The 56,618-nt window shown below is 64.4% G+C and carries 57 protein-coding genes and 1 pseudogene (2 of these 58 only partly in view); 23 read left to right on the top strand and 35 right to left on the bottom strand.

All coding sequences use genetic code 11. The features are described from left to right. The 6 genes from styD to QM615_RS12400 form a co-directional block, all read left to right on the top strand. Positions 1–471: the 3' end of a phenylacetaldehyde dehydrogenase StyD gene (gene styD / locus QM615_RS12425; protein ID WP_269594701.1), read on the top strand. 1,014 nt of this gene lie to the left of the window's left edge; 471 of the gene's 1,485 nt are visible here — the last part of the coding sequence; its start codon lies beyond the left edge, outside the window; the stop codon is at positions 469–471. A 240-nt stretch (positions 472–711) separates the two neighbouring features. After that, positions 712–1,281, top strand: a complete 570-nt coding sequence (locus tag QM615_RS12420; protein ID WP_283347407.1) for a TetR/AcrR family transcriptional regulator — start codon at positions 712–714, stop codon at positions 1,279–1,281. Between the two features lie 88 nt (positions 1,282–1,369). Further along, positions 1,370–3,316 (top strand): primary-amine oxidase, encoded by a 1,947-nt coding sequence (locus tag QM615_RS12415; RefSeq protein ID WP_283347377.1) that lies wholly within the window; start codon positions 1,370–1,372, stop codon positions 3,314–3,316. After that, positions 3,309–4,727, top strand: coding sequence for an APC family permease (locus tag QM615_RS12410; protein WP_283347376.1), 1,419 nt, complete (start codon positions 3,309–3,311; stop codon positions 4,725–4,727). The genes QM615_RS12415 and QM615_RS12410 overlap by 8 nt, the downstream gene beginning before the upstream one ends. 5 nt (positions 4,728–4,732) lie before the next feature. Beyond that, positions 4,733–5,215: a DUF5134 domain-containing protein gene (locus tag QM615_RS12405; RefSeq protein WP_283347375.1), complete on the top strand. Its 483-nt coding sequence runs from the start codon at positions 4,733–4,735 to the stop codon at positions 5,213–5,215. 116 nt (positions 5,216–5,331) lie between these two features. Next, positions 5,332–6,852: a GMC family oxidoreductase gene (locus tag QM615_RS12400; RefSeq protein WP_283347374.1), complete on the top strand. Its 1,521-nt coding sequence runs from the start codon at positions 5,332–5,334 to the stop codon at positions 6,850–6,852. A 30-nt stretch (positions 6,853–6,882) separates the two neighbouring features. On the opposite strand, the gene QM615_RS12395 is transcribed toward QM615_RS12400, so the two are convergent. The 11 genes from QM615_RS12395 to QM615_RS12345 all read right to left on the bottom strand — a co-directional run bounded on the left by QM615_RS12395 (position 6,883) and on the right by QM615_RS12345 (position 16,650). Continuing rightward, entirely contained in the window at positions 6,883–7,788 is a 906-nt protein-coding gene (locus QM615_RS12395; protein ID WP_283347373.1) for an AraC-like ligand-binding domain-containing protein, read from the bottom strand. Between the two features lies 1 nt (position 7,789). Continuing rightward, on the bottom strand, positions 7,790–9,097 hold the full coding sequence (gene paaK / locus QM615_RS12390; protein ID WP_283347372.1) for a phenylacetate--CoA ligase PaaK: 1,308 nt from the start codon (positions 9,095–9,097) through the stop codon (positions 7,790–7,792). A 17-nt stretch (positions 9,098–9,114) separates the two neighbouring features. After that, complete coding sequence (paaE, locus tag QM615_RS12385; RefSeq protein WP_283347371.1) at positions 9,115–10,209, bottom strand: 1,2-phenylacetyl-CoA epoxidase subunit PaaE; 1,095 nt, start codon at positions 10,207–10,209, stop codon at positions 9,115–9,117. Continuing rightward, the gene (gene paaD / locus QM615_RS12380; protein ID WP_502941879.1) at positions 10,209–10,670 is read right to left on the bottom strand and encodes a 1,2-phenylacetyl-CoA epoxidase subunit PaaD; all 462 of its coding nucleotides are present in this window, start codon (positions 10,668–10,670) and stop codon (positions 10,209–10,211) included. Before paaD ends, paaE begins: the two co-directional genes overlap by 1 nt. A 41-nt stretch (positions 10,671–10,711) precedes the next feature. Continuing rightward, entirely contained in the window at positions 10,712–11,629 is a 918-nt protein-coding gene (paaC, locus tag QM615_RS12375; RefSeq protein ID WP_283347370.1) for a 1,2-phenylacetyl-CoA epoxidase subunit PaaC, read from the bottom strand. A gap of 28 nt (positions 11,630–11,657) precedes the next feature. Beyond that, the gene (gene paaB, locus QM615_RS12370) at positions 11,658–11,963 is read right to left on the bottom strand and encodes a 1,2-phenylacetyl-CoA epoxidase subunit PaaB (RefSeq protein ID WP_197077473.1); all 306 of its coding nucleotides are present in this window, start codon (positions 11,961–11,963) and stop codon (positions 11,658–11,660) included. A 53-nt stretch (positions 11,964–12,016) separates the two neighbouring features. Next, positions 12,017–12,964: a 1,2-phenylacetyl-CoA epoxidase subunit PaaA gene (paaA, locus tag QM615_RS12365; protein WP_037187547.1), complete on the bottom strand. Its 948-nt coding sequence runs from the start codon at positions 12,962–12,964 to the stop codon at positions 12,017–12,019. 152 nt (positions 12,965–13,116) lie between these two features. Next, positions 13,117–13,887, bottom strand: coding sequence for an enoyl-CoA hydratase/isomerase family protein (locus tag QM615_RS12360; RefSeq protein ID WP_269594694.1), 771 nt, complete (start codon positions 13,885–13,887; stop codon positions 13,117–13,119). Continuing rightward, positions 13,884–14,735: a 3-hydroxyacyl-CoA dehydrogenase family protein gene (locus tag QM615_RS12355; protein WP_283347369.1), complete on the bottom strand. Its 852-nt coding sequence runs from the start codon at positions 14,733–14,735 to the stop codon at positions 13,884–13,886. The genes QM615_RS12360 and QM615_RS12355 overlap by 4 nt, the downstream gene beginning before the upstream one ends. Continuing rightward, the gene (locus QM615_RS12350) at positions 14,732–15,454 is read right to left on the bottom strand and encodes an enoyl-CoA hydratase/isomerase family protein (protein ID WP_283347368.1); all 723 of its coding nucleotides are present in this window, start codon (positions 15,452–15,454) and stop codon (positions 14,732–14,734) included. The genes QM615_RS12355 and QM615_RS12350 overlap by 4 nt, the downstream gene beginning before the upstream one ends. Continuing rightward, positions 15,451–16,650, bottom strand: coding sequence for a thiolase family protein (locus QM615_RS12345; protein ID WP_283347367.1), 1,200 nt, complete (start codon positions 16,648–16,650; stop codon positions 15,451–15,453). The genes QM615_RS12350 and QM615_RS12345 overlap by 4 nt, the downstream gene beginning before the upstream one ends. Positions 16,651–16,760: 110 nt before the next feature. Between QM615_RS12345 and QM615_RS12340 the strand changes: the two genes are divergently transcribed. The 5 genes and pseudogenes from QM615_RS12340 to QM615_RS12320 all read left to right on the top strand — a co-directional run bounded on the left by QM615_RS12340 (position 16,761) and on the right by QM615_RS12320 (position 21,322). Further along, positions 16,761–17,372, top strand: coding sequence for a TetR/AcrR family transcriptional regulator (locus QM615_RS12340; protein WP_032380646.1), 612 nt, complete (start codon positions 16,761–16,763; stop codon positions 17,370–17,372). Between the two features lie 76 nt (positions 17,373–17,448). Continuing rightward, complete coding sequence (gene paaZ / locus QM615_RS12335; protein ID WP_269594692.1) at positions 17,449–19,476, top strand: phenylacetic acid degradation bifunctional protein PaaZ; 2,028 nt, start codon at positions 17,449–17,451, stop codon at positions 19,474–19,476. After that, positions 19,473–19,790, top strand: a pseudogene (locus QM615_RS12330) (EthD family reductase). The gene paaZ and the pseudogene QM615_RS12330 overlap by 4 nt, the downstream one beginning before the upstream one ends. Before the next feature lie 23 nt (positions 19,791–19,813). Next, positions 19,814–20,182, top strand: a complete 369-nt coding sequence (gene paaI, locus QM615_RS12325; RefSeq protein WP_222095555.1) for a hydroxyphenylacetyl-CoA thioesterase PaaI — start codon at positions 19,814–19,816, stop codon at positions 20,180–20,182. Between the two features lie 30 nt (positions 20,183–20,212). Next, positions 20,213–21,322: a PucR family transcriptional regulator gene (locus tag QM615_RS12320; protein ID WP_269594690.1), complete on the top strand. Its 1,110-nt coding sequence runs from the start codon at positions 20,213–20,215 to the stop codon at positions 21,320–21,322. Here QM615_RS12320 and QM615_RS12315 read toward each other — a convergent pair. Then, complete coding sequence (locus QM615_RS12315; protein ID WP_283347366.1) at positions 21,306–22,715, bottom strand: FAD-binding oxidoreductase; 1,410 nt, start codon at positions 22,713–22,715, stop codon at positions 21,306–21,308. The genes QM615_RS12320 and QM615_RS12315 overlap by 17 nt on opposite strands. A 296-nt stretch (positions 22,716–23,011) precedes the next feature. On the opposite strand from QM615_RS12315, the gene QM615_RS12310 reads away from it, so the two are divergent. Then, the gene (locus QM615_RS12310) at positions 23,012–24,313 is read left to right on the top strand and encodes an MFS transporter (protein WP_283347365.1); all 1,302 of its coding nucleotides are present in this window, start codon (positions 23,012–23,014) and stop codon (positions 24,311–24,313) included. A gap of 279 nt (positions 24,314–24,592) precedes the next feature. On the opposite strand, the gene QM615_RS12305 is transcribed toward QM615_RS12310, so the two are convergent. The 5 genes from QM615_RS12305 to pdhA all read right to left on the bottom strand — a co-directional run bounded on the left by QM615_RS12305 (position 24,593) and on the right by pdhA (position 29,959). After that, positions 24,593–25,144: a hypothetical protein gene (locus tag QM615_RS12305; protein WP_283347364.1), complete on the bottom strand. Its 552-nt coding sequence runs from the start codon at positions 25,142–25,144 to the stop codon at positions 24,593–24,595. A 78-nt stretch (positions 25,145–25,222) separates the two neighbouring features. After that, on the bottom strand, positions 25,223–26,590 hold the full coding sequence (lpdA, locus tag QM615_RS12300) for a dihydrolipoyl dehydrogenase (protein WP_149407190.1): 1,368 nt from the start codon (positions 26,588–26,590) through the stop codon (positions 25,223–25,225). Next, positions 26,587–27,846, bottom strand: a complete 1,260-nt coding sequence (locus QM615_RS12295; protein WP_149407191.1) for a dihydrolipoamide acetyltransferase family protein — start codon at positions 27,844–27,846, stop codon at positions 26,587–26,589. Before QM615_RS12295 ends, lpdA begins: the two co-directional genes overlap by 4 nt. Beyond that, positions 27,843–28,847 carry an alpha-ketoacid dehydrogenase subunit beta gene (locus QM615_RS12290; protein ID WP_243610427.1) on the bottom strand — a complete coding sequence of 335 codons (1,005 nt, stop codon included), beginning with the start codon at positions 28,845–28,847 and terminating at the stop codon, positions 27,843–27,845. The genes QM615_RS12295 and QM615_RS12290 overlap by 4 nt, the downstream gene beginning before the upstream one ends. Then, on the bottom strand, positions 28,844–29,959 hold the full coding sequence (gene pdhA / locus QM615_RS12285; RefSeq protein WP_269596558.1) for a pyruvate dehydrogenase (acetyl-transferring) E1 component subunit alpha: 1,116 nt from the start codon (positions 29,957–29,959) through the stop codon (positions 28,844–28,846). The genes QM615_RS12290 and pdhA overlap by 4 nt, the downstream gene beginning before the upstream one ends. A 158-nt stretch (positions 29,960–30,117) precedes the next feature. Between pdhA and QM615_RS12280 the strand changes: the two genes are divergently transcribed. Beyond that, on the top strand, positions 30,118–30,603 hold the full coding sequence (locus QM615_RS12280) for an Lrp/AsnC family transcriptional regulator (RefSeq protein WP_269596559.1): 486 nt from the start codon (positions 30,118–30,120) through the stop codon (positions 30,601–30,603). A gap of 28 nt (positions 30,604–30,631) precedes the next feature. Here the strand turns inward: QM615_RS12280 and hppD are convergent, their stop codons facing one another. Continuing rightward, entirely contained in the window at positions 30,632–31,837 is a 1,206-nt protein-coding gene (gene hppD / locus QM615_RS12275; RefSeq protein WP_269596560.1) for a 4-hydroxyphenylpyruvate dioxygenase, read from the bottom strand. A 207-nt stretch (positions 31,838–32,044) separates the two neighbouring features. Between hppD and QM615_RS12270 the strand changes: the two genes are divergently transcribed. Next, complete coding sequence (locus tag QM615_RS12270; protein ID WP_269596561.1) at positions 32,045–32,557, top strand: Lrp/AsnC family transcriptional regulator; 513 nt, start codon at positions 32,045–32,047, stop codon at positions 32,555–32,557. A 40-nt stretch (positions 32,558–32,597) separates the two neighbouring features. Here the strand turns inward: QM615_RS12270 and QM615_RS12265 are convergent, their stop codons facing one another. From QM615_RS12265 to QM615_RS12255, 3 genes are all read right to left on the bottom strand, one after another. After that, positions 32,598–33,977 carry an SLC13 family permease gene (locus QM615_RS12265; protein ID WP_094668638.1) on the bottom strand — a complete coding sequence of 460 codons (1,380 nt, stop codon included), beginning with the start codon at positions 33,975–33,977 and terminating at the stop codon, positions 32,598–32,600. A 73-nt stretch (positions 33,978–34,050) separates the two neighbouring features. Then, a complete protein-coding gene (locus tag QM615_RS12260) occupies positions 34,051–34,932 on the bottom strand; it encodes a hydroxymethylglutaryl-CoA lyase (protein WP_269596562.1) in 882 nt (293 codons plus the stop codon). Between the two features lies 1 nt (position 34,933). Next, positions 34,934–36,157: a CaiB/BaiF CoA transferase family protein gene (locus QM615_RS12255; RefSeq protein WP_269596563.1), complete on the bottom strand. Its 1,224-nt coding sequence runs from the start codon at positions 36,155–36,157 to the stop codon at positions 34,934–34,936. Between the two features lie 174 nt (positions 36,158–36,331). Between QM615_RS12255 and QM615_RS12250 the strand changes: the two genes are divergently transcribed. Then, a complete protein-coding gene (locus tag QM615_RS12250) occupies positions 36,332–36,871 on the top strand; it encodes a gamma carbonic anhydrase family protein (protein WP_094638798.1) in 540 nt (179 codons plus the stop codon). A gap of 94 nt (positions 36,872–36,965) precedes the next feature. Further along, positions 36,966–37,625, top strand: a complete 660-nt coding sequence (locus QM615_RS12245; RefSeq protein WP_256989319.1) for an IclR family transcriptional regulator — start codon at positions 36,966–36,968, stop codon at positions 37,623–37,625. A 4-nt stretch (positions 37,626–37,629) separates the two neighbouring features. Here QM615_RS12245 and fahA read toward each other — a convergent pair whose 3' ends face one another. From fahA to QM615_RS12225, 4 genes are all read right to left on the bottom strand, one after another. Then, positions 37,630–38,796 (bottom strand): fumarylacetoacetase, encoded by a 1,167-nt coding sequence (fahA, locus tag QM615_RS12240; RefSeq protein ID WP_269596564.1) that lies wholly within the window; start codon positions 38,794–38,796, stop codon positions 37,630–37,632. 16 nt (positions 38,797–38,812) lie between these two features. Beyond that, entirely contained in the window at positions 38,813–39,601 is a 789-nt protein-coding gene (locus QM615_RS12235; RefSeq protein WP_283347363.1) for a PDZ domain-containing protein, read from the bottom strand. Beyond that, positions 39,598–40,791: a homogentisate 1,2-dioxygenase gene (locus QM615_RS12230; RefSeq protein ID WP_269596566.1), complete on the bottom strand. Its 1,194-nt coding sequence runs from the start codon at positions 40,789–40,791 to the stop codon at positions 39,598–39,600. The genes QM615_RS12235 and QM615_RS12230 overlap by 4 nt, the downstream gene beginning before the upstream one ends. Positions 40,792–40,863: 72 nt before the next feature. Next, positions 40,864–41,391 (bottom strand): MarR family winged helix-turn-helix transcriptional regulator, encoded by a 528-nt coding sequence (locus tag QM615_RS12225; RefSeq protein ID WP_269596567.1) that lies wholly within the window; start codon positions 41,389–41,391, stop codon positions 40,864–40,866. Between the two features lie 94 nt (positions 41,392–41,485). On the opposite strand from QM615_RS12225, the gene QM615_RS12220 reads away from it, so the two are divergent. After that, positions 41,486–41,695: a hypothetical protein gene (locus tag QM615_RS12220; protein ID WP_094634107.1), complete on the top strand. Its 210-nt coding sequence runs from the start codon at positions 41,486–41,488 to the stop codon at positions 41,693–41,695. On the opposite strand, the gene QM615_RS12215 is transcribed toward QM615_RS12220, so the two are convergent. Further along, the gene (locus tag QM615_RS12215) at positions 41,667–42,068 is read right to left on the bottom strand and encodes a GAF domain-containing protein (RefSeq protein WP_283347362.1); all 402 of its coding nucleotides are present in this window, start codon (positions 42,066–42,068) and stop codon (positions 41,667–41,669) included. The two genes, QM615_RS12220 and QM615_RS12215, sit on opposite strands and share 29 nt — an antisense overlap. A gap of 82 nt (positions 42,069–42,150) precedes the next feature. Between QM615_RS12215 and QM615_RS12210 the strand changes: the two genes are divergently transcribed. Both QM615_RS12210 and QM615_RS12205 read left to right on the top strand, forming a co-directional pair. Beyond that, the gene (locus tag QM615_RS12210) at positions 42,151–43,032 is read left to right on the top strand and encodes a dioxygenase family protein (protein ID WP_269596571.1); all 882 of its coding nucleotides are present in this window, start codon (positions 42,151–42,153) and stop codon (positions 43,030–43,032) included. Positions 43,033–43,056: 24 nt separating this feature from the next. Then, positions 43,057–44,166, top strand: a complete 1,110-nt coding sequence (locus tag QM615_RS12205; RefSeq protein ID WP_269596572.1) for a CaiB/BaiF CoA transferase family protein — start codon at positions 43,057–43,059, stop codon at positions 44,164–44,166. Here QM615_RS12205 and QM615_RS12200 read toward each other — a convergent pair. Both QM615_RS12200 and QM615_RS12195 read right to left on the bottom strand, forming a co-directional pair. Beyond that, the gene (locus QM615_RS12200) at positions 44,163–44,894 is read right to left on the bottom strand and encodes an SIMPL domain-containing protein (protein WP_187298358.1); all 732 of its coding nucleotides are present in this window, start codon (positions 44,892–44,894) and stop codon (positions 44,163–44,165) included. The two genes, QM615_RS12205 and QM615_RS12200, sit on opposite strands and share 4 nt — an antisense overlap. 38 nt (positions 44,895–44,932) lie before the next feature. Next, positions 44,933–45,484: a YceI family protein gene (locus tag QM615_RS12195; RefSeq protein WP_269596573.1), complete on the bottom strand. Its 552-nt coding sequence runs from the start codon at positions 45,482–45,484 to the stop codon at positions 44,933–44,935. A gap of 65 nt (positions 45,485–45,549) precedes the next feature. Between QM615_RS12195 and QM615_RS12190 the strand changes: the two genes are divergently transcribed. Beyond that, positions 45,550–47,208, top strand: coding sequence for a dihydroxyacetone kinase family protein (locus tag QM615_RS12190; protein ID WP_094668648.1), 1,659 nt, complete (start codon positions 45,550–45,552; stop codon positions 47,206–47,208). On the opposite strand, the gene msrC is transcribed toward QM615_RS12190, so the two are convergent. The 5 genes from msrC to QM615_RS12165 form a co-directional block, all read right to left on the bottom strand. Then, positions 47,192–47,677, bottom strand: coding sequence for a free L-methionine (R)-S-oxide reductase MsrC (msrC, locus tag QM615_RS12185; RefSeq protein ID WP_068054645.1), 486 nt, complete (start codon positions 47,675–47,677; stop codon positions 47,192–47,194). The genes QM615_RS12190 and msrC overlap by 17 nt on opposite strands. Further along, the gene (locus QM615_RS12180; protein WP_269596574.1) at positions 47,653–48,342 is read right to left on the bottom strand and encodes a DUF998 domain-containing protein; all 690 of its coding nucleotides are present in this window, start codon (positions 48,340–48,342) and stop codon (positions 47,653–47,655) included. Before QM615_RS12180 ends, msrC begins: the two co-directional genes overlap by 25 nt. Positions 48,343–48,351: 9 nt before the next feature. Next, positions 48,352–49,395, bottom strand: coding sequence for a hypothetical protein (locus QM615_RS12175; RefSeq protein ID WP_269596575.1), 1,044 nt, complete (start codon positions 49,393–49,395; stop codon positions 48,352–48,354). A gap of 63 nt (positions 49,396–49,458) precedes the next feature. Further along, positions 49,459–49,875 carry a very short patch repair endonuclease gene (locus QM615_RS12170; RefSeq protein WP_269596576.1) on the bottom strand — a complete coding sequence of 139 codons (417 nt, stop codon included), beginning with the start codon at positions 49,873–49,875 and terminating at the stop codon, positions 49,459–49,461. Further along, positions 49,872–51,020, bottom strand: a complete 1,149-nt coding sequence (locus QM615_RS12165; RefSeq protein WP_269596583.1) for a DNA cytosine methyltransferase — start codon at positions 51,018–51,020, stop codon at positions 49,872–49,874. The genes QM615_RS12170 and QM615_RS12165 overlap by 4 nt, the downstream gene beginning before the upstream one ends. Before the next feature lie 178 nt (positions 51,021–51,198). Here QM615_RS12165 and QM615_RS12160 point away from each other — a divergent pair, with 178 nt between their 5' ends. Beyond that, positions 51,199–52,992 (top strand): ABC transporter ATP-binding protein, encoded by a 1,794-nt coding sequence (locus QM615_RS12160; protein ID WP_283347361.1) that lies wholly within the window; start codon positions 51,199–51,201, stop codon positions 52,990–52,992. Then, the gene (locus QM615_RS12155; RefSeq protein ID WP_269596578.1) at positions 52,985–54,808 is read left to right on the top strand and encodes an ABC transporter ATP-binding protein; all 1,824 of its coding nucleotides are present in this window, start codon (positions 52,985–52,987) and stop codon (positions 54,806–54,808) included. The genes QM615_RS12160 and QM615_RS12155 overlap by 8 nt, the downstream gene beginning before the upstream one ends. Here the strand turns inward: QM615_RS12155 and QM615_RS12150 are convergent. Then, positions 54,805–55,146: a hypothetical protein gene (locus QM615_RS12150; RefSeq protein WP_149407214.1), complete on the bottom strand. Its 342-nt coding sequence runs from the start codon at positions 55,144–55,146 to the stop codon at positions 54,805–54,807. The genes QM615_RS12155 and QM615_RS12150 overlap by 4 nt on opposite strands. Positions 55,147–55,334: 188 nt before the next feature. On the opposite strand from QM615_RS12150, the gene QM615_RS12145 reads away from it, so the two are divergent. After that, positions 55,335–55,850, top strand: a complete 516-nt coding sequence (locus tag QM615_RS12145; protein WP_068054710.1) for a putative glycolipid-binding domain-containing protein — start codon at positions 55,335–55,337, stop codon at positions 55,848–55,850. On the opposite strand, the gene QM615_RS12140 is transcribed toward QM615_RS12145, so the two are convergent. Further along, positions 55,823–56,618 carry the 3' portion of a prephenate dehydrogenase gene (locus QM615_RS12140; protein WP_411741383.1) on the bottom strand. 176 nt of this gene lie beyond the right edge of the window, so only the last 796 of its 972 coding nucleotides appear in the window; the start codon falls outside the window, past its right edge; its stop codon occupies positions 55,823–55,825. The genes QM615_RS12145 and QM615_RS12140 overlap by 28 nt on opposite strands.

Genomic DNA, 56,618 nt, shown 5'->3' with positions numbered 1-56,618 from the left:
ACGATGGGCGCGCTGGTCAACGCGAAGCAACGCGACAGCGTGCTGGGGTACATCCAGGCCGGACGCGACGGCGGAGCGCGAGTGGCGGCGGGTGGCGGACGGCCCGACGGCGCAGGGTATTTCGTCGAGCCGACGATCTTCACCGACGCGGACAACGACATGAAGATCGCGCAGGAGGAAATTTTCGGCCCCGTCGGCACGGTGATTCCGTTCGATACCGCCGACGAGGCCATCGCCGTCGCCAACGGCACGGTGTACGGACTGGCCGCGAGCATCTGGACCCGCGACGTGTCGAGGGCGCACACCCTGGCTGCGCAGGTTCGGTCCGGCGCTGTGTGGGTGAACGGTTGGGCCGCAATCGATCCCGCCCTCCCCTGGGGTGGCATGAAATCCAGTGGTACGGGCCGTGAACTCGGATGGGCCGGTATCGAGGCCAACACCGAGGAAAAAGTCGTCACGATCGTTCTGTAGAGCTGACGCAGGTGAGGAGAGCTGACGCAGGTGAGCGGAACTTCGTAGCAGGGGTCGAAGTTCCGCTCACGTGGGGTAACGCGGTGTTTACCGAAGGAAGCGCGATTCGTAACGAGCAGGTCGCAAGATTTAGTTCAACGGACGTAGAACAACGTTCGAACGGATCGGAAGGCGATGATGACGATGCCCGAACCCTAGGTCCGAGCAGGGAGCCGCTACCGTAGGGCTGTGCCGAAGCTCGTGGATCACGACGAACGCCGCCGCGCGATCACCGCGGCAACCTGGCGTCTGATCGCTGCCAAGGGGATCGATTCCGCGAACATGCGAGACATCGCGACCGAGGCGGGATACACGAACGGTGCACTGAGCCACTACTTCGCGGGCAAGGACGAGATTCTCCGCACCGCATTCGAGCACGTCTTCGAGGCAACGAACCGCCGTATCGACGAAGCTCTCGGCGATGCAACGGGATTCGATGCCCTCCGCATCTTTTGCCGAGAAGTGATGCCGACGACCGAAGAGACTTTGCTCGAGGCGAGAATTGCAGTCTCGCTGTGGCAACGCGCGATGTACGACGAGCACATGGACGACACCAACCGTCGATCCTTGGTGTCGTGGCGGGCGCGGATGGCGGAGTTTCTCGAGCAGGCTCGCGCAGAAGGCGACGCCGGCGACTTCGACGTCGATCTCGCCGTCGAAACGTTGCTCAACATGATGATGGGCATGCAGATTCTCGGCGTGCTCACTCCCGATGACACCACTGCCGACCGGCAGTTCGAGATGCTCGACCGGTTCATAGCTCAGCTGTAGCCACACTGCGGGCGGGCGATTCGGCTCTGCCCGCATGTCTTCGTTATTCAACGTCTGTAGAACCAACACACGACCTCGAGGAACATCCATGCCAACCCTCACGCCCCACGCAATCGACCACGCCTTGTCGTTGCCCACCGAAGACGAGATCGCACAGGTTCGGAATGTCGTCGACGCCGCCGGATTCGTCACTGCTGCAACCCGGTTCGTCTACGTCGGACTGGACGAACCGGACAAGGCCGAGCTGTACGCCGCCGAACCGACCACCCGACGTACCTTCCGGGTGCTGTTGCACGACATCTCGACACCCGATGCCGTCGATCTTCTCGTCTCTCTCGACGAGCGTCAGGTGATCGGCTCCACGCGGCTCGACGCGATCCGTGACGGCCAGATGCCGGTGCTCGACGAGGAATTCGAGCTCGTCGAGAGCGTGCTCTCCACCGATCCGGACTGGCTTGCCGCGCTGGCCGCGCGCGGACTGGACGTAGCACACGTACGAGTGGCACCCCTGTCAGCAGGGGTGTTCGACTACCCGGGCGAGCATGGTCGACGCATCCTGCGCGGCCTAGCCTTTCGTCAGGACTACCCGGCCGATCATGCGTGGGCGCATCCCATCGACGGTCTGGTCGCCTTCGTGGACGTGATGAATCGGACGGTGGACAAGGTCGTCGACCTGGGTGCGGTTCCCATTCCGGAGGAGTCGGGAAACTTCGACGATCTGTCCGTTACCGGCCCGCTGCGCACCACGCAGAAGCCGATCGAGATCACTCAACCCGACGGCCCGAGCTTCACGGTTCGGGGCAATCGCGTCGACTGGGAGAAGTGGTCCTTCAGGGTCGGCTTCGATGTGCGTGAGGGCCTGGTGCTGCACCAGATCGGGTTCGAGGACCGGGGTACCGTGCGCCCGATCGTTCACCGCGCTTCGATCGCCGAAATGGTTGTTCCCTATGGTGATCCGTCCCCGGTTCGGTCGTGGCAGAACTACTTCGACACCGGTGAGTATCTGGTGGGACGGTACGCGAACTCACTCGAACTCGGGTGCGACTGCGTCGGCGATATCACGTACTTCGATGCCGTGATCGCCGACGAATTCGGCAACCCGAAAACGCTGACCAACGCCGTGTGCATGCACGAGGAGGACTTCGGAGTGCTCTGGAAGCACACCGATCTGTGGTCGGGCTCGCAGGAGACCCGCCGCCAGCGCCGACTCGTGATCTCCTTCTTCACCACCATCGGCAACTACGACTACGGATTCTTCTGGTACCTCTACCTCGACGGCACCATCGAATTCGAGGTCAAAGCAACCGGAATCGTGTTCACGTCCGGGCATCCCGGTGGTGACTACCCTTACGCAACAGAGATCGCCCCGGGACTCGGAGCGCCGTGCCACCAGCATCTGTTCAGTGCGCGACTCGACATGATGGTCGACGGTATCGGTAACTCCGTCGAGGAGATCGAGACCCGCCGGGTACCGATGGGACCGGACAACCTGCACGGCAACGCCTTTGCTCTGCAACACACGCCGCTCGCCACCGAAGCCGAGGCACAACGCATCGCCGACGGCACGGTCGGCCGCGTCTGGCACGTCACCAATCCGACCTCGCTGAGCCGGCTCGGAAAGCCCGTCGGATACACGCTGCACCCCGAAGGCCAGCCATTGCTGCTGGCCGACGACAACTCGTCGATCGCGCGACGTGCCACGTTCGCCACCAAGCATCTCTGGGTGACGCAGTTCGACCGAAGCGAACGATATGCCGCAGGCGATTTCGTCAATCAGCATCATGGGGGAGCGGGTCTGCCGGCATTCGTGGCGTCGAACCGTAGCCTCGTCGACGAGGACATCGTGCTGTGGCACACCTTCGGGCTCACCCACTTCCCGAGACCCGAGGACTGGCCGATCATGCCGGTGGACTACACCGGCTTCAAACTGAAGCCCGCGGGATTCTTCGATCGCAACCCCACCCTCGACGTGCCGCGCTCGAGTTCTGCGCCCTGCGCCGCCTCGAGCTGCGCGAGCGGTGAGCAGAATGTCTGAAACGCAATCGAATTCGACGGCAGGTGCGCTCCGCGGATCCATCGGCGTCGTCGGAATCGTGTTCCTGGTCATCGCCGCTGCAGCGCCGCTGACGGCCATCGGTGGGGCCCTGCCGGTCATGATAGCCACAGGTAACGGAGCGGGCGCCCCGCTCGCCTACATCGTCGCGGCGGTCGTCCTGCTGATCTTCAGCGTCGGGTACGCGGCCATGAGCCGACACATGGTGGACACCGGTGCGTTCTACGCCTACGTGGAGAAGGGGCTCGGGAGAACCATGGGCCTCGGTGCCGCGGGTCTGGCGCTGCTGACGTACACCGCCGTTCAGGCGGGCATCTACGGCCTCGCCGCATCGACCGTCGACAGCCTGGTCGTGAAGTACGGCGGACCCGACCTGCCGTGGTGGTTGTGGGCGCTCGGTCTCGTCGCGATCGTGGCGCTGCTCGGCTACCGCAGCATCGATCTCGGTGCCAAGGTGCTCGGGGTGCTGCTGGTGCTCGAGATCGGCATCATCGTGATCCTGTCGGCCGCGGTGTTCGCCAAGGGCGGTGCCGCGGGCATCGACGTCGAATCGTTCACTCCCTCGGCCTTCTTCAGCGGATCACCGGGAATCGCCCTGATGTTCGCAATCGCCTCGTTCATCGGTTTCGAGGCCACCGCGATCTACGGCGAGGAGGCGCGTAACCCAACGCGCACCGTTCCGATTGCGACCTACGCCGCTGTCGTCACCATCGGACTGGTGTACGCGGTGTCGAGTTGGGCCGTCGTGCTCGCCTTCGGCAGCGCGTCCGTCGCGCAGGCCGCTGCCGACGACACGGCGGGATTGACCTTCGCCGCTGCCGCCCAGTACCTGGGCCCGATGTCGGCGGACATCATGGAAATCATGTTGGTCACCAGTCTCTTCGCCGCTCTGTTGGCGTTCCACAACGCAATCGGTCGGTACGTCTTCGCACTGGCCCGGAAGGGCGTCGCCCCCTCGTTGTTGGCGCGCACCCACTCCCGGCACGGCTCCCCGCACATGGGGTCACTGTTCCAGACCGCCTCGGCCGCGGTGGTTCTCGCGGTCTTCGCGGTGGCGGGCGCAGACCCGGTGCTGCAACTGTTCACCTGGATGTCAGGACTGGCTACCGTCAGCATCCTGGTTCTGATGATCCTCACCGGCGGCGCCATCATCGCGTTCTTCCGTCGATCGAGCGTGGACACACGGACTTGGCACACCGTCGTCGCGCCTGCGCTGGGAACTCTTGGCCTGGTGGCGATTCTGGGCCTCGTGCTGGACAACTTCACACTGCTGATCGGCGGTTCGGGAGTGCTCGCCGCCCTTCTGTTGATCGTCGTCGTGGCATTCTTCGTGGGAGGAACAATGACGGCACGAGCGACTCGGAGCCGAACTCTCGAGACGACGGAGGTCTGACACCGATGGTCATGACGGTGCTGATGGCGCTCGGTGCAGTGGGTGCTGTTCTCCCGCTGCTCGGACGTGGCAAGCACACGGGGCGGGTGCGGTGGGCTCACCTCTGCATGGGCATCGTCATGGCCTCCATGGTGGCCTTCGGTACCGACCCATCCATGGCGCTGATATCGATACTCGCTCTCGTCGCGGTTGCCGTACACGTCACCGCAGACGTGCCGAACAGAACCCGATCGATTCCATGCGCGGTGGACCTGACCTGCATGGCCGTACTACTGATGATGCTGCCGCCCATGCACTCCCACGCGGAATCGCAGGCGACGACGCGGCACCGGCACGGAGTCGAGGCCGATCCGAGGATCATCGCCGCGCTACTCCTGGTGGGGTGGATGGCCGTAACGATCCACCTGTTGCGCACCAACCCGCCCGGACGACGAGTGACGGCAGGTTCCGCATTGATGATCCTGGGAATGGCGCCGATGGCCTTCTGACCGAGCTCGCTCATGGTGGTGCGCATCTGCCCCAGAATGTGTGCGCTCAGCGACATGTTTGTGTTCGCGGATTCGGCCACTGTTGTGTCGACGGTCACAACAGAAAGAGGCAGCGCATGTCGACGGATTACATCGTAGTGGGAGCAGGATCAGCAGGAAGCGTCATCGCGCGGCGCTTGCTCGATGCCGGGCATACCGTGCACGTGATCGAAGCCGGACCGGTGGATACCGACCCGGCGATCCACTCACCCCAGGGCTGGCCGACGCTGCTCGGCGGATCACAGGACTGGGGACTGTTCACCACCCCGCAGAAGCACGCGAACGATCGGCGGATCTTCTGGCCGCGTGGACGCGTACTCGGCGGCAGCTCGTCCCTCAATGGAATGATCTACGTCCGAGGACATTCCAGCGACTACGACGGGTGGGCGTCCGCCACCGGCGATGCCGGGTGGTCGTGGGAGAACGTACTGCCGCTGTTCAAGCGCTCGGAGTCACACGAGCTCGGAGCCAACGAGTTCCACGGCGGCGACGGCCCGCTGCCGGTGTCGATCATGGGAACCCCGCATCCACTGGCGGCTGCCTTCGTGGATGCGGCCGTCGAGCACGGCCACAAGCTGATCGACGACTTCAACGCCGACGAGATGGTCGGCGCGGGCTACAACCACACCACCACCCGCGACGGTGAGCGGATGAGCGCGTGGAAGAGCTTCGTCGGGCCGGTGTTGAACAATCCCGATCTGACCGTCACCACCGGCGCGCTCGTCCACAAGGTGGTGCTCGAGAACGGTCGAGCGGTGGGAATCGAGTTCAGTCGCGGCGGCTCCGAAGTACAGCGTGCGTTCGCCGACCACGAGGTGATCCTGTGCGGTGGAGCCCTCGGCTCACCGAAGACGTTGATGCTCAGCGGAATCGGGCCATCGGATCACTTGTCTGCTATCGGGGTCGACACAGTCATGGACCTGCCCGGCGTCGGCGAGAACCTGCACGACCATCTGCTGCTGAGCAACATCTACGAGTCACTCGAGCCGCTCGTGGCCGGCACCAACAACCTGCTCGAGGCCCAGCTGTACGCCCGCAGCGCCGGATGGGAAGGCGCTGCACCGGATCTGCAGCCGTTGTTCATGCACATTCCCTATCCCGCAGACGGATACCCGGTGCCCGAGAACGGCTACACCATCGCACCCGGCATCGTCGCTCCCCGCTCGCGGGGGACCCTGCGGCTGGCGTCCTCGGACCCCAGCGAACTGCCACTGGCGGATCCGAACATCCTGGCCGAACCGTACGACCTCGAAGCGATGGTCGACGCGGTGGAGATCTGCCGCGAGATCGGTGCCTCCGACGCGTTCGCGCCGTGGCGCAAGGCCGAGGTGGTTCCGGGACCGAGTGCGCGTACCCGCGACGACCTGCGAGCCTACGTTCGCCAGACCGCCGGCACGTACCACCACCAGGTCGGCACCTGCAAGATGGGGGCGGAATCGGACGTCAATGCCGTTGTCGGAGCTGATCTTCGAGTGCGAGGAGTCGACGGCCTACGGGTCGCGGACGCGTCGATCATGCCGACGGTGCCGTCGGGCAACACCAACGCGCCGTCCATCATGGTCGGTGAGCGAGCCTCGGATCTGATTCTCGGAACGTGATTCGTGGTCGGTTGAGGGCGGCGTACGCCCTCACCCGGCGCGATACTCGCGCGGCGACATGCCGTACGTCTCCTTGAACAGTTTCGAGAAGTTCGAGGAATCGATCAAACCGTTTCGCGCGCAGATGGTTCCGATGCTGTCTGCCGCGAAGCGGGGGTCGCGTAGTTCGCGGTGGCATCGGTCGAGTCGCCTGGATCTGATCCAGCCGGCCACGGTACGGCCGTCGGACTCGAACAACTTCTGCAAGTAGCGCGTCGAAATATGCAGTCGCGCAGCGATCGACGCCGTGGACAGTGTGGGATCGGACAGATGCGACTCGACGAGGCTCTTGGCCTCGATCAGTAGCGTGGAACCCGGCGCATCATGGGGAGCCGCATCGTCGAGCGCGGCACAGAGAAGGTCGAGCACCGCGTTCTCGAGCATCGGCGTCGCCGGCAGTGTTCCGTCTGCGGCGTTGCGACGCAAATTGAACAGAAACGGCGAAACCAACGCGCCGACGCCGTGATCGCCCTCGATGCGACGCGCGGCAACAGTCGTCAACTCACGGGAATCGATGCGGAGCGCGTCGCGGGGGAACATCACCACGAACATCTCGAAGTCTCCGACGAAATGCAGATCGTACGGGGCACTGGTGTCGTACACCGCGAAGTCGCCCGGCTCCAGCACGGCCTCGCGGTCGTTCTGAACCAGCGTGCCGCGGCCGGTCAATTGCAGTCCGACCTTGATCAGGCCGGGATCGGCACGCTTGAGGGTGGCGCGGGTGCGCCGCACGTCCACCTCGCGCCCGGCGACCTCGCTCAGTTGCAGCGATCCCAACGTCGACGACACGAGGGTGCCCTGGAACGGAGACTGCCCGGTGGACACAGCGTCGAGCGGCACGAACGCCGTCGAGACGTTCTCGCGCCATTGCTCGAAATCCTGTGCGACCGGGCTCATGTCATACGGCCGGGCGGTTGTCGATCAGTCTGCGGGCCTTACCGATCGAACGCTCCAATGCGGCCTGCGGCAGTACGTCGACGTTCACCGTCACACCGATCCGATTCTTGACCAGCTTCTGCAGCGTCACGCCAAGGCCGGCGTAATGATCGGACGGCACATCGGGTCTGGCCTCGACCCGCACCGTCAGAGAATCCATTCGGCCTGCGCGATCGAGTACGCACTGGAACTGAGGTGCGAGCGCGGGGACACCCAGGATGAGCTCCTCGATCTGCGTCGGGAAGAGATTGACGCCGCGCAGGATGATCATGTCGTCGGTCCGGCCGGTGACCTTCTGCATCCGACGCATCGTGCGGGCCGTGCCCGGCAGCAGACGCGTCAGATCCCGGGTGCGATACCGCACGATCGGCATCGCTTCCTTGGTCAGGGAAGTGAACACCAATTCACCCTCCTCGCCGTCGGGCAGAACTTCGCCGGTCACCGGATCGATGATCTCCGGGTAGAAATGATCCTCCCAGATGTGCAGTCCGTCCTTGGTTTCGACGCATTCCATCGCCACACCCGGTCCCATCACCTCGGACAGGCCGTAGATGTCGACGGCATCCATCGCCAGAGTGTTCTCGATTTCGGTGCGCATCTCCTCGGTCCACGGCTCGGCACCGAACACACCGGTCTTCAGCGACGTCTTCGCGGGATCGATCCCCTTCTTCACCATGGCGTCGACGATCGTCAGCATGTAGGACGGGGTGACCAGGATGGCGTCGGGCTCGAAGTCCTGGATCAGTTGGATCTGACGATCGGTCATGCCACCGGACATCGGAATGACCGTGCAGCCGAGTCGTTCTGCGCCGTAGTGCGCGCCGAGCCCGCCGGTGAACAGTCCGTATCCGTAGGCCACGTGCACCTTGTCCGACGGCTTGACGCCACCCGCGCGGAGACTACGGGCGATGAGATCGGCCCAGTTGTCGATGTCCTTGGCGGTGTAGCCGACGACGGTCGGACGACCGGTGGTACCCGAGGATGCATGAATGCGCGAGACCTGGTTCTGCGGCACGGCGAACATGCCGAACGGGTAGTTGGCCCGCAGGTCCTGCTTGGACGTGAAGGGGAACTTCGCCAGATCGCTCAGGTCCTTCAGGTCGCTGGGATGCACTCCGGCATCGTCGAAGGCCTTCTTGTAGTGCGCCACGTTGTCGTAGGCATGCTGCAGTGACCACCGCAGACGCTCCAACTGGAGAGCGGTTATCCGGTCGCGAGAAGCGAACTCGATGTCGGGGGTGTCGGTGGGGGTGGACAAGACGCTGGTCATGGCAGTCTCCGGGGGGATCAGGCGTCGAAGTCGACGGTGACGGTGTCGCTGACAGGGAAGGTCTGGCAGGTGAGTACGAAGCCGGCGTCGACCTCGTTGTCCTCGAGCGCATAGTTGCGACGCATGTCGACATCGCCGAAGGTCACCTTCGCGCGACACGTGCCGCACACTCCGCCCTTGCAGGCGAACGGAAGATCGGACCGCAGCTGCTCGCCCGCATCGAGAATCGACTCGTCCTGAGGCAGTGCGCCTTTCACCTCACGGCCGTCGAGGATGATGGTGACCTCGCTGCTGGGCCCGGTGACGCCGGGCTCGCGGTGCTTCTCCTGCGGCGGCGGAATGTCGTCGACGTAGAACAGTTCGTGGTGAATGCTGCTCTTGGCGACGCCGAGTTCCTTCAGCACGTCCTGTGCGTCGTTGACCATCCCGAACGGACCGCAGAGCCAGAAGTGATCGATGTCCGGTGTCGCGACGACAGTGTCGAGTATCTCGCGCAAGCGCTCGGCATCGAGCCTGCCGCTGAACAACTCGACCTCACGCGGCTCGCGGGACAGGACATGAATGATGTCGAATCGACTGCCGTACTGGTCTTTGAGGTCGGCTATCTCCTCGGCGAACATCACCGTGCGTGTGCGCCGATTACCGTACAGCAGAACCACTTCGGCATCGGGGTTGGCGAGCACGGAGGCCGCGATCGACAGCATCGGGGTGATGCCGGATCCGGCCGCGATGAGAACGTGCCTGCCGGCCACAGCGGGATCGGCGTGAAAGTTGCCGGTCGGACCCTGAACGTCGATGCGGTCACCGGCCTTGACGTCGCGGACGAGCCACGAGGAGAACAAACCGTCGCTCACCTCGCGGACGCCGACACGGGGACGCGCACCCGCGGGTGCACAGATCGAGTACGAGCGACGATGCTCCACACCGTCGACCGTGCGGCTGAGCATCAGCGACTGGCCCGGCTTGAAATCGAACTCCGCGCGCAGATCCTCGGGCACGTCGAAGGTGACGGCCACTGCGTCGTCGCACAGTGATTCCACGTCGGCGACGGTCAACGTGTGAAAAGGCCTGTTTCGCAGGTTCTTCTGTACGGGCTCGGCGGTGACGGTCATCAGATTTCCTTCACGTGGTCGAAGGGTTCGAGGCAGTCGCCGCACCGGTACTGGGCTTTGCAGAGGGTGGCACCGAACTCGGACGTGAGGCGAGTATTGGTGGAACGGCACTGGGGGCAGGTGAGCTGCCGGGGCTTGACCGTGAGGGTCAGCGGAACCGGACCGTTCGCGCGCGTCGGAGCAGGACCGGGTGTGGAGTAGCCGGATTCGCGAAGCTTGCGCAGGCCCTCCTCGGAGATCCAGTCGGTGCTCCATGCGGGGGAGAGGCTGGTGACGATCTCGACATCCGCGTAACCGTGATCCTGGAGCTTGTGGGCGATGTCGTCGCGCATCGTCGCCATCGCGGGGCAACCCGAGTACGTCGGGGTGATGGTGACCAGCACGCTGCCGTCCTCACGGACTTCGACGTCGCGCAGGACGCCGAGGTCGTCGAGAGTGAGCAGAGGCATCTCGGGATCCATGACGGTGGCGGCGATCTCGCGCGCCGTTCGTTGAAGTGTGGTCACCAGACTCCCTCCGGATGTGCCCTGGCCACGACCTGCATCTCGGCGATCAGGGGCCCGAACGCTTCGGTGTGGATGCCGCGCCGGCCACCGCGTCCGCCGATGGTGCCGACGGACTTGCCCTCGGGCGCATCCAACTCTGCTGCATGCAGCACCTGTGCCAGAACGGAATCGAATTCTTCGCGGACGTCGCGCGGATCTACGGCGACGCCGACCCTCGCGAGTGCGATCTCCTCGTCCGTCGGGACGAACAGTTCGGAGACATACGGCCAGATGCGCGTCACGGCCTCGCGGACGCGTCGCTTCGATTCGTCGGTTCCGCAACCCAGGGTGACGACCCAGCGCGCGGCGTAATCACGATGGTAGGTCAGCTCTTTCACGCCCTTGTTCGCAACAGCGCCGAGAACGGGATCGCGGGATTCGGTCAGCCGAGCGAACACGGCGAGCCGCCATGTCGCGAACACCAGCAGGCGGACCTGGGATTTCGCGAAGTCACCGTTGTCGAGTTCGGTGAGTCGCACGCACCGGAAATCTGCCTCGTCGCGGAAGAACGACAGTGCATCCTCGGCCGGTGCGGGAGAGGTGTCCGAAATGAACGGCACCACCGTCGGGTCTGCTTTGGCGGCGCGGGCCATCAGCAGCCGAGCCTGGCCGAGGAGATCGAGGCCGACGTTGGCCAGGGCCACTTCCTCTTCGAGCTCCGGTGCGCGGGTGCTCCACTGCGCCAGTCGCTGCGAGCTGATCAGCGCGTCGTCGCCGAGCATGAGGCAGTATGCCGCAAGGGCTTTCAGGTCGACGTCGTCGGGGACGGTGGTGTCGACTCCGGCGAGCGGGTCGTCGAAACTCGTTCCGAATGCCCACTGCCCGTGCGAATCCTCGTCGACGAGGCCCTCGTAGGCGCTGTCGTGATCAGTCATGAGTGCTTGTCCTCTTGAAGAATGGGTCTCACATGTGGGGGACGTTGTCGGGGATCTCGTAGAACGTCGGGTGGCGATACACCTTGTCGCCGCTCGGTGCGAAGAAGGGATCCTTCTCCGACGGCGACGACGCGACGATCGAGTTGGACGGAACCACCCAGATGCTGACGCCTTCGTTGCGACGGGTGTAGACGTCGCGTGCATGCCGCAGTGCCATGTGGTCGTCGGCAGCGTGCAGCGATCCGACATGCACGTGGTTCAGGCCGCGCTTGCCGCGCAGGAACACCTCGTACAACGGCCAATCGGCCTTGACAGCTTCTCTTTTGGGCTCCACCGGCACATTGTCGGTGGGAACTGCTCCGTGGCCGCCCTCGGCCGTGAACTCGCTCACGATGCTGCGTTCCTTTCGGCAAATGCGGTTGCGGCCTCGCGGACCCAGGCACCGCCGTCGTGCGCTGCGCGACGGTTCGCGATGCGCTCGACGTTGGAGGCTCCGTTGCCCTTGATCACCTGCATGAACTCGGACCAGTCGGGCTCGCCGAAATCGTGCGACTTGCGCTCCTCGTTCCACTTCAGATCCGGGTCCGGGAACGTGACGCCCAGCGCCTTCGCCTGCGGGATCGACATGTCGACGAAGCGTTGGCGCAGTTCGTCGTTGGTGTGACGCTTGATGCCCCACTTCATGGACTGCTCGGTGTTGGGGGACTCGTCGTCCGGCGGACCGAACATCATCAGTGCAGGCCACCACCAGCGATTCACCGACTCCTGAACCATGGCCCGCTGCTCGTCGGTGCCGCGCATCATCGTCGCGAGCAATTCGTAACCTTGGCGCTGGTGGAAGGATTCTTCCTTGCAGACGCGGATCATCGCGCGCGCGTAGGGCCCGAAGCTGCTGCGGCACAGGGGAACCTGGTTACAGATCGCCGCACCGTCGACGAGCCAGCCGATGGTGCCCACGTCGGCGTACGTCAGGGTGGGGTAGTTGAAGATCGAGGAGTACTTCTGCTTGCCCTCGATGAGCTTGACCGTCAGGTCGGCGCGGTCCGCTCCGAGCGTCTCCGCGGCGGAGTAGAGGTAGAGGCCGTGGCCGGCCTCGTCCTGCACCTTGGCCATCAGGATTGCCTTGCGGCGTAGCGACGGCGCGCGGGTGAGCCAGTTGCCCTCCGGCTGCATTCCGATGATCTCGGAGTGCGCGTGCTGAGCGATCTGGCGAATGAGCGACTTGCGGTAGCCGTCGGGCATCCAGTCACGAGGCTCGACGCGCTGCTCGTGGGCGATGGTCTCGTCGAACCCGTCCTGCAGCGTCTCGGCGGACAGGGTGTTTGACGTGGTCATAAGTCCTACTTTCATTACCGAATGATCGGTTGGTAACCAGTATGCCTCGAAGTGACCCCGGGCACAAGAGCGGCTGCGCCGCACGTGCGCGAGGTAGGAGTGGAGCCTGCGGAACGACCGAAGACACCTCGTAGCAGGGGTCGAGTTTCTGTTCACATGCCGACGAAGGAGGCTCTCGTCTTGTTCAGGAACGCGTCGACGGCGGCCTTGTGGTCCTGCGTCTGTCCCAGAGCGGTCTGTGCCTGAGCCTCGCGGTCCAAGGCGTCGGACAGTCCGGATCGAGCGATCAGCGTCTTGACCTGCTCGTAGGCCTGGGTGGGGCCGGCAGCGAGGGAGGTGGCGAGCGTGCGCGCGGTCTCGAGTACGTCCCCGTCCTCGACGACGCGATGCACCAGACCCCAGTCGAGGGCCTGCGCGGCAGTGACCCTGTCACCGAGCAGCATCAGACCCGCGGCCCGGCTCGATCCCAGCGCCTCGACCAACGTGTAGCTCAACCCCGAGTCGCTGGCCAGGGCGATGCCGGTGAACGCCGTCGCGAAGGAGGACTTCGTGCCGGCCACTCGAATGTCTCCGGCGAGTGCAATGCCGAGACCTGCGCCGACGCATGCGCCGGGGATGGCCACGACGATCGGCACTTCGAGCGCAGCCAGTCCGCGGATCACCGGGTTGTAGTGCTCGCCGACGGTATCCATCGCCGTGGCCGGATCGGCCTCGAGTGCGGTGACATGCTCGCCGAGATCCTGGCCGACGCAGAAATTCTTGCCCTCCGCGGTGATGAGCACGGCGCGCACCTCGGGTGCAACGGCCTTCTGGACGGCTTCCGCCAACGCGACCTTCGTCGCGACGTCGAGGGCGTTGTGTGCCTCGGAGCGCGCGAGGGTGATGGTCGCCAAGCCGTCGGTGATGTCGAACCGTACCGTCATGTGTTCGTCCAATCGTGAAAGCCGCGACCGGACTTGCGTCCGATGTCGCCGCGAGCAACCATGTCTCGCAACAACTGCGGGGGAGTGAACCTGTCGCCGAGGGTCGACGCCAGGTGTTCTGCGATGGCGAGCCGAACGTCCAACCCGACGAGGTCGGTCGACCGCAACGGTCCCATCGGATGCTTGTAGCCGAGTTCCATCGCGCGATCGATGGATTCGGCGTCGGCGACGCCTTCCTCCAACATCCGAATGGCTTCGAGCCCGAGGCAGACTCCGAGCCGCGAGGTCGCGAAGCCGGGAGAGTCGTTGACGAGCACCTCGGTCTTGCCGAGGAGCGACACCCACTGCTGTACTCGCTGCACCACGTCTGCGGAGGTGGCGGGAGCGCGGACGATCTCGACGAGAGTCGACGCCGGAACCGGGTTGAAGAAGTGCATCCCGATGAAGCGGCTCGGATCACTCAGTGCTGCGCCGAGTTCGGCGATGGAGATAGAGCTCGTGTTCGACGCGATGACCGTCTTTTCGGATGCGACTTTGTCTATCAGCGCCAACACCTCGACCTTGAGCGCCGGAATCTCGGGCACGGCTTCGACCACCAGGTCGAGGTGGTCCGGGAGGTCCGCGGGCCCCGCGACGGTAGAGACCCGCGCGAGAATCGCAGCGGGATCCTCACTGAGTTTGCCGCGGTCGTGTGCCCGATCCAACCCGGTCGAGACTCGAGCGAGGGCCGCTTCTTGGTCGGCGGCTTCGGCGATGACGACGGTGGAACCGAGGGCGGCGAATACCTGAGCGATACCTGCACCCATGCGGCCGCCACCGACCACTGCCACCTTTGATGGAGCTGTCATTTCTTCTTCTCCAGAAATGCCGTCATCCGGCGTTGTTTGTCTTCGGTCTCGAACAGAACAGCCTGCGCGATGTCGTCGGCCCACGGATGTGAACCGGGTGCATCGAGAATTTTCTTGGTCAGCTTCAGTGCCAGAGGTGCTTGCTTGGCAATGCGATCCGCGAGGGAATGCGCTGCGGCCAACGGCTCGTCGACGACGTCCAGCACCAGGCCGGAGCGCAGTGCCACCTCTGCGTCGAGCGTCCGGCCACCGAGGAGTACCTGCTTGGCGACGGACACTCCCACCAAAGTCGGCAACCGGTAGCTGGCCCCGGCGGCCGCCATGATGCCCAGCCCCGGTTCGGGATTGCCGAACACCGCCGTCGGCGACGCGATACGGATGTCGCACGCGTAGGACAGTTCTGCGCCACCGCCGAGTGCGTAACCCCGGACTGCGGCGATCGTCGGCAGGGGCAGTGCGGCGATGCGGTCGAACAGGTTTCGGTTGATGCCGCGCAATGCGTCGTCGCGGGTACGGGCGCGCAGCTGGTTGATGTCGGCACCGCCGGCGAAGTGCTCGCCCTGCCCCGTCAGGATGACGATCTTGGGATCCTGCTCCACGAGCGCGCACACCTCGTGCAGCTCGCCGATCATCTCGGCATCGATTGCGTTGCGCTGTTTCTCGCGATTCAGGGTGACGACAACGCGGTCGGTCAGCTCCTCGACGACGAGCGTGTTCACGGTGCCTCGATCAACATCGACACGCCTTGCCCGACGCCGACGCACAGCGTCGCGAGCCCGCGGGACGCCTTCTCACGTTCCATCCGGCCCAACAGCGTCAACAGGATTCGAGCACCGGAGGAACCCAGGGGGTGGCCGAGGGCGATGGCCCCGCCGTCGGCATTGACGATGTCCTCGTTCAGCTTCAGCTGGCGGATGACGCCGAGCGACTGTGCCGCAAAGGCCTCGTTGAGCTCGACGGCTCCGAGGTCCTCGACAGACCACCCGGCGCGAGCGAGCGCCTTCTGTGTGGACGGCACGGGCCCGAGCCCCATGATGTGCGGCGCGATGCCTGCGCTCGCACTGGTGACGATGCGTCCGCGAACGTCGAGGCCGTACTTGTTCACGGCCTCCTCGGAGGCCACCACCAGCGCCGACGCACCGTCGGTGAAGGGAGAGGACGTTCCTGCGGTGACGATGCCGTCCTTGCGGAACACGGCCTTCAACGTCCCGAGCTTGTCCACTGTGGTTCCGCGTCGAGGTGTCTCGTCGCCGGTGACCTCGCCGTTCTTGGTCGTGACGGGCACGATCTCGTCGGCGAAGCGTCCGGCATCCTGGGCGGCGATGGCACGCTGCTGACTGCGGAATGCGAAGGCATCGGACTCTTCGCGGGTGATGCCCTCGCTGAGCGCGACCTCCTCGGCGGTTTCGCCCATCGACAGGGTGATCTTGGGATCGGTCCCCGCGTCGTGGGAAGCGAAGGTCGGATTGGTGAAGCGCCAGCCGAGGGAGGTATCGAAGATCTCGCCCGGCTTGGCCCACGCGGTTCCCGGCTTGGCCATGACCCAGGGCGCGCGCGTCATGGACTCGACGCCACCGGCCACGATGATCTCGGCCTCACCGCTCCGAATGGTGCTCGCGGCGTTGGCGACTGCGGTCAGTCCGCTCGCGCACAGACGGTTGACGGTGTAACCCGGCACGGTGTGGGGGAGTCCTGCGAGCAGAACTGCCATTCTGGCCACATCGCGATTGTCCTCGCCTGCCTGGTTCGCCGCACCGAGAATCACCTCGTCGATTCGGTCGACGGGAACGCCCGCGCGCCGGACCGCCTCGGCGACGACGATCGCGGCCAGGTCGTCGGGGCGCACGGTCGACAGCGCACCGCCGTAGCGTCCGTGCGGGGTGCGTGCGCCGGCCACCAGAAATACTTCGCCCACTTCGAACTCCTTCGTACGGTTGCGTCATTGATAACCGAACATTCGGTCGTTTGGCAAGGTCTGCTGCCCGTGGTGCTGTGGAATCGGCCATCGGCTGAGAAGATGTGGCAATGACAACCGCACGCGCGCCGCGCAAGACCGGACAGCCAGGGCGGCCGGGATACGACCTCGATTCCCTCCTGGCAGTGGCGGTCAAGGTCTTCAACGACCGCGGATACGACGGCACCAGCATGGAAGTTCTGGCGAAGCGGCTCGGTATCACCAAGTCCTCGATCTATCACCACGTGTCCGGCAAGTCCGAGTTGCTCGAACTCGCGCTGTCGCGGGCCCTCAATGCACTGTTCGCCGTCACGACCGAGGATCGGGCGACAACCGGGCGATACATCGACCGCCTCGAATACCTGGTGCGACGCAGCGTGGACATCCTGTGTGCCGAACTGCCCTACGTCACGCTGCTGCTGCGAGTCCGCGGCAACACCGACGTCGAGCGACGGGCCCTCGCCCGTCGCCGCGAATTCGATTCCTTCGTCACCGGGCTCGTGGTCGCCGCCGCCGAGGAAGGCGACCTGCGTCCCGGTGTCGACCCGGCACTGGCGTCGAAGCTGGTATTCGGCACGGTCAACTCGCTCATCGAGTGGTACCGCCCGCGCACCGGTGGATCGGTCGAGGAATTGGCCGACGCCGTGGTGGCGCTGACCTTCGACGGGTTGCGTCGAACGTAGCCGGACAAGTCTTGACATCTCGGCGTTCGACGGCGATGGTAATTACCGACCGAACGTACGGTGAGATGGAGGCGTTGTGAGCAGACTTCTGGAAAGCTATGCCCAGGGAGCGTGGTATTCCGCGACCGACGAGGGAACGCCGCTGCTGAGCGCCGTCGACGGCAGCGAGATCGCTCGGGTGTCCTCCAGCGGTCTCGACGTTGCCGGCATGGTCGACTACGCCAGAACTGTCGGCGGCCCGGCCCTCGCCGCCTCGACGTTCCACGATCGCGCGGCGCTGCTGAAGCAGTTGGGCCTGACGCTGATGGCCGGCAAGGAGGAGTTCTATCAACTCTCCCGACATACCGGAGCCACCGTCCGTGATTCCGGCGTCGACATCGACGGCGGCTTCGGCACCGTGTTGAGCTACGCGAGCAAGGCTCGGCGCGAGCTGCCCAACGACACTGTCTATCTCGACGGTGCGATCGAACAGCTCGGCAAGAAGGGCACCTTCCTCGGTCAGCACATCTACACCTCGCGGCGCGGTGTCGCGGTGCAGATCAACGCCTTCAACTTCCCCGTCTGGGGATTCCTGGAGAAGCTGGCACCCGCGTTCATCGCCGGCGTGCCGTCGATCATCAAGCCCGCCAGCCAAACTGCGTACCTCACCGAGCTGGTGTTCCGCCGCATCATCGAATCGGGACTCTTGCCCGAGGGATCGGTACAACTGCTGTGCGGTAGTGCCCGCGGCGTCCTCGATCACCTCGGCGGTCAGGACTCCGTAGCGTTCACCGGAAGTGCCGATACTGCAGCGACTCTGCGCTCGCACCCCAAGGTCGTCGGCGAGGGACTGCACTTCACGGCCGAGGCCGACTCTCTGAACGCGTCGATTCTGGCTTCCGATGTTGCGCAGGGCGATCCGGAGTTCGATCTGTTCGTCAAGGGCGTCTTCGCCGAGATGACATCCAAGGCGGGACAGAAGTGCACGGCCATCCGGCGCGTGTTGGTCCCGCAGGACTCGGTCGAGCCCGTCATCGAGGCGCTGAAGGCAAAGCTGGAGAAGGTCGTCGTCGGTGATCCGGCAGAGGAGGGCGTCACCATGGGTGCGCTGGCGAGCATCGAACAACGCGACGAGGTACTCAAATCCATTCGTGGACTGACCAAGTCCGCTTCGGTGGTCTTCGGCGATCCGGAGACGGTGGATCAGCGGGCCGGCGCGTTCATGGCACCGGTGCTGCTGAAGGCCGGAGACAAGACCGCGACCGAACCGCATGACATCGAGGCCTTCGGGCCCGTCTCTACCGTCATCGGTTACGACAGCACCACAGACCTCCTCGATCTCGTCGCCCGCGGCAGGGGCTCGCTGGTCGCCTCTGTCGTGACCAAAGATTCGGCCATCGCACGCGAGCTCGTACTCGGGTGCGCTCCGTACCACGGGCGCATCCTGGTGTTGAACTCCGAGGATGCGAAGGAATCGACCGGCCACGGATCTCCGCTGCCGGTCCTGGTGCACGGCGGTCCCGGACGGGCCGGCGGCGGTGAAGAACTCGGCGGTATCCGCGGCGTACTGCATCACATGCAGCGCACAGCAATTCAAGGAACCCCGGACGTGCTGACTGCGGTGGGCAACAAGTGGGTAGCCGGTTCTGCGCGCATCACCGGCGATGTGCATCCGTTCCGCAAGAACCTGGGCGAGCTGAAGCTCGGCGACACCATCGTCGGTGGACCCCGGCAGGTCACCCGAGCAGACATCGATCACTTTGCCGAGTTCACCGGCGACACGTTCTACGCACACACCGATCCCGAAGCGGCAGCCGCCAACCCGCTGTTCGGCGGTATCGTCGCGCACGGCTACCTGGTGGTCTCGCTTGCAGCCGGACTGTTCGTCGACCCGGCACCAGGTCCCGTGCTCGCGAACTTCGGCGTCGACAACCTTCGTTTTCTCACACCCGTCAAGGCCGAGGATTCGCTGACGGTGACGCTCACGGCCAAGCTGATCACCCCGCGTCAGAGCGCCGACTACGGTGAGGTGCGTTGGGACGCAGTGGTTGTGAACCAGAACGACGAATCGGTCGCCACCTACGACGTGCTGACCCTGGTTGCGAAGCCCGAGGACGCATCATGAGTATTCGCGTTGCCGTCTGTTACGGAATGCCCGAGGACCCTGCCGCATTCGATCGGCACTACGCCGACGTGCACGGGCCCCTCGCTCGTGCCGTTCCCGGCCTGGTCGACTTCACCTGGGGCACCCTGGACTCGCTCGACGACTCACCACCGCCGTACTACGCGATCGCCAGCCTGTACTTCGCGGACGAGGCGTCGCTGTAGGCAGGACTGTCCTCGCCCGAGATGAAGGCGGCAGGCAAAGATCTGCGCAACTTCGCGACCGGTGGGGCCGTCATGTTCACCCAGAATGAGCGATCGGTGTTGCAGTCGTGAATGATTCGATGATCGCGCGAGAGATGTTCGAGGTCGACGCCGCGTCCCGCAAGCTCGGAATCGAATTGATCGAGCTCTCACCCGGGCACGCGAGAATGTCCATGGTCGTCACCGAGGACATGGTCAACGGCTACGCCATCACGCACGGCGGCTATGTCTTTCTGTTGGCGGACACGACGTTCGCGATGGCCTGCAATTCACACGAGGACTCGGCCGTGGCGGCGCGATGCGACATTCGCTATCTCCGTCCGACGAAGGCCGGTGACGTCCTGGTCGCCGACGCCGTCGAGCGTGCGAGGTTCGGCCGCAACGGTCTGTACGACGTGTCGGTCACGTGCCGAGACGAGCTGATCGCCGAATTCCGAGGTGACAGTCGCACCGTGGCCCGGTAACGGCACCGCACATGGAAGTACTGTGAATCGGTGAGCACTGCGGATCTCTCGGCGCTGGCGGACGCAACCGCCACCGCGGTGGGCGGCGCTGTGTCGGTGATGGATCCACTCGGCTTCGTCATCGCCTACTCGTCCGTACCGGGCCAGCCGATCGACGACGTCCGTCGAGACGGGATCCTCGGGAAGCAGGTTCCGGCCGAGTACATGGTGCATCACCTCGACCCCGACTTCCGGCGGAGCTCGACGGTGCACGTGGTCGACGTTCCCGGAGTGCTCCCGCGACTGGCGGTGGCCGTCTCGGTGGACGGGGAGTATCTCGGCTCCATCTGGAGTATTGCCACCGGGGTTTCCCTATGTCCGCCTGACTCCAGCGTGATGGCGGCCATGACGCGTGCGGCAGCAGCTGCGGTGCCCCTGCTGCTGGCCCGGCGTCATCCGGCCGGTGCCGACAATCCGAGGGCGCGTGCGCTCCTGACCGACCCAGATACCGTCACACCGCCCGGCAGCCTCTACGTCGTGCTGGCAGGGAGGGTCGAGTCTGCGCGATCGGAGGCTCAGCTGGTGCAGTTGGCCGATCTGTTGGAGCTGACGTTCGGCACTGCGGCGGATTCGGGCTGTGTCATCGAGGATCGCACCGTTTTTCTGGTCACGGCGGCCGAGGACGAACGCGGTGTCGCCGTTGCGGCCGAGGATGTTCGACGCAAGGCGGAGGCCGCATTCGGTGTATCGGTCACCTTTGCGATCGGCGGTCCGGACGCCCGGCCCACAGTGGCACGTCGACATGCGCAGTGGGTACTCGACGCGGTCGGGGACGGTGTGACGACGACCTTTCGGCAGAGTCGGGTGTCGGTCACTCTACGTAGAGCGTCTGATGCGCTGTCGGACGTCCCGTTGGCCATACCGGCCGTCGAGAAGATGCTCGCCTGCGACGCAGCCGAAGGTACCGAGTACTCCGCGACGGTGCTGGCGCTGCTGGCGCACGAGTCCAATGTTGCCGCCGCGTCTGCATCGTTATATCTGCACCCCAACACCTTTCGCTATCGACTGCGGCGTACCAAGGAGCTGTTCGGCCTCGATCTCGACGACGCGGACACCCGACTGCTGGTGTGGATGGCGCTCCGGTTCACGTCCGGGCGGTGAGGACCTTTCCTGGGTTGAGCAGGTAGTGCGGGTCGAGCAATTCCTTGATGCCACGCTGCAGTTCTGCTGCAACCGAATCGAGTTCGGTCTCGAGTAGGTCCCGCTTGAGCAGCCCGACTCCGTGCTCGCCCGTGATGGTTCCGCCGAGCGAGAGGGCGAACGCTGCGATCTCGTCGAACGCGCGGTGAGCGTCCGTCAACGACTGTGGGTCCGTCGGGTTCACGATGACCGTGGGATGGATGTTTCCGTCCCCCGCGTGACCGACGACGCCGATGACGATCCCGATGCGCTCGGCGATGCGCCCGACCTCGTCGATCATCGCGGCCAGATGCGAAATCGGAACGGACACATCGTCGACCAACGGAGAACCGAGACGGTCGAGTGCGGGGTACGCCAGCCGACGGGCCTGCACGAGTTGCTCCGACTCCACCTCGTCCTCGGCGACGGCCACATCGGTCGCACCGGATTCGGTGCAGAGTGCGGCGATGGCCTCGAGCTCCTCCACAGCGCCTGCGCCGATGTCGGATTGGGCGATCAGCACGGCCGCGGCATCGGTACCGAAATCCATCCGGGCGTAGGCGTCGATCGCGGCGATCGTGGTGCGATCCAGCAGCTCGAACAGGCTCGGGGTGATACCGGCGGCACGAATCCGCGTCACCGCCTCTCCGGCAGCGACGGTCGAGGGGAATGTCGCGGCCATCGTCAGCGGTGTGGCAGCCGGAAAGTCGAGGCCGACGGTGGCCTCGGTGATGATGCCGAGTGTGCCCTCGGACCCGACGAACAGATCGGCGAGCGACAGCCCGGCCACGCCCTTGACGGTGCGTCGGCCGACGAAGGTCGCCCGGCCATCGGCGAGAACAACACGCAGTCCACGCACGAATCGTGCTGTGACGCCGTACTTCACGCAGCACAGGCCACCGGCGTTGGTGGCGATGTTCCTACCGACCGTCGACGCCTCCCAGCTGGACGGGTCGGGTAGATACGTCAACCCTTGCTGCAGGGCAGCATCTTTGAGTTCCTTGTTCGTCACGCCGGGTTGCACGACGGCGACGCGGTTGACGACGTCGAGCTCGATGATCTTGTTCATGCGCCGGGTGTTGAGGGCAATAGCTCCGACGCTGGTGTTCGCGGCTCCGGCCAAGCCGGTCAACGCTCCCTGCGGGACAACGGGAATGCGGTGCGCCGACGCAATGCTCATGATTGCCTGGACGTCCGATTCCGTGGTCGGCAGCACCGCGGCCAGCGGAAGCGCGGATTCACACAGAGCGGCTGCGTCGTGACGGTAGCTCTCGAGGATATCGGGGTCGGTGATCACCGCGTCGGCACCCAGCGCACGCATCAGTTCGTCGATGATCGGAGAGCGCTGAACGAGAGTCGACGTCGGTGCAGACATGAGTTCGAGTATGACCTTCCGTCACTTCGGATGTCTGCGTCGTTTCGAACGAACCCGAGGGCTCGGATCGGTAGTTTCCGACGAACTGCGTCAACGGTCTTGTTATGCCTGCTACCACCTTGACAAACTGTGGTGGCGCCGGTCACAGTAATTACCGACCGAATGGACGGTGAGTTTCATCCGCTTCTGCGGTTGCAGGAATCACCGACCTTCACCCATCACAACCCCGCCCCACATCACTCCGAACTGCCGCTCGTTGCCCGAGTGCCGGAGCCCGAACGAAACGAGACAAGTCGATGTCAACCCAGGTCGAGACGCCCACCGGGGTGTCGCGTGAGCACCGCCGCGCCGCCATGGCCAGCATGGTCGGCACCACCGTCGAGTGGTACGACTTCTTCATCTACGCGCAGGCGGCGTCGCTGATCTTCGCGCAACTGTTCTTCGCGCCCATGGGTTCGTCCGGACAGCTCGTCGCCTATGTCACGATCGGCATCAGCTTCATCTTCCGTCCACTCGGGGCCATCGTCGCCGGCTACTTCGGTGACAAGATCGGCCGCAAGAAAGTCCTCATCGCGACCCTGACATTGATGGGTGCGGCCACCGTGGGCATGGGACTGCTCCCCACCTACGCGACCATCGGCATCTGGGCCCCGATCATTCTGATCGTGCTGCGCATCCTGCAGGGATTCTCCACCGGTGGCGAATGGGGCGGCGCGGCGCTGATGGCCGTCGAGCATGCACCGAAGGGCAAGCGCGGAATCTACGGCGCGGCAACCCAGATGGGCGTTCCGCTCGGCATGCTCATCGCAGTGGGAACGTTGGCGCTGTGCACCGGTCTGCTCGGTGAGGAGCAGTTCGAGGCCTGGGGCTGGCGCATTCCGTTCCTGATCAGCTTCGTGCTCATTCTCGTCGGTTTCTACATCCGACGTCGTGTCGAGGAGACTCCGGTGTTCAAGGAGCTGGCAGAACGCAAGGAGCGCAACCACACTCCCGTTCGCGCACTGTGGCGCACCAACAAGAAGCAGGTCATGCTGGCCGCGCTGTCGTTCATCGGCACCAACGGCAACGGCTACATCATCGTCGGCGGGTTCATCGTGGCGTACTCGACGCGTGAACACGGACTCGCGCGCGTGGATGTGTTGGTGGCCAGTTTGTTCGCGGCCATCGTCTGGGAAGTGTTCACTCTGCTCGGAGCGCACCTGTCCGATCGCTACGCCCGAACCACGATCATGAACGTCGGAAACGCGGCAATGGTGTTGTGCGCCATCCCGTTCTTCCTGCTCGTCGACACCGGTGAATTGCACTGGATCTACGTGGCCCTCGGGCTCTTCGCCGTCGGACTCGGCCTCTCCTACGGACCACAGCCGGCCCTGTACGCCGAGATGTTCCCCGCAGCAGTCCGTTTCAGTGGAGCGTCCATCGGATATGCCATCGGAACCGTGCTCGGTGGAGCATTCGTCCCGACCATCTCCGAGGCACTGTTCAACGGAACCGGCACCTCGATGTCGATCTCGATCTACCTGATGATCCTGGCCGCGATCTCCTTCGTTGCGACCTCGCGAATCAAAAACCGTAAAGATGAGGATCTGAACGTCTGACGTCGCATCGACGAAGGCCCCGAAGCCGGCGCGGTTTCGGGGCCTTCGTTGTTTACTGAGCGGGCCACCGTGGTGCAGAATTGCTCTGATGCGATTTCTGATGAAGTAGCGACGTCGAATAATCGAGACAGCGGGACTTCGTGTCAGCTGTCGATGGTTGCGCCGACGTAACTCGCCCTGATACTTTGAAGTTCTTGCCGCCCCATCGAGGTGGGGCTGGAAGTGAGCCACAGAATCACTCGCCGGATGACGAGGTCTGTGGCTTGCGTCGTTTCAGGGTCAGAGGTGGTGAATTTCGACAGCATCGCTGATTTTGTCCAGATAGCTGCTGTTTCCCACGCGGTCTTGTACCACCGCTCCGCACACGATGTCGGCCACCCAGAGCGCAGGTTCGATTCGACCGACGCTGTGATGCAGACGTAGACCTGAGGTAACCACTTTTTGTGCGCGGAACTTCTGAAGTAGATCGAGATCGCTTCGGTCCTGGTTGCCTCGCGATTCCAGCGTGACGCGTTCGCATTGCATCTCGGCGAGGTTCGGTAACAGGAATTCCAAGCATTTTCGGCGATGCCGTCGATCGGTTGCTTCGGTGGTGAGTACGACAACCAAGCCCATCATCGGCAGTGAGGCGATTGCGTCCACGAGAAGGTGGCGGCGCTCGGGACTGCTTCCATGCCAGTGCACCTTGGGCTCGGTCACGAGGCGGACCTGTTCCAGGGTGTTGCGCCATTCCGGCACATCACTTTCGTCGCACAGGGCCGCCGCCATCAGATAGGTGTGAGGATCTCGGCCGGGCTGAGACCCGCTCTCGTCACCCCACGCAGTCTGCATGGGCGGCGAGTTCACGGACCGGCACCGACCGAATCCTCACCTCGAAAAGGTCATGGCCCTGGGACCTGCCGTTCCCGCTCAGCTATGCGCGTGCAACGGCCGTCCCGACAGTGCCATCATCGCTTCACCGAGTGCCTCGTTCTGCGTGGGGTGCGCGTGCACGAAGGTCCCGACCTCCGACGGCAGTGCCTCCCACGCGACCGCGAGTTGCGCCTCACCGATCAGTTCGCCCACGCGGTCACCGACGATGTGGACGCCGACAACCGGGCCGTCGTCGCGTGCGCGAATCACCTTGACTCCGCCTGCGGTGGACAGAATGCGGCTTTTGCCATTGCCGCCGAGGTCGTAGACCACCGACGTCACGGTTCCGTACTTCTCCTCCGCGGCCTTCTCGGTGAGACCGACCGACGCAACCTCGGGATGCGAATAGGTCACGCGCGGAACGAGATCGCCGTCTATCCGTGCGGGTGCGAGACCGGCGATGTGTTCGGCAACGAACATGCCGTGCTGAAAACCGCGATGAGCCAGCTGATACCCCGCCACGATGTCGCCGACGGCATAGACACGGTCTGCGGTGGTGAGCAGGTTGTCGTCCACAGTGACGAAGCTACGTTCGGTGGCGATGCTCTGCTCGGCCAGACCCAAGCCGTCGGTGCGCGGTCCGCGACCGACGGATACGAGGACGAGATCGGCCGAAAGAGTATCCCCGGATGACAGGGCCACCGAAACGTCGTCGGAAGATTCGGTGACGGTCTCGACCTTGGTGCCGGTACGAACGTCGATGCCGCGTTTGCGCAATGCCTTGGTCAGCTGCTTCGAGGACCACCCGTCTTCACCGGGAACGATGCGATCGAGTGCCTCGACGACGGTGACCTTGGCACCGAAAGAGGCCCAGATGCTGGCGAACTCGATACCGATGACCCCGCCGCCCAGTACGACGACAGATTCCGGAACTCGATCGAGTGCCAACGCACCGTCGCTGGTGAGAACACGAGGTCCAAGTTCGATACCCGGGATGGTGCGTGAGTACGACCCGGTGGCGAGAACCAGCGAGGCACCGGTGATGCGTCGACCGTCCACCTCGACGGTGCGAGGACCGACCACCCGGCCACGGCCGGAGACGATCTCGATGCCCGGACGCTTCAGCAGACCTTGCAGCCCTGAGTAGAGCCCGGCGACGACACTTCGCTGGTAGTCCAGAGCCATAGGCATATCCACACCGGTCAACGAAGCAGTGACGCCGACATGCGCCGCACCGCGCACCGCGTCGGCAACCTCGGCCGTGTGCAGCAGAGCCTTGGTGGGGATGCACCCGCGATGTAGGCAGGTGCCACCGAGCTTGTCCTCCTCGACCAATGCGACCGTCAGGCCGAGTTGCTCGGCGCGCAGGGCGCAGGAGTACCCACCGGATCCGCCACCGAGGATGAGAACGTCCACGTCGCTCATCGAACGGATCCCAGTGCCACGACGGGGTTCTCGACAAAATCCGCAACAGTGCGCAGAAACCCGCCGGCCACTCCGCCGTCGCACACGCGGTGGTCGAAAGCCAATGACAGCTGCGCTACCTTGCGCACGGCCAATTGGCCGTCGACCACCCACGGGCGGTCGATGATGCGTCCGATACCCAAGATCGCGGCCTCGGGATGATTGATGATCGCAGCCGAGCCGTCGACCCCGAACACCCCGTAGTTGTTGAGGGTGAACGTTCCCCCGCTCAGCCGGGCTGCGGGCAGGGCACCGGTTCGCGCCAGCTCGGTCAACTCGGCCAACCGCTCGGACAGTTCCTTCAGATCGGCCTTGTCCGCCTGCGGCACAACAGGAACCATCAGTCCACGGTCGGTCTGCGCGGCGATGCCGAGTCCGACGTTCTCGTAGCGCAGGATCTCGCCCGCGGCAGTATCGACCGTGCTGTTCAGCTCGGGGAACTTGGCCAACGCGATCATGGTGAGTTTGGCGAGGACCGCCAGCAGCGTGACCTTGACGCCGTCGATGGAGGCATCGAGGTCGCGACGGGCCTGCAGCAAAGCCGTCGCGTCGACGTCGACCCAGACGGTCGCCTCGGGAATCTCCGAGCGACTGCGAGAGAGTTTGTCGGCGATGGTCTTACGAATACCGGTGATCGGGATCCGCGTAACGCCGTCGGTAGTGGGAATGCTGGTGGAGAGTGCCCGTTCCACGTCCGCACGGGTGATGACTCCGTGGCCGCCGGCTGTCTCGATGCTCGCCAGATCGAGCCGGCCCTGCAGTGCCATGCTCCGAACGATGGGGGAGAGCACCTTAGGTGCAGTGGTGCGGTTAAGTGCCCCCTGGGGCACTTTTTCATGCCACTGCGGCGGAGCCGCACTTCGCCGACGACGGCCGGTCGGACCGTGTCCCGTGCCGTAGCCGATCAGCACATTTCCAGAGCCGGCTTTCTCCTCTTCGCGGTAACGCTCATGGGCAGCGGACACATCGGCGACGGCACCGCCGGTGATGCTGATCAGCGGAGCACCGACGGCGAGTGACGTGCCCTCGGCGGCATGCAGTTCGCCGACAACACCCTCGAACGGGCAGGGCACCTCGACGGAGGCTTTCGCCGTCTCGACCTCGACGACGACCTGATCGATGGTGACGGTGTCGCCGGGCTTGACCTTCCATTCGACGATCTCGGCCTCGGTCAGTCCTTCCCCGAGGTCGGGGAGCAGAAACACCTGCATGCTCATACCGTGACCGCCTTGCTCAGGTCGGGGGCGTCGTTCCACTGCAGTCGGTCCATCGCGTCGAGCACACGGTCAGCGGAGGGCAGGTGGAAATGCTCCAGTTTCGGTGCGGGGTAGGGGATGTCGAGACCGGTGACCCGCAGTACCGGAGCGTGCAGGTGATGGAAGCAACGCTCGGATACCCGCGACGCGATCTCTGCGGCGACACCGGAGAATCCCTGCGCTTCTTGGATCACGATGCAGCGTCCGGTCTTACGTACCGAGGCCGCGACGGTCTCGTCGTCGAACGGATTGAGCGATCGCAGATCGATCACTTCGACGCTCCGGCCGTCCTCGGCTGCGAACTCCGCGGCCTGCATGGCCACCGACACGGTGGGGCCGTAGGCGAGAAGAGTGACGTCGGTACCGGCACGGCGGACGACGGCGGTGCCGATCGGCTCGGTCTTGGTCAGCTCGATGTCGTCCTTGGAGAAGTACAGCCGCTTCGGCTCGAGGAAGATCACCGGATCCGGATCGGCGATGGCGTCCCGCATCAGTGAGTACGCGTCGGCAACGGTGGACGGTGAGACGACCTTCAGGCCCGGGGTGTGGGCGTAGTAGGCCTCGGACGAGTCGCAGTGATGCTCGACGCCGCCGATACCGCCGGCGAACGGGATGCGTATGACCATCGGCGCGGTGAGTGAGCCACGAGTTCTGTTGCGCAGCTTGGCCACATGAGACACAATCTGCTCGAAGGCCGGGTAGGCGAAGGCGTCGAATTGCATCTCGACGACGGGCTTGTAACCCGACATCGCCATTCCGATTGCAAATCCGACGATACCCGACTCGGCGAGCGGGGTGTCGAAGCAGCGATCGTCACCGAAGTCTCGGGTCAGTCCGTCGGTGACGCGGAAGACGCCGCCGAGTGTGCCGACGTCCTCGCCGAACACGACGACCTTCTCGTCCTCGGTCAACGCGTCGCGCAGGGCGGCGTTCAGTGCTCCGGCCATGGTCATCGTGGTCATGACAGTTCTCCTGCAGCGATTTCGGCGGCAACCTGATCGCGTTGTTCGATCAGGGCGGGTGTGGGGGAGGAGTAGACGAACCGGAACAGATCCTCGGGATCGACCTCCTGCTCGACGTTCATGCCGGCGCGAAGCGCAGCGGCGTCGGCGTCGGCCGACACCGTCATCTGCTCGCGCAGCTCGTCGGTGAGTAGCCCCTGGCCTTCGAGGTAGGAATCGAGGCGCGAGAGCGGATCTCGGGCCAGCCACCCTTCGACCTCGTCGGCCTTGCGGTAGCGCGTGGCATCATCGGCGTTGGTGTGCGCGTCCATGCGGTATGTGTGCGCCTCGACGACGACCGGTCCCTTGCCCGCTCTGACGTACTTCACGGCTTCGTCCATCACGGCCATCATGGCAATCGGGTCGTTGCCATCGACCTGCTCGCTGCCGATTCCGTAGCCGACTCCCTTGTGCGACAACGAGGGAGCGGCACTCTGACGTGCCAGGGGAACGCTGATCGCGAAGCCGTTGTTCTGCACCAGGAAGATGACCGGTGCCCGGAACACCGCGGCGAAGTTGAGGGCCTCATGGAAGTCGCCCTCACTGGTGGCACCGTCGCCGCAGAAGGCGAGGGCGATGGTGTCGCGACCCTGCTTGGCCTCGGCGTACGCGAAGCCGGTCGCGTGGAGCAATTGTGTTGCCAGTGGGGTGCATTGGGGAGCGATTTTGTAGGCGGTCGGGTCGTAGCCGCAGTGCCAGTAGCCGGCGAGCATGCCGAGCAACTCCACCTGGTCGACGCCTCGCGCCGCGAGAGCCATCGAGTCACGGTACGTCGGGAACATCCAGTCCTGCTCGCCCAGGCAGAGGGCGGCCGCGATCTGGCAGGCCTCCTGTCCGCGCGAAGACGGGTAGACCGCGAGACGGCCCTGCTTGGTCAAAGCTGTTGCCTGCTGGTCGAATCGGCGACCGTGGACCATCGAGCGATACATCTCGAGCAGGCGCTCGTTGGACGGGTGTGCGTAACGGGCGGCACTGTCCACGCCCGTCCCGTCCGGCGCGAGATACTGCACGGGACGGTCGGCGGGCATGAACTGTTGGTAGGACGTTGCCGCTACCTTCTCGACGGTCGTCATGTCGCACTCTCCTGAAATCGGCTTGTACGGCGATTCTGGCCGATTTTGTGATGAACAAGTCCGATCGTCGTAGAATTGCAGACATATGGCCGCCGATTGCCACGCGAATCCAGAATCTGTCCGATCGGCGCAACGAACCACGAGGTAGGAGCGGACGAATGGACGACGTCTCGAGGCGTGTGGAGTTGGACGACACCGATCGTCGCATCCTCGCCGAGCTCAGCGCGGACGGCCGGATATCGATGCGAGTGCTGGCCGATCGTTTGAATCTCTCGCGGGCACATACCTATACGCGGGTGGACAGACTCAAGGATTCCGGTGTCATCGAACGGTTCACCGTGCAGGTGGATCACGCGGCCTCAGGGCTCGGGACGTCGGCGTTCATCGCGTTGTCCATCCGTCAGGATTCGTGGCGGACCGTGTCCGAGGGGCTGAGGGCGATGGAGTTCGTCGACCATTTCAGCTTGCTCGGAGGGGATTTCGACGTGCTGGTACTCATCAGGACTCCCGACAACGAGAGCCTGCGGTTGGTGGTGCTCGAGGGACTGCAATCGCTCGACGGCGTTCGGGCGACCCGCACGTGGTTGATCTTCGACGAAGATCGAGGTGGCCTGGGACGCACGACGCCGCCCACCGAACGCTGACAGTGGGCGGCGTCGAACAGATCACGAGTCAGAAGTTTCCGCGCGCGTCCTGCTCCCGCTCGATGGCCTCGAACAGTGCCTTGAAGTTACCGATTCCGAAGCCGAGCGAGCCGTGGCGTTCGATCAGCTCGAAGAATACCGTCGGGCGATCGACCAGTGGCTTGGTGAAGATCTGCAGCAGATACCCGTCCTCGTCACGGTCGACGAGAATGCCGCGCTTCTGCAGCTCTTCGATCGGTACCCGGACGTTGCCGATACGGGCCCGCAGTTCCGGGTCCTCGTAGTACGAATCGGGTGTGGCGAGAAATTCGACGCCCGCTGCGCGGAGGGCATCGACCGAGGACAGGATGTCGTTGGTCGCGAGCGCCAGATGCTGTGCTCCTGGGCCTCGGTAGAAGTCGAGGTACTCGTCGATCTGTGAGCGCTTTTTGGCGATGGCCGGCTCGTTCAGTGGGAACTTCACGCGGTGATTGCCGTTGGAGACGACCTTGCTCATCAGCGCCGAGTAATCGGTGGCGATATCGGCCCCGACGAACTCGGCCATGTTCGTGAAACCCATGACGCGGTGGTAGAAGTCGACCCACTCGTCCATCTTTCCGAGCTCGACATTGCCGACCACGTGATCGAGAGCCTGGAAGATGCGCTTGGGAGCTCCTTCCGGTCGCTGTAACGTCGACGTTCGCGGTACGTAGCCGGGTAGGTAGGCGCCGGTGTAGCGGGAGCGGTCCACCAACGTGTGCCGGGTGTCGCCGTAGGTCGCGATGGCCGCGGTGCGGACTGTGCCGTGCTCGTCGGAGGTGTCGGTCGGCTCTTGCAGTACTCGCGCGCCCTGGGCCCGCGCATGTTCGATGCATCGATCCACATCCGGTACGGCCAGCGCGATGTCGACGACGCCGTCACCGTGGCGGGTGTGGTGGGCGACCAGATCGCTGTCCGGATCGACGGCTCCCTTGATGACGAAACGCACTGCGCCGGACTTGAGCACGTACGCGTGGTGGTCACGTTGGCCCGTTGTCGGGCCGGAGTAGGCAACGAGCTCCATGCCGAACGCGGACTGGAAGAAGTGCGCGGTCTGCGTCGCGTTGCCGACGACCCACACGATGGCGTCCCAGCCGCTGACCGGAAAGGGATCTTTCTTGTCGTCGTACTCGACCAGGCCGACGAGCTGTCGAAGCTGATCTGCATCGAGATCGGCCAATCTTTCGTCGTCGTTGAGGATGCTGTCGAGGCTCATGAAGGCTCCCTGGTTGGTGTGATGGCTCGGGCGCGGCGACAAGGGGATCGGCCGCCTTCGGTTCGAGCTGAGCGAACTGTCCTGATGACTCAAACATTGCCGGTGAGAGGTGTCAATCGACCGGACTTCTGCTAGCTGAGCTGTGCAGATGGGCCAGGAGAATGCGCGGCTTGCTATACAATTCGTACAGAAAACTGGAGGTGCGCGATGGAATCCACATTGGACGAGTTGGACCGGGCGATGCTCGCTGCGCTGCATGACAATTCGAGGATCGGCGTGCTCGAGCTGTCGCGGACGCTCGGCGTTGCGCGTGCGACTGTGTCGGCCCGTCTGCAGCGACTGGAGGACACCGGTGTCATCAGGGGGTATCAACCTCGAATCGGCTTGGCTGCAGCAGGTTACGGCGTTCAGGCGTTCGTGACGTTGGAGATCGCCCAGGGCGCTCTCGGTGACGTCGTCGCTGTTCTGGAGCAAATACCCGGGGTGTTGGAAGCATTCGCTACGACCGGTGCCGGCGACGTGCTGTGCCGGGTCGCGGCCGCCTCGCACGACGACCTGCAGCGAACTCTGATCGTGCTCAACCAGTCTCGTACGATCGCACGGTCCACCAGTGTGGTCGTGCTCTCGGAACTGGTCGAGTTTCGAGCGATGCCGTTGCTGAACACTGCCGAGCCCGAGAGAACGCCGAAGGCCCCTGCCTTTCGACGAACGCGCGACTGAGCACGTCCGCGTCGAGGCAGGGGCCGAAGTGGCTCTCGAATCAGGTCATCGAAGGCCCGACCACCGTCAGCAACCATACGGTCGGCGGAGCGAGGAGAACGACGAGTCCGCAGTAACCCAACATCTTTCGCTGGAATCGGGCTTTGTCGTCCACTCGTGCTTCGGCCAGGACCATCACGCCGTTGGTGGAGAACGGGCTCACGTCCACCACCGTCGCCGAGAATGCAATGGCGGCAACGAATCCGATGGCTCCCAGTTCGCCGGCGGCGAGCATGGGTGCAGCGAGTGGGAGGGCGATACCGATGGTGCCGATCGACGATCCGAACGCCGAGATGATGGCCACCGCGTAGCACAGGATGAGTGCCGTCAGCAGTGGTGATCCCAGGGCGGAGGCGGCGTCGCCGAGGAATCCCAGCGTACCGTTCTGGGTCATGACTGCCATGTACGTCTGAACACCGCAGACCAGAACCACGGCGGGCCAGGCGATGTTGTCGACCACCTTCGGATGAGTCTTCGGTGCCAGCAGCAACAACACGACCGACACGCAGATCGCGCTGACGCCGATGTCGACGCCCAAGGTCACGGACAGCAGAACCAGGGCGGCAATACCGAGAAGCGTGAGTACGCGCACTCGAGTCAGGGGGACGGCTTGATCGGGAACCGTTGTGACCGAGGCTGCTTCGATCGGATCGGCTTCGACTTGCACGGCGGTGCCGCCACCGCTGCCCTCGGGCAACCCGGTGTTGCCCGGACGCGGTCCTGACGGCACCGGCAGCCCGCCCTCCTGGTCGCGGAGATCCTGGACGTCGAACGCACGCGTGCGGTCTTTGATCAGGTCGCGGCCGAGAACGAGGAAGAGAACCAGTGCGATCAGCGTGTTGAGAACGAACGGGATGAGGAACAGCGCGAGCGGATGTGAGCCCACACCGGTGGAGTCCATCAAGCCGTTGACGAAAGCGCCGTAGAGGTTGATCGGGGAGAAGCAGCAGGCGAGCGCGCCATGGCTGACGACCATGCCCATCAGGAAGGGATTGATGTTGTTGCGCTTGGCCAGCGGCATCGCGATCGGTGCCAGCATGCCGACGGCGAGCACGGATCCGAGGGCCATCAGCAGGCCGGACAGCAGGAACATCATCCACAGGATGGCCCAGCGCCGTCCGCCCACCAGTCGGAGGGATCGATCGATGACGACGTCGATGGTTCCGTTGGCTTTGGCGATGGCGAACAACAAGGTGATGCCACCGACGATGATGAAGGTGCTACCTGGGAATGCGTCGATGATGTCTTCGATAGGTATGCCGGATATCGCGCCACCGATGAGGAAAGCGCCGGCGAAGGCCAGTAGGCCCATGTTGATGGGGGTGATCGTCGCGACCGTGAAGATTGCGATGAGGGCGATGATCGAGATTGCGTAGACCACGGCTGGCCTTTCGGACGGAGGATGAGGTTGTGCCGCAGGGGAAGCGGCGATGCGCGGACCGGAGCCCGCCTGATCAGAGAGCGGAAGCAGAAGTGGGGAGAGGAAGAGCGCGATCGACCACTGAACGAGCGAGATCGGCAGCGGTGGCCAGAGCAGCCGTGTCGATACCGGTGTCGATTCCGGCGCGATGGAACCTGTCGACGAGCTGCTCGGTGGCCAGGTTTCCGTGCGCGCCCGGGGCGAAGGGGCAACCGCCGTACCCGGCGAGCGCGCTGTCGAAGTGCTCGATCTCGAGGTCGAGCACTGCACGTACCGCTGTCTCGAGGGCCTGGTCGTGGGCGTTGTGCAGGTGCAGGCTGATCGTCAACTCGGGCAACGCCCTTCGGACGGCGTCGGCTCCGGCCAGTACCTGGTCGGTGGTCGCGATGCCGAGGGTATCCGCGAGACCGAGGCTCGATACGCCGATGTCGGCCATGCGGGTGCAGACCTCGACGAGCCGTGCGGGCGTGATGATGCCGTCGAACGGGCACACGAAAGCGGTACTGACTCCGCCGATGAACGTCCGATCCGGATGCGCCGCGACTGCACGGTGCCAATCCTGCAGAGCGTCCTCGGACGACCGTCCGGCATTCGCGCGGCTGTGGCCCTCACTGGCGGAGGTGACGACCTGGATGACATCGATGTCGGTCTCGGCGGCCCGGTGCACTCCCCGTCCGTTCAATGTCAATGCGGTGTAACGGATATCGGATCGGCGCGGTGCACGCGAGACGACCTCTTCGGCGTCGGCCATCTGCGGCACCCGGGTGGGAGAAACGAACGAGGCGATCTCGACGGTCGTGATGCCCGACGCGAGGGTGGCGTCGAGTACGGCGAGTTTGTCCTCCGTGGGGACGATGCACTTCTCGTCCTGCAATCCGTCGCGGAGATAGACGTCGGTGATGTGTACGCGAGGCATGTCAGATCACCTTCCTGGCGCGGAGATCGTCGAGCTGCTTCTCGGTGAGTCCGAGCATGCGGCCGAGGACATCGTCCGTGTGCTCGCCGAGGTCCGGTCCGGCCCACTTCACGGCGGTGGGTTCGTCGCCGAAGCGTGGAACCACTCCGGGAAAGCGCACTTCCTCGGTACTGCCCTGTTCCACAGAGACTTTCAGAGGTTGGACCATCCCGCGTGAAACGAAGTGTTCGTCGTCGGCGATCTGAGCTGCGTCGAACACTTCGCCGACGGGAATGCCCGCGGCACCGAGTTCGTCGACGACAACAGCTGTCGGCCTTACCGACGTCCAGTCGGAGATGGCTCCGTCGAGTTCGGCCTCGCGCGCAAATCGTTTGTCGCCGTTGGCCAGTTCCGGGTCGGCGGCCAGGTCTGCTCGGCCCACCGCAGTCATGAGCCGTCCGAACACGCTGCTCGAGTTCCCGGCGATCATGACGCTGCCGTCCTGGGACGGATAGATGCCGCTGGGGACCACGCCGGGAAGATTGCCCGCTGTGCGCTGGCGAACCGTGCCGTATGCGTCGTAGTCCGGGACCAGCGATTCCATGGCCATGAACACCGCCTCGTAGAGTGCGACGTCGGCAACCTTGGGCCGGGAATGATTTCCGCTCCGTTCGCGGGCCAGGAGCATCACGAGAGCGCCGACGGCACCGTGCAATCCGGCCAGTACGTCGCCGATGGGTGCTGCTGGCCGAACGGGCTCGCGATCCGCGTGGCCGGTGACGTGGCGCAATCCGCCGAATGCTTCTGCTACCCCGCCGAATCCGGCCCGGTCTCGATGCGGACCGGTTTGGCCGTAGCCCGAGATACGGACCATGACCACGTCGGGATTGGCTTCCTGTAGTCGGTCGGGTCCCAGTCCCCACCGCTCGAGGGTGCCGGGCCGGAAGTTCTCCACGACGACATCGGCGGTCTCGACCAACTTCAGCGCGAGATCGCGGCCTTCGTCGGTACGCAGATCGAGAGTCACCGAATGCTTGTTGCGAGCAATGGTTCGAAACATCATGGAGGTGTCTCCACGGCTTCGACGCCAGCCGCGAAGTTCGTCGCCGACGCCGGGGCGCTCGATCTTGATGACGTCGGCACCGAAGTCGGCGAAAAGGCGACTCGCGAAGGGTGCAGCGATGAAATTGCCCAGCTCGATCACACGGATTCCGTGCAAAGGGCCGTTCTCAGTGGTGATGGACACCGGTGGTCACTCCCTGCAGTACGTAGTAAGTCAGAGTGAAGATGGCCAATTATCATTATTTGATAAAGGCATTATCTTCTGGTAGGAATGACCATAGTGTGCTGGATCACGTATGACAACCACTGTGATGTGGATTTCTCAGATATTCGTGCCGCTGGAAGGAAACAGGAACTCATGACCGACAAGAACCCAGGGTCGATGCTGCTCGCGCTCGAGTGCGGATCTCCTACCGTCGACGCATCCGCGTGGCTCGCCCCCACCGCGACGCTCGTCGGGCGAGTGAATCTCGGTCCGGACAGCAGTGTCTGGTACCAGGCCGTTCTACGGGCCGACTCGGAGGAGATCACAATCGGTGGTGGGTCCAACATTCAGGACGGTGTTGTCGCACATGTGGATCCGGGCTTCCCGCTCACGATCGGACGCAACGTGAGTGTGGGACACAATGCCGTCTTGCACGGTTGCACCGTCGGCGACGGAACCTTGGTCGGCATGGCTGCCGTCATCATGAACGGTGCCGTGGTGGGAGAGGACTGTCTCGTTGCCGCAGGTGCACTGGTGACGGAAGGTGCACAGATCCCGCCGAGATCATTGGTCGCCGGTGTCCCTGCCAAGGTTCGGCGGGAACTGACCGACGAGGAGGTGGAGCACTGCACAGCCAACGCGCTCACCTACCGCGATCTGGCCGGCGTCCATCGTGGCGCTCGGCCCTGCTGACAGCGTCACGGACCGGTCCGACACCTATGCTGCGTAAGCAGTGTCGGCCATGTAGCCGATGCTGTACGGGAATCGAAAACGGAGGTCGACAGCAGTGACGGACGGTAGCGCCGACACCACTACCGGGGTGCTGGCCCGGGCCGCGGCGATTCTCAATGCCGTCGAGGCATGTCCGCGAACCACCGGTGACCTCGCCAAAATACTGGGCCTGTCTGCATCGACGGTCTATCGACTGGTCGGCGAGATGGTGCGGTACTCGATGCTCCGCCGGGACAACGACGGTCTTCTTCATCCCGGTGACCGCTTCGGCACCTCCACTCTCAGCGGGCTCGCGGTACCGATTCTCAGGCGCCTGCGGCAAGAGACCGGAGAATCCGCCCAGCTGTGGGTATTGCGGGGATCGCATCGGTTGTGCCTGGTCTCCGAGGATTCCCAGCACGAACTCCGCGCGTCGTTGCCGGTGGGGGCGCTACTTCCGCTCGGAGCGGGGTCGGCCGGTCACGTGTTGGCCGGCGATCTCGACGCCGACTCCGAGAGCCGCGAACTCGGGTGGTGGGAATCTGTATCCGAGCGAACCCCGGGACTGACCTCGGTGAGCGCCCCGGTTCGCCGAGACCAGCGCATCGTGGCCGCCGTCTGCGTCGCGGGACCGATCGAGAGGGTGTCGACCTCGGCCGGCGTGTTGTGGGGGCAGGCCGTGCGCGACGCAGCACTCGAAATCGAGCAGTCCCTCATCGTGCGCTCGGACTGGTAGCTGTTCAGGCCGGCTTGATGCGACCCCGGACATCACCGAATCCGATGCGCGATCCGTTGGGCCCTGGGGCACTCGCAGCGATGGAAATCTCGTCGCCGTCCTTGAGGAAGGTTCGGGTTTCCGAGCCGAGTGTCACGGGTTCTTTTCCACCCCAGGTCAATTCGATGAATGCCCCGCGCTGATTCTTCTCGGGTCCCGAGATGGTGCCCGAGGCGAACAGATCGCCGGTTCGCGATGTCGCACCGTTGACGGTCTCGTGCGCGAGCATCTGAGCCGGCGACCAGTACATTGCAGTGTAGGGCGGGTGCGAGACGACGTGCCCGTTCCACGCGACGGTCAGGTCGATGTCGAGAGCCCAGGAACGAGATTCGCGGAGGTAATCGAGCGGCTCGGGGTCCTGAACCGGCGTCGAGGTTCGTGCGTGCTCCAGCGCGAGCAGGGGTACCACCCACGGCGAGATGGAGGTCGCGAAACTCTTGCCGAGGTTCGGCCCCAGCGGAACGTACTCCCAGGCCTGGATGTCGCGCGCCGACCAGTCGTTGACGATGACGGCTCCGAACACGTGGTCCGAGAACCGATCCGGCGATATTGGCCCGTCGGACGGAACGCCGACGACGAAGCCCATCTCGGCCTCGATGTCCAGTCGCCGACTCGGACCGAAGGTGGGCGACGCCTCGTCGGGTGCCTTGCGTTGGCCGCGAGGCCTGGTGATGTCGGTGCCGGAGACGACGACCGTGCCGGACCGACCGTGGTACGCCACGGGCAGGTGCTTCCAATTCGGTAGCAGCGGTTCGGCATCGGGGCGAAAGAGTCGGCCGAGGTTGGCTGCGTGATGCTCGGAGGCGTAGAAGTCCACGTAGTCGGCCACCTCGAACGGCAGGTGCATCGTCACGTCGGAAACGGGCACGATTGCTTCCGCGGGGGTCGTGCCACCGGCGAGCATGTCGGTGACCGACGAGCGGATCTCCGCCCACCGACTGCGTCCGCGAGCCATGAATGCGTTCAGGCTCGTCGACGCGAAGTCTGCGTCACCCAGAGCTCCATACAGGTCGATCACGTTGTCGCCGTAGCGAACTCCGACACGAGCGTTCGTGCCCGGAGTGCTGAAAATGCCGTAGGGGAGGTTGTCGATTCCGAACTCGGAATCAGCGGGAATGTCGATGTGCGTCATGAGCGGCGCTCCTAGGTCACAGAGGTGGGACGAGTCCGAGTCGGATGAGATCGTCCAGGGGTTCACGAATGTTGCAGGTGCCGAAGGAGGCGAAGGCGCGTTGGCCCTCGATCCCGGCCACGATTCCGGCGAGGACCTCCTCGTCCCTGATCGCCAGGATCTTCTCGAGCTCGCCGACGCGAGCGCCGCTGTGCGCTGCTTCGGCCGCAAGAATCACGTTGAGGAAGCCGTGCTGCTCGAAACCGTTGTGGGGATCGGTGTTACGCGCCGCGTGATGCAGACCGGCGGTGGCCTTGAAATGGACCTCGCGCTGTGCCGCCTGGTAGATCGACGCGGCGAGCTCGTGTTCGTCTGGGTACTGGTCGGCCGTGACGCCACCGGTCCGGAACTTGGCGCGATACCCGAACTCGTCGACGGCGTCGAAGATGTCGTCTTTTCGGGAGTCCCGGGGAATCTCGACATAGATGTCCACGTCCTGAGTGATGTTGCGGAGCACATCGATGTCGGTGCCCTGGGGGACTGCGACTTCGATGGACACGACCGTCACGCCGGCCGTGCGGTCGGCTGCCCGCAGGCCTGCCTCCACACTGCGCGGCCCGGCAGGTGCGGTCAACGCCACCTCCATCCGAGCACCCAGGTCCAGCTCGCCCACACGGTCCATCGGGACGACCAACGGGCCGACGAGGTCTGCGAACGCACTGGCCCGGTGCTCGAGATGTTGTGCCACAGCAACATCGAGCGGCGCATTGCCGGGTGGGAAGGCGGCGGCGTCGTCGCACAGGCGACGGAAGAGCGGAGGGATCATCGGTTCGGCCCCCGGCCTGCCCACGTCCACGCATAACCGTTGTCCTCGCACGCGAGCGCGCCCTCTCCGAGTTCGAGGGGGCGGAACGTATCGACCATGACGGCCAGCTCGTCGAAGAATTCTGCGCCGATACTACGTTCGTAGGCACCGGGTTGCGGCCCGTGAGCGTGACCGCCCGGATGTACCGAGATCGAGCCTTGCCCGATGCCCGAGCCCTTGCGGGCTTCGTAGTCGCCGCCGACGTAGAACATGATTTCGTCGGAGTCGACGTTGGAGTGGTAGTACGGCACCGGGATCGCCAATGGGTGGTAGTCGACCTTGCGTGGCACGAAATTGCAGATCACGAAATTGGCCCCCTCGAATGCCTGATGCGCAGGCGGTGGTTGATGCACCCGGCCGGTGATCGGCTCGTAGTCCGAGATGTTGAATGTGTACGGATAGAGGCAACCGTCCCATCCCACCACGTCGAACGGGTGGTTGGGGTAGACGTATCGGGTTCCGACGATGCCCGTCGAACCACGATGTTTGACAAGCACTTCGACGTCGCTGCCGTCTGCCAGTAGGGGCTCGGTGGGGCCGCGCAGATCGCGTTCGCAGTAGGGGGCGTTCTCGAGCAGCTGGCCGTACTTGGACAGAAAGCGCTTGGGCGGTGCAATGTGGCTGTTGGCCTCGATGGCGTAGGCGCGCAGGGTGCCGTCGGGAATCCAGCGGTGCGTCGTGGCACGCGGAATGAGCACGTAGTCGCCTTGCCGCGCCTCGAGGGTTCCGAACACGGTTTCGACGGTGGCTGAACCGGATTCGATGTAGACCATCTCGTCGCCGATCGAATTGCGATACAGCGGTGAGATTTTCGATGCGACGACGTAGGAGAGTCGGACATCGGCGTTGCCGAGGACGAGCCGGCGACCGGTGACGACGTCGGTGTCGGCGACGACGGATTCCGGAGACAGCTCGTGCAGCTTCAAGTGCCGCGGCATCAGTGGGTGATTCGGGGTCGTCGTCTGGTCGGGCAGATCCCAGACCGTGGCGTCGACGATGGCCGACGGAATGTGGCGGTGATAGAGCAGAGACGAGTCCGAGGAGAAGCCCTCCTCGCCCATCAGCTCCTCGAAGTAGAGGTTGCCGTCGGGAGTTCGGTGCTGGGTGTGCCGCTTCGGCGGTACCGATCCGAGCTGCCGGTAGTAGGCCACGTCATCGCTCCTGTGTTGTGTTCACCGCTTATAGTAAACACATTAACTATTTTTACGTGATCTACGCAACCCTCAGTTGCGTCCCCGGACGTCGAATTGGTTGCGGTGGGTGATGAGTTTGGTCAACAGCATCACCAGGATCCGCTGCTCGGGTTCGGTGAGCGCGCTGGCCCACGCGTTCTCCCGTTCGTTCTGTTCGGCGAACGCTTCGACCATCTCGTCGTGGCCCTGTGCGGTGAGGGCGAGGCGGACCGAACGCCCGTCCTTCTCGTCGGGAGTGCTGGCGAGCAGTCCGCCGGCGATGAGGGTCTTGGACAGGTTGGATACGGCCGCGCGGCTCATACCCGTCAGCTCGGCCGCCCGCTTGGGCTCGATCGGGCCTGACAACCACGTGACGAACATCAGCCGGAACGACGACCACGACCAGCCTCGCGGGCGATGAACCGTCGCTTCGAGGTCGTAGGTGACGATGTTCGACGCCCGGTTCAGGGTCAGTAGTACCTCGGTGGCCAGCTGGTGCTCGAACCCGTAGTCCCGGGCCAGCGTGGTGTTGGCGGTGTCGATGAACGACCAGAAATCGGGCTCGGGTGAATCGGTCACAGATTCACTGTAGCCATGAACTCATCTGATCAACACCTTTATTACTTCCGCACGCGCGATTCGTGTCTCATCCCGCAGGGGCCATGATGGACCCATGAGCTCGAAGAACCTGTTCGGTGGCCCACGGACCCTGCTGATCGTGGCAGCAGTGGTCATCGTGATCGCACTCGTCGCTGCCGCCGCAACGCTGATCGTCCGTGCCGTCCTCGGACCGCCCGAGGGCGAGAACAAGTTCGAGATCCAGGGCTACTCCGTCGTGCAGGTAGATCCCCAGGTCAACGACCTCGCGCTCGCCACACGCTAGCCGACTCCGCACCGACCCGCGGGTCGTGGGTCTGCTGAAAATTGCGGCCACCACGCGCGAAGGTCTGCAGTGTCGCCGCGGGAACCTGGCGCTCGGGAACGGGTTCGCTCGTCCACTGGCAGTCCCGCACGAAAATCATGTTCGACGCCACCGCGTCGGCGCTGCGATCCTCACGTAGAGGACCGGAAATTCGTCCGAGAAAGAACTCGCCACGCTCGGTGCGCGTCCAGACGAGAGATCCGTCCGGAACCTGCTCGAAGCGCTCGACGCGTCGTAGCGAGCGTTCGTCGTCGGCCGCCATTCCGCAGAGACCATAGGCGAGGGCACGCTCGACGCCGTCAGGCATCGGTGCGCGATAGACGGCATCCGGCATGCGCTCGAGCCTAGCCATGCTGGCCGCAGGGCCAAATCGGTGCTAAGTTGAAGATTCAACCTAAGTATTCGAGGGACCCGCCATGACATCTGTGATCAACCCGCCCGTCGCGGGAGCAGCGTTCGACGCATTTCTCGCCGATACCGCACCCGCGAGCCGGTCACAGGAACTGTGGACTCCGAGCGACGGTCCGATGCCCGCCCTGTACATCAGCCACGGCGCACCCCCGGTCTTCGACGACGCACTCTGGATGGACCAGCTGTTCACCTGGTCGCAGTCGATGCCCAAGCCGAAGGCGATCCTCATCGTCAGCGCGCACTGGGAGGAGGCCCCGCTGAGCCTGTCCGCGTCGGCGGCTGCGACCCCGCTGGTCTACGACTTCGGCGGATTCGCCCAGCGCTACTTCTCGATGGAATACCGGACGCCCGACGCAGAGGTGCTGGCCGCACGGGTGGCCGCGGCAATCCCGGCGTCGGAAAATCTGCACCGACACACCTCTCGCGGACTCGACCATGGTGCCTGGGTTCCCCTGAAGGTGATGTACCCGTACGCCGACGTCCCCGTTCTCCAGTTGAGCCTGCCGACGCATGCTCCCGACCGGCTGATGGCGATAGGCGCTGCGCTGAAAGAGCTTCGTGCCGAGGGCGTGCTGGTCATCGGTTCCGGGTTCATGACGCACGGACTGCCGTTCCTCTCGCGCGAGAACTTCGTCACCAACACCGTGCCGACGTGGTCGGAGGACTTCGATCTCTGGGCGGCCGACGCGTTGTCACGCGGTGATGTCGCGACGTTGGCGGACTTCCGCAGAGCCGCACCGGGTATGCCGTATGCCCACCCCACCGTCGAACATTTCACGCCTTTGTTCGTCACGCTCGGTGCCGCCGAGAACCCGGAAGCTCCGGTGACCACAGCCATTTCCGGCTTTCAATTCGGCTTGGCGAAGCGGTCGTTCGCCGTCGCGTAAACCTCGAGGTCATACAGTGGACCGATGACAGATGCCACCGGTCCACTCGCAGGGCTTGTCGTCGCGGATTTCTCTCGCGTACTCGCAGGCCCGTACGCGACGATGATGCTCGGCGACATGGGGGCCGAGGTCATCAAGATCGAAAGGCCCGGGATCGGTGACGACACCCGATCGTGGGGACCACCGTACGACTCTGCCGGTACGGCAACGTATTTCAATTCGGTCAATCGCAACAAGACGTCGAGGTTCATCGACCTGCAATCCGAGGGCGGCGTAGCCGAGGCGCAGGAGATCGTTTCGGGCGCAGACATTCTGATCGAGAACTTCCGGGCCGGCGCGATGGACCGGCTCGCCCTGGGCTATTCGACGCTCTCGCAGACGAATCCCGGTCTGATCTACTGCTCGATCACCGGCTTCGGCACTGGCGGAGGCTCCGCACTTCCGGGATACGATCTGGTGGTGCAGGCCGTCGGCGGTCTGATGAGCGTCACCGGCCCCGATTCCTCGACGCCCACCAAAGTGGGAGTGGCGATGGTCGACATCGTCACGGGATTGCACGCACTCAGCGGAATCCTTGCGGCGCTGCATCATCGATCGAACACCGGTGCGGGTCAGCAGGTGCATACCTCACTGATGGCGTCGGTCCTGTCCGCGTTGAGCAACCAGTCCTCGGCTTATCTCGGGGCAGGCGTCGTACCGCGGCCGATGGGCAACAAGCACCCATCGCTCGTACCGTACGAGGTGTTCGAGACCGCCGACCGTCCGCTCGCGTTGGCAGTGGGCAACGACCGGCAATTCTCGGCGCTTACGGAGGTGCTGGCTATGCCGAAACTGGCTGCAGACGAGCGCTTCTCGTCCAACTCTGCTCGCGTCGAACATCGAGATCAGTTGGTCGACATCCTGAACTCGGCTTTGCGATCACGTACAGCCGACGAATGGTACCGAGAACTGATGGCCCGCAACGTCCCCGCGGGGCCGGTCAATTCGATCGACGAGGCCTTCGCCTTCGCGGAGTCGCTCGGGCTCGAACCGCGAGTCCAGGTTCCGGGAGCAGCGGCCGAGGGCGTCCGCAATCCTCTGGACTTCTCGGCCACCCCGGTGAACTACCGCCTGCCACCGCCGGCCGGGACCTAGTTCAACGCCCACTTCACTGACACGCTCACGCTGACGGTCTGTTGTCCCGGCTCGATGGGCACTGCCGTGTCGAACGAAGTGGCGGACTCGCCGAACGACCTCGGCTGCTCCTGGCCGGTGATCGACTCCGTGATCGACAGAACGTCCCCGAGTTCTCCGCCTGCGAGTGACGCGTACTGCTCGGCGCGGTTGCGGGCGTCGGCGAATGCCCTGGACCGGGCATCGGCGATCAGCTCGGAATCGTCGTCGATCTTGAAGGAGACCCCGGAGATGCGGGTCGCGTTTCCGCCGGCCGACGTGGCGTCTCCCAGCACTGCGGACGCCCTCGACAGGTCGCGAACCGTCACCTGCAGGGTGTTGGTGGCCTGATAACCGGAAATCGCAGAGGTGCCGCCCGGCAGTGCGCCGGAGTACTGCGGATCGATCGACACCTGCTGAGTCTGGATGTCCTCGCGGGCGACACCGGCCGCGACAACCGCGTCCGTGACGTCACTCACGGCCGCATTCGCCTGTTCGATGGCGGCGGTGACGTCCTCGGCCGTGGCCTGAACGCCGATCTGGGTCGTCAGCATGTCTGGCGCACCTTGCACTTCTCCGACGCCGTTGACGTTCACCCCCGGAGGTCCATCGGCAGGCGAGGTCGCTGGACTGCTGCAGCCCGCGGTCAACGCTACGGCCAGCGTCAGGGCCGATAAGCAGGATCCGAACATCCATCGATTTCGACTCATCGCCGTAGTGTCCACCATGACAGTCGAATTGGAAAGACTCAGGGCTTGCGATACTCGGCGTCGAACGTCACGGTGACCTCGTCGACCACCTTCATGGCTCCGAACATCTGCGAATACGGGGTGATCTTGTAATCCGATTGACGCACAGCAGTTTCCGAAACGAGATGCCACCGATCTCCGAGGTCGGTGACGTTCACATCCACGGTGACCTCCCTCGAAACGCCGTGGATCTCCGCCATGCCGGTCAGTCGAAATCCGGTGTCGACGGCGGTGATGTCGGTCGATCGGAATGTGATCGACGGGTATCGGCCGGCGTCGAAGCTCTTGAGCGCGTTGGCTTTCGCTACTGTCTTCTCCGGTCCGATCAAGGGCGTCAGTCCACCCTCGCCGTCGATCACATCGATCGATCCCACCTCGGCGTCCAGGGTGACCGCGGTGGGTGCGTCCCCGGACCACTCGACGGTGGCGGTCCAGGAGGTCACCGCAATCGTGAGGCGATGCCCCATCTTGGATGCCTTTCCGGTGACATCCGTCCGGACAGCCAACTGTCCGCCGTGCGATGCGTCGAGCGTCCAGGTCTCGGTACTCATACCCCGACTGTATCGGTCCTGCAGAACCGATGAAGGGACGCGGCGCAGGTGGTTAGGGTGGAGCCATGTTCTCCAATTCCCCTCGAACATTCGTCGCCGACGCCCTCCGCGGTTTCGTCGCCGCCACCGACGACGTCACGTGGCATGCCGATCCCGGATTTCTGACCCGCCGCTACCGCATCTCCGACGGTCAGGTCGCCCTGCTGTCCGGTGGGGGATCGGGCCACGAGCCGCTGCACGCCGGCTTCATCGGACGCGGCATGCTCACCGGCGCGTGCCCGGGTCTGATCTTCACCTCACCCAACGCGCTCCAGGTGCACGAGGCATCGAAGGCCGTGGACTCCGGCGGCGGAGTGCTGCACATCGTGAAGAACTACACCGGCGACGTGATGAACTTCATGATCGCTCGAGAGCTGTTGCAGGAAGACGGTATTGCGGCCGACGTCGTTCTCGTCGACGACGACGTGGCCAGTGAGAGCGAGGACGGTCCAGGTCGACGCGGCACCGCAGCAACCATCGTCGTCGAAAAGGTGTGCGGCGCAGCAGCGGAACGCGGCGACAGCCTGCAGGCGGTGGTCGCGCTGGGGCGTCGAACCGCGGAGAACGCACGCAGCATGGCGGTCGCGCTGAACCCGCCTACGTTGCCGGGAGCGGACGAACCGTCCTTCGAATTGCCCAAGGAAGAGATCGAACTCGGCATCGGTATCCACGGAGAACGCGGCACCGACCGCGTATCCCAGCTGCCCGCTCAGGAAATCGTGGAGAAGCTGACCGAGCCCATCGTGGATTCGCTCGGATTGAAGTCGGGCGAAACGGTGATCGCGATCGTCAACGGGCTCGGGGCAACGCATCCGCTGGAACTGCATCTACTGTTCGGCGAACTCTCGGAATACCTCCACGGCAAAGGGATCGAGATTTCCCGCTCGCTGGTCGGGAGCTTCGTCACAGCGCTGAACATGGGCGGAGCCTCGATCACCCTGGTCCGCGCAGACGACGAGATGCTCGAACTCTGGGATGCACCCACCGACGCACCCGGCTGGCCCAACGCATCGAGCCGTGGGGCGAAACCGGTGGCCGAACGCGGCGCATTCGGACCGACCTTCACGCCGTCCGACACCGGCGACCGATCGGCGTTCGTCTCGGAGTGGATCGGGTCGTGGGCGCAGCGGGTACTCGACGAGGAACCGGCCCTGACCGAGCTGGACCGCAAGGCAGGCGACGGCGATTTCGGAACCAACATGGTGGCCGCCCTCGAACAGCTCGATCTGGACGCTGTGAAGGAAAGCTACTCGGCAGCAACGGTATTCGAGGGGGTGAGCGAGGCCTACCTCGGCCACGCAGGCGGTACGTCCGGAGCGCTGTTCGGCATCTGGTTCCGCCAGTTCTACCGGACGATGCTCGAAACCGAGCCGGATCTCGCGGCTATCGGACAGGCCGCCAGGGCAGGACTCGACAGCATCACCGAACTCGGTGGCGCCCGGGTGGGCGACAAGACGATGGTCGACGCTATCGCCCCGGCCGTCGACGCGCTCGAGAAGGACGGCGGCACCCTGCAGGACGCTGCCGACGCGGCGAAATCCGGAGCCGAATCGACGAAGGACATCACTGCCAACCGCGGCCGCGCCAGCTACGTCGGTGAGGCCGCACGCGGCGTCGTCGACCCCGGTGCGCTGGTCATGGCCTGGTTCTTCGAGGCGGCAGCTGGTTCTACCCCAGAGAGTTGAGAAAAACCGCCGCGATCGCTTCGAGGCCGGCCTGATCGTCGGCGTCGAAGCGGTCGGGGACAGGGCTGTCCAGATCGAACACACCGATCAGGGTCTCGCCCTGGTACAGCGGTACGACGACCTCGGAGCGAGTGTTGGCATCGCACGCGATGTGGCCCGGGAAGGCATGGACGTCCGCGACGCGCTGTGTCTCACGGGTAGTTGCTGCCGCTCCGCAGACACCCTTGCTCAGGGCGATGCGCACGCAGGCAGGCTGACCCTGAAACGGCCCGACCACCAGTTCGGTGCCGTCGTACAGGTAGAAACCGACCCAATTGACCTCGGGCAGAGCGTGATAGACCAACGCGGAGAGATTGGCGGCGTTCGCGATCAAATTCGGTTCTTCGAAGACCAGGCCGCGGGCCTGCTCGGTGAGCTGCTGGTACTGCTCGACCTTGGATCCGTTCAGTTCGGTCGCGGTGAAGGACATACGCCGAGTCTAAGCGCACAGCCCAGCACCACCAGATACGCCGACATGCCGCCCACTTGAATCCGTTGCGCGATGCCGAGACCGTACTGACCGGGCAGATTATCGGCGATCAACAGCCACGCGGTGGCCAGCGTCGTGAGGATCAGGACGGCAAGGCCCAGTGTGCGAAGCAGCGGGTACAGCCGGTAGCGGAACGCGGCCAGCGTGAACGCAACCATGACGGTGAAGATCGCGAACACCGCGATGGTGCTGGTGAGTGCATGAAGATGATGGAGTTGCGGGAAGAGCCCGCTGGGTTCGATCGGGCAACTCGGATCGTCGGCCGCGACACACTCGAGGGGGAGTTTCGCGTCGGCGATGGTCGCGATACCGAAGATGCCCGACGCCACCCAGCCGGTGACGAGGAGCCGTCGACGCAGGGTTGCCAGGAAGCCGAGGACCGCGGCGAGAATCATCAGCGAACCCGTGACGACGTCTGCGGTGGAGAAGAATTCGCGGTACGGCTGATCGCGGGCGTCGAGTTCGCTGAGGAAGGATGTGGTGGGGTCGAGTCCGGTATCGAGGAAGAATTCGGCCACCCACGCCGAATACAGCAGTCCGGCGAGGATCAAGCAGATTGCCCCTACGACACGGCGGATATCCACGCCTTCGGTTCTCGAACGCACCGACCAAGGCTAGCCAGTCAGTACATCGGCGGTTGCCACCGCCAGGGCGACCGCGGAGTCGCAGTGGTCGGCCAGGACGGTCAGGGTGGGAACTGTGCGGGCATAGCGCGCGGCAGTGTTGTCCTCCTCGGGCATGCCGAGCACGGGGTTGCCCAGCACGATGTCGGCGAAGCACGCCGAATCGGAACCGCGTGTTTCGACGGTGTAGCCGCCTTGCTGGATGGGCTCGCGGTCCGTCGAACGCAGGTCGCCGTCGACGTAGCCGAGCGAGACGTCGAGCATCGCCAAGTTGTCCTCGAATGTTGCCGAGGACGCCGTGAAATGGCAACGGTACGGATCGGACGCAGGGTTCCAGCGGTCTACCGTCCAGGTTGCGGGCAAGTGTTCCAGGACCGCGCACGGGTCTTTCATGGCAAGCGGAAGGTTGTACTTGGAATCGGCACGCAGTGGTGGGTCGTCCAGCAGCGCGAGCGCTGTCTCGGTGACGGATATCGCTGCGGGGCACGCGTCCCCCACACTGCGGAACACCTCGATGGCGGCGAAACTACGACCGGACTCGGTGAGGTAGCCGTCCATGGCCCCCGCGGTGGCACCGTCGAACTCGTCGCGGAGCGGGAAGCTGATGCGGCACGACCCGTGCGACGCGTTCTCGCGATACACCTGTTCGCCACCGATCGTGATCTGCTCGGTGCCCTTGTCGTCGGAACTCGGCCGATATCCGTTCAGATCGACAGAGATGGAGTCGGTGGCGCTCGACCCCGCGGGATTCAGGCTGGCCGAGCACGTGCTCAATTCGCCGTCGGGCCGCAGCTGCACCACTGTGCCGAGGGCGGCGAGATCGTGCTGGGTGAGAAAGCCGCAAGGATCGAGACTGCGCACGAATTCTGCCGAATCGGCCAGATATCGGTCTGCCTCCGACATCTCGAACCCGTACCGGCTCTGCGGCGACGAACTGCCTGCGGGAAAAGCGTTGCCGAGCAACACCACCGCGCATCCGCTCGTCGATACGGACATCGCCAGCGCCACCGCCGCGAGCAACAAATTTCTACGCACCGTTTTCCCCCGAACTCGATTCGACCGATCATGGGGTTGGACGCGCGGGGGCTCGAGATGGTTTCAGTCTCCTGATAATTCGTCTTCAACTCGGTCGGCGGCGACGGTGGGATCCTCGTGTTCCCAGATTCGCACCACGCGCCAGCCCTCGTCGATCAATCGTCTGTCCGTGTCGCGATCACGGGCCACGTTGGCGGCCAGTTTGTCGGCCCACCACTGCGCGTTGTTTCGGGGCGCGGTCGCGTGAATCGGGCAGCTGTGCCAGAAGCAGCCGTCGACGTAGACCGCGACCTTGCGCCTGGGGAACACCAGGTCTGCTCGACGCCTCATGCCCTTCAACGGAGCGCGATCGACGAAATATCGCAGGCCTCGCCGGTGGAGTGCTCGCCGCAGCGCCACCTCAGGCTTGGTGTCGCGTCGCTTCTGCTTGCTCAGGCGCGCACTGGTTTTCGCGTCGGTGACGGGGCGGTCTGCGCTCACACCGGAACCTGCTCGGCGTACCCGCCCATGCGCTCGAGGTGGGCGTCGAGGTCGTCGAGGAAACCGTCGGCGAAGCGAAGGTTGCCGGTGCGTGCGCGCTTGAGAAATCCCGCGGTGGCCCGCGCCGACAGCAACTTCGAGTCGTCCAGAAAGTCGATGAGGTCCTCGTAGGGTTCGTGCACCGGCATGGTCGACACGGCGACCTTGAACGACGTTCGATCGCGTCCCCAGGCGGCGGTCGGCCAGGCCTGGCCGGGAAGTAGAGCTAGATCGTTCGACGCGTCGTACGGCTTCGGATCGTCGAGTGCACGCGCGGCCCATGACGCCATCCGCACACTGACAGCATTGCCGACGAGCTTCCAGCGATGTCCGCTGCGCACGCCGGGTTGCTGGACGGCGGGCAGCGTCCAGTCGGGATCGAATCCCTGCAGACGTTCGGCACCGATGATGCCGGGCGTGACGATCTCCCCGGACGGCAGGCGAACCGCCGGGGGACTGGCGATGCCCAGGGACGATCCACCCTTGAGCGTCGGGACCGCATTGACCGCCCAGCCCAGACCGCGGATTCCCTCGGTCCAGTAGAAGCCGCACGGTTGGGTGCTCGGATCGCCGTCGGGCAACGGGCCTGCATCCTGGGAGAACAGCACCTCGCGCGGATCGTCGGTGCGTGAGGCCAGCATCACCACCCGCTGGCGACGCTGCGGCAATCCGAACGCTCTGGCATCGACGACGCGGTAGGCCCACATGTAGCCGAGGTCCTCGAGCGCGTCGGTGATGTGTCGCATGGCAGCCCCGCGGCTGAGCTGCAGCATGAATGGCACGTTCTCCATCAGCAGCCAGCGCGGGCCCCGCCGCCGCGTGACGAGCCGAAACACCTCGTCCACCAGGCCGGAGCGGGCACCGGTGATGCCCGCGGTGCGTCCAGCCTGGGACAGGTCCTGACAAGGAAAGCCCGCTGCCACCAGTTCGGTGTCGCCGGGCAGGCTGCGGAGAGTGGTGACGTCCGTGTGCAGCGGTGTCTCGGGCATACGCGCTCGAAGGACGGCCCCGGCTCCGGGATCGATCTCGCACAGCAACTGCGTCGACCAGCCCGCCTCGGCCAACCCCAGCTCGAGCCCGCCGATCCCCGCGAACAACCCGACCATCGACCGTGCGCTCACGTGTGCCCTTCTCTCGCCCGACGGCCCTACGTTACTCGAGGGCTCTTGAACTTGACCTCGACCTTGCTCGAGGTTTCACACTGGAATGCGCTGGCCCAAAAATCGGTTGGAAACTGAGCCTGTGCAATGAAATCATTCGAGCACAGCAATAAGGAGAAGAACTGTGTCTACGGGTGTGCTCGATCCCGAAACCGGAACGGTCGATCAGCCATACCCGAACCCAGTGCGGACGACCAGTTCACTGCGCCGTTTCGCGCCGTTTCTGCTGCCGTACAAGTGGTTCTACATCGCCTCGATCGTGGTCTCGCTCATCGCGACTCTGACCGGTCTGGTGATTCCGCTGGTGATGCAGCGTGTCATCGACGGCCCCATCACCGACCGCAATTTCTCGGCAGTCTGGTGGCCCGCCGCTTTCGTCCTGTTGCTCGGCACCATCGATGCACTCGGTATCTGGGTTCGTCGCTATCTGGTCTCGCGGCCGTCGAGCCAATTCGAGATATCAGCGCGGGCAACGGTATTCGACAAGCTTCAGCGGCTGTCGGTCTCGGCTCACGAAAGCTGGGAATCGGGTCAGCTGCTCTCGCGTGCCATTGCGGACCTCGGTTCGCTGCGGCGCTTCATGGCGTTCATCGGTCCGTTCATCATCATCAACGCCGTCACGCTGGTCGTGGGCATCGGCGTATTGCTGGTCCAGTCCTGGCAGTTGGGGCTGATCATGCTGGCAACGTCGGTACCGCTGGTGATCGCCTGCACCAAGTTCGAGACGCTGTATCGCGTCGTGGCCCGTGACGCTCAGGATCAGGCCGGCGATGTCACGACGACGGTCGAGGAGTCCATCCAGGGTATTCGCGTCCTCAAGGCCTTCGGTCGAAGTGCTTACTTGGGCAAGCAGTTTCTTCGACAGGCGCGCACGTTACGCGGAACCGAACTGAAGAAGGTGCGCTACCTGGCGATCATCTGGGCGGTGATCGTCGGATTGCAGCCCATCACCATCGGCGCGATCCTGGCGGTGGGTACGTACTCGATCGTGCAGGGCACCATGACGGTCGGCACGCTCGTCGCAGCCATTGCGATCGTCACCTTTCTGCTGTGGCCTATCGAATCGTTCGGGTACCTGCTGGCCGAGCTGAACAACGCGCGCACAGCAGCGGATCGGTACTGGGAGATCATGGACACTCCCGAAACCGTGACCGATCCGGACAATCCCGTCGAGTTGCCCGAAAAGATCCGTGGCCGAGTGCAATTCAATCGCGTCGGATTCACCTTTCCCGACGCGTCCTCGCCGCTTCTGACCGACGTCAGCTTCGTCGTCGAGCCGGGGGAGACCGTCGCGCTGGTCGGCAACACCGGTAGCGGAAAGACTGCGCTGACGAACCTCGTGCCCCGACTGTTCGACGCCACCGAGGGCACCATCACGATCGACGGTATCGACGTGGCCTCGATGCGGTTGGCCGATCTTCGCTCGATCGTCACGGTGGCGTTCGAGGATCCGGTGTTGTTCTCGGCCAGTGCGCGCGAGAACATCGCGCTCGGTTCACCCGACGCGTCCGATGCCGAGGTGGCCGAGGCGTTGGAGATCGCGCACGCAACGGATTTCGTCGAGCAGTTGCCGTGGGGTCTGGCCACTCGCATCGGTGAGCAGGGCATGAGTCTGTCCGGTGGGCAGCGGCAGCGGCTCGCACTGGCGCGGGCGGTGCTCGGCAAGCCGCGGGTGCTGGTGCTCGACGACCCGCTGTCCGCGCTCGACGTGGACACCGAAGCAAAAGTGCAGAAGGAACTGCGACGCGTGTTGGCGCATTCGACGACGGTGCTGGTGGCACACCGGCCGTCGACCGCTGCATTGGCCGACCGCGTGCTCTATCTCGAGAACGGAAGAATTGTGGAGCAGGGAACACACGAGGGACTGCTGGCGTCGTCGCCGCGGTACCGCGAGGTGATGGGGTCGGTTCATGGCTGAGCAAACTGCAGCTGCGGATTGGCGCGGCGTCGGCGGTGAGGAATCGGAGGTCGACGCAACCGGGAACCTGGTGTTGGCCGGGCGTTCTCGCCGGTTGCTCGTCTCGTTGGTGCGCCCGTACAAGAAGCAGGCCCTGCTGTCGTTCCTGATCATTCTGGTCGACAACATCACCTACGTCGCCGGTCCGCTGTTCATCGCCTATGCGCTGGACAACGGCGTCGGTGCTGCAGGACAGGGTGATTGGGGTCCGCTGATGTGGGCGGTCGGCGGGTACACCGGCTTCGGTCTGCTCGGCATGGTCACCACGTACGCGTTTCTCACCGTCTCCGGTCGGTTGAGCCAGAACATCCTGTACGACCTGCGCGGCCGGGTGTTCGACCATGCCCAGAAGCTGAGTCTGTCGTTCCACGAGAAGTACACATCGGGACGGTTGATCTCGCGACTGACCAGCGATGTCGAGTCACTGCAGACACTTCTCGAGAGCGCGCTCAACGATGCGTTGACGGCCATCCTGTCGATGGTGTCGATCGCGATCATTCTGGTGTATCTCGACGTTCCGATGGCGATGATCGTGCTGGCCGGCTTCGTTCCGCTGGTGCTCGTCACCCGGTGGTCGCAGCGGCGACAACGCCAGGGATACCGTCGAACACGGGTGGCGATCGCGCGCGTCGTGGTGCACTTCGTCGAATCGATGGGCGGAATCCGCGCGGTGCAGGTGTTCCGGCGCGAGGGCCGCAACGATGCGATTCTGAGTACCGAGGATTCGGAGTACCGGGACGCCACCACCGCAGCGCTGCGCGGCATGGCGAGCTACACCGGCATCGTGCGCTGGATCGGCAACGTCACGCTCGCCATCATTCTGGTGTTCGGTAGCTGGCGAGTGATCAACGGCCACATGGACATCGGTGTGCTCGCCGCCTACGTGCTGTATCTGCGCCGGTTCTACGGACCGCTCGACGAGTTGGCGATGGTCTTCAACGCCTACCAGTCCGCCGCCGCTGCGCTGGAGAAGATCTCCGGTGTGCTCGAGGAAGAGCCGTCGGTGAAAGCACCGCAGAACCCGGTGCAGATCGGAACGGCAAGGGGCGACATCACGTTCGACGACGTGCACTTCGCCTACGGCCCCGAACGCGTCGTGCTGCCGGAATTCTCGCTGCACGTACCCGCCGGACAAGTGGTCGCGATGGTCGGAGCCACCGGAGCAGGCAAGTCGACACTGGCAAAGCTGTTGGCGCGCTTCTACGATCCGACGGCCGGAGCCGTCCGACTCGACGGCATCGACATGCGGGAGATCAGCGACGAGGACCTGCGTCGCAACGTCGTGATGGTGACACAGGAGTCGTTCCTGTTCTCCGGTTCGGTGGCAGACAACATCCGACTCGGACGCCCCACCGCGACCGATGCGGAGGTAAGGGCAGCGGCCGACGCCGTCGGACTGACGGAGTTCATCGCGACGCTACCGGAGGGAATCGACACCGACGTACGCAAGCGTGGAGGTCGATTGTCCTCGGGCCAAAGGCAATTGGTGGCCTTTGCACGAGTGTTCCTCGCCGCGCCGTCGGTGATCGTGCTGGACGAGGCAACGTCGAGTCTGGACATTCCGAGCGAGCGGCTGGTGCAGCGCGCGCTCGAGACGATCCTGCAGGGACGAACGGCGCTGATCATCGCGCACCGCCTGTCGACGGTGGCCATCGCTGATCGAGTGCTCGTCATGGCCGACGGAAACATCGTCGAGGACGGAACTCCCGAGGACCTGATCGCGGGGGAGGGGAGCTTCGCGCACCTGCACGAGGCGTGGGAGGACTCGCTCGTCTAGGTCCAGGGGGTGATCGGCGGCTTGACCCACATGATCTTCTCGTCCGCATGCTGGGGCGTCGCACCGTCGTGACCGGGGTGCTCGGCCGCCCATGCGGATTTGCGGTCGAGCAGCTCGGCCACGATGGTCCACGTTTCCATCGTGCTGGGCGGATGCAGATCGGCGGCGCGTGCCAGCTTTCGGCGGACGGCGTCGGTGAGGTCGAGTAGTTCGGCACCGGTGATGCCGCGGTCCCACACGTAACGCGCGAGGGCTGTCGCCTTGTCCTGTCGACTCTTCGCGGCCTGTTCGGAATGCGCGAAATCGAACTGACCGCCGCCGGTGTTCTCTGTCGTCACGGGCACAACCTTAATGAACTGCGAGAAAAGGCACGTCCGCTTGATCTTCTGGGGGCCTCGTCGCCTACCGTAGGTGGGTGATCACTCAAGCATCGGGTGCCGAGCATGCCTCCGTCCCCGCGTCCGATTCCACCGACGCGAAAACCTGGCCCTCGATCCTGACGTGGCGAGCCCACGATGTTCCCCGCATGGAGTCCGTGCGAGTACAGCTCTCCGGCAATCGCATCAAGGCTGCCGGACGCATCATCGGCGCTGCGTGCAGCGATCACCCCGCCTTCAGCGCGTCCTACGACCTGGTGACCGACGAATACGGCGTCACCAAGCGACTGTCGGTGCGCACCTCGCTCGCGTCCGGTGACCGGCAGGCGTCCGTCAGCCGCGACGACGAGGGCTACTGGATGGTGGAGAACAGCACCAGCCATCAGCGCTCGACCTACAGTGGCGCACTCGACGTCGACATGGTGCTCAGCCCCTTCTTCAACACTCTGCCGATCCGTCGATTCGGTCTGCACACTCAGGTCCAGGACCTCGAGGTGCCCACGGTCTACGTGAACGTGCTCGACCTCAGCATTCAAGAGGCCACGCTGACCTACAGCAGCGGTTCCGAGGGCATCCACGTCATCTCGCCGGTCTCCACCTCGTCCGTCACGGTCGACGCCGACGGATTCGTCCTCGATTACCCGGGACTGGCCGAACGGATCTGACGCACGACGCCACCGCGCCGACCCGCGTCCTGCAGTTTTTCTCGCCACCCCGGCTCGCCCGGGGTGATGTCGGTGATCTCGAAACGCTGGTGCTGCTCGTACTGCAGCCGCGCTGCGTTTCCGGCGTCGACCAGTGTTTTCGTCGAGTTCTCGTCCAGTTCTTGGCGCGCTTCGGTGAGCGCATGCAGTGCCTCGTCGAGCGCGGTGCGTAGAGCGGCCGCGTTGCCCTCGGTCATCGCGCGGACGAGATTCGGCGACGACGACGCCACCCGCGTCCCGTCGCGGAACGAGCCTGCAGCCAGGCCCAACGCCAACGGCCCTCCTGCCGCCCCGACGATTGCCAGCGCCTCGGCCAGCAGGTGCGGTAGGTGCGAGATTCTGGCGACGGCGCGGTCGTGCTCGACGCTCTCGGCCGGCACCACCACCGAACCGCAGTCCAGGGCGAGCCGGGCCACCCGCACCCACACGTCGGCGTCGACTCCCGGGCCCGTGGCCACCACCCACACCGCGTCGGTGAAGAGAGTCGGATCGGTGGCCGACCACCCCGACTGGTTGGTGCCGGCCATCGGATGCCCACCGACGTAGCGCGCCTGCAGTCCGCGAGCCGCCACGGCCGCGGCAACCTCGGCCTTGACGCTCACCACGTCGGTGATCGGAGCAGCGGGCGCATGTTCGGCAATTGCCGCCAGAACCGAGTCGACGGCAGGCATCGGAACCGCGATGACGATCAATGCATCCTGCGCTGCGGCCCTGCTCAGAGCGGCTTTC

The sequence above is a fragment of the Rhodococcus sp. IEGM 1341 genome (assembly GCF_030056895.1).
GTDB lineage: Bacteria > Actinomycetota > Actinomycetes > Mycobacteriales > Mycobacteriaceae > Rhodococcoides.
The sequence above is the reverse complement of the archived record's forward strand: the minus strand, read 5'-3'. Positions and strand labels throughout refer to the sequence as shown.

Coding starts and splice junctions, on each gene's coding strand:
- QM615_RS12415 (WP_283347377.1), top strand. CDS start 1,370: ATGCCAACCCTCACGCCCCACGCAATCGACCACGCCTTGTCGTTGCCC.
- QM615_RS12410 (WP_283347376.1), top strand. CDS start 3,309: ATGTCTGAAACGCAATCGAATTCGACGGCAGGTGCGCTCCGCGGATCC.
- QM615_RS12405 (WP_283347375.1), top strand. CDS start 4,733: ATGGTCATGACGGTGCTGATGGCGCTCGGTGCAGTGGGTGCTGTTCTC.
- QM615_RS12400 (WP_283347374.1), top strand. CDS start 5,332: ATGTCGACGGATTACATCGTAGTGGGAGCAGGATCAGCAGGAAGCGTC.
- QM615_RS12395 (WP_283347373.1), bottom strand. CDS start 7,788: ATGAGCCCGGTCGCACAGGATTTCGAGCAATGGCGCGAGAACGTCTCG.
- paaK (WP_283347372.1), bottom strand. CDS start 9,097: ATGACCAGCGTCTTGTCCACCCCCACCGACACCCCCGACATCGAGTTC.
- paaE (WP_283347371.1), bottom strand. CDS start 10,209: ATGACCGTCACCGCCGAGCCCGTACAGAAGAACCTGCGAAACAGGCCT.
- paaD (WP_502941879.1), bottom strand. CDS start 10,670: ATGGATCCCGAGATGCCTCTGCTCACTCTCGACGACCTCGGCGTCCTG.
- paaC (WP_283347370.1), bottom strand. CDS start 11,629: ATGACTGATCACGACAGCGCCTACGAGGGCCTCGTCGACGAGGATTCG.
- paaA (WP_037187547.1), bottom strand. CDS start 12,964: ATGACCACGTCAAACACCCTGTCCGCCGAGACGCTGCAGGACGGGTTC.
- QM615_RS12360 (WP_269594694.1), bottom strand. CDS start 13,887: ATGACGGTACGGTTCGACATCACCGACGGCTTGGCGACCATCACCCTC.
- QM615_RS12355 (WP_283347369.1), bottom strand. CDS start 14,735: ATGACAGCTCCATCAAAGGTGGCAGTGGTCGGTGGCGGCCGCATGGGT.
- QM615_RS12340 (WP_032380646.1), top strand. CDS start 16,761: ATGACAACCGCACGCGCGCCGCGCAAGACCGGACAGCCAGGGCGGCCG.
- paaI (WP_222095555.1), top strand. CDS start 19,814: ATGTTCGAGGTCGACGCCGCGTCCCGCAAGCTCGGAATCGAATTGATC.
- QM615_RS12315 (WP_283347366.1), bottom strand. CDS start 22,715: ATGTCTGCACCGACGTCGACTCTCGTTCAGCGCTCTCCGATCATCGAC.
- QM615_RS12310 (WP_283347365.1), top strand. CDS start 23,012: ATGTCAACCCAGGTCGAGACGCCCACCGGGGTGTCGCGTGAGCACCGC.
- QM615_RS12305 (WP_283347364.1), bottom strand. CDS start 25,144: ATGCAGACTGCGTGGGGTGACGAGAGCGGGTCTCAGCCCGGCCGAGAT.
- lpdA (WP_149407190.1), bottom strand. CDS start 26,590: ATGAGCGACGTGGACGTTCTCATCCTCGGTGGCGGATCCGGTGGGTAC.
- QM615_RS12295 (WP_149407191.1), bottom strand. CDS start 27,846: ATGAGCATGCAGGTGTTTCTGCTCCCCGACCTCGGGGAAGGACTGACC.
- QM615_RS12290 (WP_243610427.1), bottom strand. CDS start 28,847: ATGACCACGATGACCATGGCCGGAGCACTGAACGCCGCCCTGCGCGAC.
- pdhA (WP_269596558.1), bottom strand. CDS start 29,959: ATGACGACCGTCGAGAAGGTAGCGGCAACGTCCTACCAACAGTTCATG.
- QM615_RS12280 (WP_269596559.1), top strand. CDS start 30,118: ATGGACGACGTCTCGAGGCGTGTGGAGTTGGACGACACCGATCGTCGC.
- hppD (WP_269596560.1), bottom strand. CDS start 31,837: ATGAGCCTCGACAGCATCCTCAACGACGACGAAAGATTGGCCGATCTC.
- QM615_RS12270 (WP_269596561.1), top strand. CDS start 32,045: ATGGAATCCACATTGGACGAGTTGGACCGGGCGATGCTCGCTGCGCTG.
- QM615_RS12260 (WP_269596562.1), bottom strand. CDS start 34,932: ATGCCTCGCGTACACATCACCGACGTCTATCTCCGCGACGGATTGCAG.
- QM615_RS12250 (WP_094638798.1), top strand. CDS start 36,332: ATGACCGACAAGAACCCAGGGTCGATGCTGCTCGCGCTCGAGTGCGGA.
- fahA (WP_269596564.1), bottom strand. CDS start 38,796: ATGACGCACATCGACATTCCCGCTGATTCCGAGTTCGGAATCGACAAC.
- QM615_RS12235 (WP_283347363.1), bottom strand. CDS start 39,601: ATGATCCCTCCGCTCTTCCGTCGCCTGTGCGACGACGCCGCCGCCTTC.
- QM615_RS12220 (WP_094634107.1), top strand. CDS start 41,486: ATGAGCTCGAAGAACCTGTTCGGTGGCCCACGGACCCTGCTGATCGTG.
- QM615_RS12215 (WP_283347362.1), bottom strand. CDS start 42,068: ATGCCGGATGCCGTCTATCGCGCACCGATGCCTGACGGCGTCGAGCGT.
- QM615_RS12210 (WP_269596571.1), top strand. CDS start 42,151: ATGACATCTGTGATCAACCCGCCCGTCGCGGGAGCAGCGTTCGACGCA.
- QM615_RS12205 (WP_269596572.1), top strand. CDS start 43,057: ATGACAGATGCCACCGGTCCACTCGCAGGGCTTGTCGTCGCGGATTTC.
- QM615_RS12200 (WP_187298358.1), bottom strand. CDS start 44,894: ATGAGTCGAAATCGATGGATGTTCGGATCCTGCTTATCGGCCCTGACG.
- QM615_RS12195 (WP_269596573.1), bottom strand. CDS start 45,484: ATGAGTACCGAGACCTGGACGCTCGACGCATCGCACGGCGGACAGTTG.
- QM615_RS12190 (WP_094668648.1), top strand. CDS start 45,550: ATGTTCTCCAATTCCCCTCGAACATTCGTCGCCGACGCCCTCCGCGGT.
- msrC (WP_068054645.1), bottom strand. CDS start 47,677: ATGTCCTTCACCGCGACCGAACTGAACGGATCCAAGGTCGAGCAGTAC.
- QM615_RS12165 (WP_269596583.1), bottom strand. CDS start 51,020: ATGGTCGGGTTGTTCGCGGGGATCGGCGGGCTCGAGCTGGGGTTGGCC.
- QM615_RS12155 (WP_269596578.1), top strand. CDS start 52,985: ATGGCTGAGCAAACTGCAGCTGCGGATTGGCGCGGCGTCGGCGGTGAG.
- QM615_RS12145 (WP_068054710.1), top strand. CDS start 55,335: ATGGAGTCCGTGCGAGTACAGCTCTCCGGCAATCGCATCAAGGCTGCC.